This is a genomic window from Paraburkholderia sp. NMBU_R16, assembly GCF_013282575.1.
GTDB lineage: Bacteria > Pseudomonadota > Gammaproteobacteria > Burkholderiales > Burkholderiaceae > Trinickia.
Map to the genome: position 1 here is coordinate 1 of NZ_JAAAYE010000032.1, position 56394 is coordinate 56394.

Sequence of the window (56394 nt, forward strand, 5' to 3'; positions counted from 1 at the left end):
GCCCGCAAAGGCGACGGCGAGCCTGGCGTCAAGACCATCTGGCTAGGCATGCAGCGCGTGGTGGATTTTGCTGCTGGTATCAGATACGCGCGTGAGCTCGAGCAGCAGACTTGTGTGTAATGGAATGCCGTTAACCATGGCGACCGATGCGCGCCGAGCCCCACGTCACGATCATTCTCAGTTCGGTTTGCTCACAGAGCGCCGTTTCGCCCCGTTTTTCTGGACGCAGTTTCTCGGGGCGCTGAACGACAACGTATTCAAAGTCGGCTTTACGTCGCTCGTGACCTATGAGACGGCGCGGTTTTCGGGTGTCGACGCAAAAACGGCCGCTTTTCTGATTTCCGCGATCTTCATTTTGCCGTTCGTCCTTTTTTCTGCAACGTCGGGGCAAATCGCTGATAAATACGATAAAGCGACGCTGACACGCTTCGTCAAAACGTTCGAAATCGCGGTGATGCTGGTGGGCGCCGCCGGGTTCGCGCTTCATCATGCCGTGCTGCTGTATCTGTGCACCTTTCTGATGGGCGTGCATTCGACGTTGTTCGGCCCCGTCAAATATGCGTATTTACCCCAGCATCTCGATCAGCGGGAACTCGTCGGCGGAAACGGGCTCGTGGAAATGGGTACGTTCGTGGCCATTCTCATCGGCACGATCGTGGGAGGCATTGCCGCAGCCTTCGCCACGCACGGCGCGCTCGCGCTCGCCGTCGTCTGCGTGGCCGTCGCATGTGCGGGGCGGGCCATCTCGAGTGCGGTTCCGGCAACACCGGCGCCTCAGCCCGAGCTGCGCATCAATTGGAACCCGGTCACGGAGACGCTGCGCAATCTCGCACTGGCCCGTGAGAATCGAACGGTATTCCTGAGCCTGCTGGGTATTTCATGGCTCTGGTTTGTCGGCGCAACGTTTCTGACTTCGTTCTTCAGCTTCGCGAAAGACGTGCTATCGGCCAATCCCGATGTCGTCACCGTTTTGCTCGCAACGTTTTCGCTGGGGATCGGCGGCGGTTCGCTGCTTTGCGAGCGGCTCTCGAACCGGCGCGTCGAAGTCGGTCTCGTGCCGCTCGGCTCGATCGGCATGAGCGTCTTCGCCATCGACCTCTATTTTGCGAGCCATGCCTTGCCGAGCGCCGGGCACCTGCTCGACGTCGCCCAGTTTCTGAGCCGGCCGGCGCACTGGCGCATACTCGCGGATCTGTTCCTGCTCGCCATGTTCGGCGGTTTTTACAGCGTACCGCTCTATGCGCTGATTCAAAGCCGCAGCCAGCCCACGCATCGCGCCCGGATCATCGCGGCCAACAACATTCTCAATGCGCTGTTCATGGTGGTGTCGGCGCTGATGGCCATCGCGTTGACATCGTTGGGCGTGCGCATCCCCGGTATCTTCCTGACGACGGCACTGCTCAACGCCGTGGTGGCCATTTACATCTATTCGCTCGTGCCCGAGTTCCTGCTGCGCTTCGTGGCGTGGGTGCTCGTGCATACCTTCTACCGGATCCGCCTCGTGCACGCGGAGCGTATTCCGGAGACAGGGCCGGCGGTGCTCGTCTGCAATCATGTGAGCTATGTCGATGCGCTCGTCATCATGGCCGGCAGCCCGCGGCCGATCCGCTTCGTCATGGATCACCGCATTTTCGAAAAGCCGTTCGCCGGCTGGGTCTTTCGTCATGCGAAGGCCATTCCGATCGCTCCGACCCATGAGAACGCGGCGCTGCTCGAGCGCGCATACGACGCTTGTGCCGAGGCGCTTGCGCAAGGAGACCTCGTATGCATCTTTCCCGAAGGCAAGCTGACGGCCACGGGGGAGATCAACGCTTTTCGCCACGGTGTGACGCGCATCGTCGAGCGTACGCCCGTGCCGGTCATTCCCATGGCCCTGCGTGGGTTGTGGGGCAGCGTGTTCTCGCGGCACGCCGATGCGCGCTGGCCCCGGCCGCTGCGCAAGGGGATGACGAGCCGCCTGAGCCTGGCCGTTGGCGAGCCGATGGAGCCGTCAGCCGCGGCGCCCGAGGTGCTGCAGACCATCGTGACAGGCCTGCGGGGGCCGCGCAAATAAAACGTCGGGGCCCGCGCGCGATGGCGGCGGCGCACGCGGTGCAAGCTTGGCGCCCGGGCAGGGCATAATATCGGTCTTTCCCGCATTTTTCGTAAGGCCACGTCCATGTCCGGCAACACTCTTGGCACGCTCTTCACCGTTACGACGTTCGGCGAATCGCATGGCCCGGCCATCGGCTGCGTCGTCGATGGCTGTCCGCCCGGCATGGCGCTGACCGAGGCCGATATTCAATTGGAGCTCGATCGCCGCAAGCCCGGCACGTCGCGGCATGTGACGCAACGCCATGAAGAGGACAAGGTCGAGATTCTGTCCGGCGTGTTCGAGGGTGTGACGACGGGCGCACCGATCGCACTGCTGATCCGCAATACCGATCAGCGCAGCAAGGACTATGGCAACATCGCCGAGACATTTCGTCCCGGCCATGCCGATTACACCTATTGGCACAAGTATGGCGTGCGCGACTATCGTGGCGGTGGCCGCTCCTCGGCCCGTTTGACGGCGCCGACCGTCGCGGCCGGTGCGGTGGCGAAGAAATGGCTGCGCGAGCGGCTTGGCGTCGAAGTGCGCGGGTACATGAGCGCGCTCGGCGAAATCGACGTACCGTTCGTCGATTGGTCGCATGTGCGCGAGAATCCGTTCTTCGTCCCGAATGCCGACATCGTGCCGAGGCTCGAGGAATACATGGATGCGCTGCGCAAAGAGGGCGATTCGATCGGCGCACGCATCAATGTCGTCGCGAGCGGTGTACCCGTGGGTCTCGGCGAGCCGCTCTTCGACAGGCTCGATGCCGATATCGCGCATGCGATGATGGGCATCAATGCCGTGAAGGGTGTCGAGATCGGCGCGGGCTTCGCCAGTGTTGCGCAGCGCGGTTCCGAGCATGGCGACGAATTGACGCCCGCGGGATTTGTCGGCAATCGGGCCGGCGGCATTCTCGGTGGCATTTCGACGGGCCAGGATATTACGGTGTCGATTGCGATCAAGCCGACGTCGAGCATCCGCACGCCGCGCCGCTCGATCGACAAAGCGGGGCAACCGGTTGTCGTCGAGACGTTCGGCCGGCACGACCCCTGTGTCGGTATTCGCGCCACGCCGATCGCCGAGGCGATGCTCGCGCTCGTGCTGATCGATCATGCGCTGCGTCATCGCGCGCAGTGCGGCGACGTGAGCGTCGCCACGCCGAAGATTGCGGCAAGCGCACCCTGATCGTCCGAAGGTTGTTCTCGGCGCGGTTCGGCCGTGACAAAAGAAACGGGCGCGGGTCTCGATGGACCCGCGCCCGTTTTGGTCTGTGCGGCGCGGGATCGTCCGGGCCGCCGTACCGCGTCACATGTTCGCGTAGTTGGGCCCGCCGCCGCCTTCGGGCGTGACCCAGACGATGTTTTGCGTCGGATCCTTGATATCGCACGTCTTGCAATGCACGCAATTTTGCGCATTGATGACGAGTCGGTCGCTCCCGTCGTCGTTCTTGACGAACTCGTACACGGCCGCGGGACAGTACCGTGCCTCAGGCCCGGCGTAGGTCCGTAGATTCACGTTGACAGGCACCGACGGATCCTTCAGCGTCAAATGCGCCGGCTGATTCTCCTCGTGATTCGTGTTCGACAGGAAGACTGACGAAAGCCGATCGAAGGTGAGTTTGCCGTCGGGCTTCGGATAAGCGATCGGCGCGCACTGCGCGGCGGGCTTGAGCATCTCATGGTCGCGGTGCTTGTGATGGAGCGTCCATGGCACGTTGCCGCCGAAGAGCTTTTGCTCGATGCCGACCATTAGCGTGCCGAGATAGAGCCCCTTGCTCATCCACTGCTTGAAGTTGCGCGCGCGGTTGAGTTCTTCATGCAGCCATGAGGATTTGAATGCCTCCGGATAGGCGGCAAGCTCGTCACCGCTGCGCCCGGCCTGCACAGCTTCGAAAGCGGCCTGCGCCGCCAGCATGCCGCTCTTGATGGCAGCATGACTTCCCTTGATGCGCGACGCATTGAGAAAGCCCGCGTCGTCGCCCACGAGCGCGCCGCCCGGAAAGACCAGCTTCGGCAACGACAGCAGGCCTCCTGCCGTGATCGCGCGCGCGCCGTAAGATACGCGCTTGCCGCCCTCCAGAAACGCGCGGATCGCCGGGTGCGTTTTGTAGCGCTGGAACTCCTCGAACGGCGACAGATACGGATTCGTGTAACCGAGGCCGACGACAAAGCCCACGACGACCTGGTTGTTCTCGGCGTGATAGAGAAACGAGCCGCCGTAGGTTTGCGTATCGAGCGGCCAGCCGGCCGTATGGATGACGAGCCCGGGCTGGTGCTTGGCCGGATCGATCTCCCAGAGTTCCTTGGTGCCGATGCCGTAGACCTGCGGGTCGGCGTCTTTGTTGAGTTCCCACTTCTCCATGAGCTGGCGCCCGAGGTGCCCGCGCGCACCTTCGCAAAAAAGCGTGTACTTCGCGTGCAGCTCCATACCGAGCTGAAAGTTCCCGGTGGGCTCGCCGTCCTTGCCAACGCCCATGTTGCCGGTGGCGACGCCCTTGACCGAGCCGTCGTCGTTATAGAGCACTTCGGCCGCGGCAAAGCCGGGGAAGATTTCCACGCCGAGCGCTTCGGCCATCGTCCCCAGCCAGCGCGTCACATTGCCCAGGCTCACGACATAGTTGCCGTGGTTCTTGAAGTTCTCGGGTAAAGCCCAGTTCGGCGTCTTGACGGCCCCTTTTTCCGAGAGGAATAGAAAGCGGTCTTCGGTGACCGGCACGGTCAGCGGCGCGCCTTTTTCCTTCCAGTCGGGAATGAGTTCGGTGAGCGCGCGCGGGTCCATGACGGCGCCCGAGAGGATGTGCGCACCGATCTCGGAGCCTTTCTCCAGCACGCAGACGCCAATCTCGACGCCTTTTTCCTGCGCGAGCTGTTTGAGCCGGATGGCCGCCGAAAGTCCCGCGGGGCCGCCGCCCACGATCACGACGTCGTATTCCATCGATTCGCGCGGGCCGTACTGCTCGACGAGACGCTCGGGGGTCATTGGGGCTCCTTAGCCGTTAGAATGCTTTTTTCGGGTTCGTATTGTCAGCGAACGAAGAGGGCGCTGCAACCGAATGAGTCAACATTAGCACGACCGTTCTATTTTTGTGATAGAGTGCCCCCTCTGTTGTCGGGCCGATATCGCGTGCGCGTCGCCGCAAACGTACAACCTAATCGATAAAGGGATCGACAATGGGCCGTTCGATCAATCTGGAAGGCAAAGTTGCACTGATCACGGGCGCCTCGAGCGGCCTCGGCAAGCGTTTCGCGCTGGTGCTGTCGCAGGCCGGGGCGAAAGTGGTGTTGGCGAGCCGCCGCGTCGAGCGGCTCAAGGAGCTGCGGGCCGAGATCGAAGCGTCGGGCGGCGCCGCGCATGTCGTCTCGCTCGATGTGACGGACTATCAGAGCATCCGCTCGGCCGTCGCGCATGCGGAGACCGAGGCAGGCACGATCGATATTCTCGTGAACAATTCGGGCGTATCGACGACGCAAAAGCTCACCGAAGTCACGCCGGCGGATTTCGAATACGTATTCGATACGAATACGCGCGGTGCGTTCTTCGTGGCACAGGAAGTGGCCAAGCGAATGATCATGCGCTCCGCGTCGGCCAATCACAAGCCGCCGTACCGGATCGTCAATATCGCATCGGTCGCGGGTTTGCGTGTCTTGCCGCAGATCGGACTCTATTCGATGAGCAAGGCGGCGGTCGTGCAGATGACGCGTGCCATGGCGCTCGAATGGGGCCGCCACGGCATCAACGTCAACGCGATCTGCCCGGGCTACATCGACACCGAGATCAACCATCATCTCTGGTCGACCGATCACGGGCAAAAGCTGCTGTCGATGCTGCCCCGCAGGCGCGTCGGCAAGCCGGAAGACCTCGATGGCTTGTTGATGCTGCTTGCGGCGGATGAATCGCAATTCATCAACGGCGCGGTGATCTCCGCCGACGACGGTTTCGCGCTGGCGTAAGCGACGAAGCGAATCGCATGAGGCGTACCGCGAAGACGCGCGCCGGTATCCGCCGTGCCTGATTTTTATTTTTGTTGAAAGAAGACGTGACGATGAGCGATGACCAACCCGTGTTCGAAATGTCGATGCCGATCCGTTGGGGCGACATGGACGCCTTCGGCCACGTCAACAACACCGTCTTTTTCCGCTACATGGAGCAGGTGCGGATCAGCTGGTTCGAAGCGCTCGGGCTCGTCGGCAATGCGCGTGACGGCCAAGGTCCGGTCGTCGTCAATGCGTCCATGGAGTTCTTGCGCCAGCTTCACTATCCGGGCGACGTCATTGGGCGGATGGCCGTGGCGCGTCCCGGCCGGAGCAGCTTCGACACTATGTTCGAACTCGTGCGCGCCGACGACCCCGGGACCCTCTATGCACGCGGCAATGCGCGTTGCGTCTGGATCGACTACGCAGCCGGCAAGTCGGTGCCGCTGCCCGAGCGCCTTCGGGAGCTGATCGAGCAGCACGCATCCGAAAAGGCGGCCTGAGCGGCGCTGCGCTTACTGGCCGAGCAGCCGCTGCAACAGCTCTGTTGCATTGCCGGTCCCGTATTTGCGCATGAGCCGCGCACGATAGATATCGACGGTTCGCGAGCTGATGTCGAGCGCGCGGCCGATCTGCTTGCTCGTCTTGCCGGTCGCCAGCTGCGCCGCGACTTCGCGCTCGCGCGGCGTGAGTTCGACGGCCACGCGCCGTGTGGCGCTCAAATCCTCGAACGTCCAGACCCCGGCTGCGAGCGGAGCATGACGCTCGAGCGCGCGCCCCGTGACATGGCACCAGAACAGCTCGCCGTCCGCGCGCTTCATGATGCGATCGTCGGCGTAGCTGCCTTGCGCCGTCATGATGGGGGCGATGCGTTCGCCGATGCGCTCGAACTCATCGGGCGAAGGATAGAGCACCCGAAACGATTGGCCGATCAACGCCTCGCGATCGCACCGGAAGATTCGCGCCAGGGCGTCGTTGCAGTCTTCGATGACGCGATCTCGCGAGAGCACGAGTCCGAGCGGGGCGAGCTGAAAGGCGGTCTTGTAGTCGATTTGGGGCATGGTCTGCGAAGCGCTGCCGCGAAAGGCTGGGCGGGCCTTTCACCTATGTATTTTTGCGTATTGTGCCGCACGCGTCGGCCATCTTACCCTTTTGCCCATCGTGAGAGGCGCGAAGCGAGGTAGGCGAGGGCCACGTCGACGCGGCAGCCAATCGACCATTGGCCCCCGGACGACTAGAATGGTCGAGCGTCGAGGCTTCGCGCGACGCATGCTGACACGGCTGCGTATCCGCCAATTCCAATCGTGGAAGGACAATGAGATGAACAAGGTTTATCCAAGCGCGTCCGCCGCACTTCAAGACATCGTGAAAGACGGGCAGACTTTTGCCGTGGGCGGCTTCGGCCTATGCGGCATTCCGGAGGCGCTCATCGCGGCGTTGCGCGACTCTGGCGTGAAAGGCCTCACCTGTATCAGCAACAATGCCGGGGTCGACGGCTTCGGCCTCGGCCTGCTGCTCGAGACGCGACAAATCAACAAGATGATTTCTTCCTACGTCGGCGAGAACAAGGAATTCGAGCGCCAGTATCTCGCAGGCGAACTCGAGCTCGAATTCACGCCGCAAGGGACGCTCGCCGAGAAGCTGCGCGCGGGCGGCGCGGGCATTCCGGCGTTCTACACGAACACCGGATACGGCACCATCATCGCCGAGGGTAAGGAAACGCGTCAGTTCGGCGAAAACTTCTATGTGCTCGAGCGTTCGCTGACGGCGGACGTGGCGCTCGTCAAGGCGTGGAAGGCGGACAAGTCCGGCAACCTCGTGTTCCGGCGCACCGCGCGCAACTTCAACCCGATGTGCGCGATGGCCGGTCGCATCACCGTGGCGGAAGTCGAAGAGATCGTCGATGTCGGCGCGCTCGATCCCGATGCGATCCACACCCCCGGAATTTTCGTGCAACGCATCGTGCTCAATGCGCACCCGGAGAAACGCATCGAACAACGCGTCGTGCGCGCGAAGGGAGACTGACATGGCATGGACTCGCGAACAAATGGCTGCGCGCGCGGCGCAGGAGCTGCAGGACGGTTACTACGTCAATCTGGGCATCGGCTTGCCTACGCTCGTGGCCAACTACGTTCCGGCCGGTATCGAAGTGTGGCTGCAGTCGGAAAACGGTCTGCTAGGCATCGGCCCGTCGCCGACCGAGGACGAGATCGATCCCGATCTGATCAACGCCGGTAAGCAGACGATCACGACGTTGCCCGGTTCGTCGATTTTCTCGTCGGCCGACTCGTTCGCGATGATTCGCGGCGGTCACATCAATTTGGCCATCCTCGGGGCGATGCAGGTCAGCAAGACCGGGGATCTCGCCAACTGGATGATTCCCGGCAAGATGATCAAGGGAATGGGCGGTGCCATGGATCTCGTGGCGGGCGTGAAACGTGTCGTGATCTTGATGGAGCATGTCGCCAAGGGCGATCAGCACAAGATCCTCGAGAGTTGCACACTGCCGCTCACCGGCGTCGGCGTGGTCGATCGGATCATCACGGATCTGGGTGTGATCGATGTCACCGAACACGGACTCAAGCTCGTCGAACTTGCGCCCGGCGTCAGCGTCGACGAAATCAAGGCCAAAACGGGGGCGCCGCTCGACGTAAGCGGTATTCACTGACGGCGCCGCACGCGCGGTCCGCGCCAGACGCAATGTGCCGGGCCCATGCTGCGCCCGGCTTTTTTTTCGAGGGTCGTTCCATGAGCTCGTCGCCCGATAGCGCATCGCCCGCCCACGCTTTGCAACCCGCCGGTCCGCGCCTGCGCTGTGTGCAATGCGCAAACCCTGCCGGTTTGCATCGGATGGCCTACGCCGAGTGGGGCGACCCCGACAACGAGCGCGTGCTCGTCTGCGTGCATGGCCTCACGCGTTCGGGGCGCGATTTCGACCGCGTTGCGGCCGCGCTCTCGGATGTCTACCGCGTGGTGTGTCCCGATGTCGTCGGACGGGGCCAGTCCGATTGGCTGCCGGAGCCGAGCCGCTACGGCATCCCGCAATATGTGGCCGACATGACGACGCTGATCGCGCGACTCGATGTCGAATCGGTCGACTGGTTCGGAACGTCGATGGGCGGCCTCATCGGCATGGCGTTGGCGGGCTTGACGGGTACACCCGTGCGCAAGCTGCTCATCAACGACGTCGGCCCGCATATCGAACCCGCGGCGCTCGCGCGGATCGGCTCGTACGTGGGGCAGCCGGTGCGCTTCGCCTCGCTCGACGAGGGCATCGATCACGCTGCGCTGCTCGCCGCTTCGTTCGGACCGCTCACGCTCGACGAATGGCGCGAGATCAATGCGCCGCTGCTGCGGCAGCGCGACGACCGCGCCTGGGAGTTTCGCTACGATCCGGGCATTGCCGTGCCGTTTACCGCTTCGACCCCGGAGGCCAATGCGGCCGGCGAGGCGATGCTCTGGCACTTGTTCGAGGCCGCAAAAGGCCCGGTGCTCGTGGTGCGCGGGGCGTTATCGGATCTGCTCTCGCGCGAAACCGTCGCACGGATGGTGGCGCGCGGACATCAGGTGTCGAGTGTGGAAATTCCGGGCGTGGGCCATGCGCCGGCGTTTCTCGACCCGCAACAGATCGGCATTGCACGCCAGTTCTTCGTCGGTGACGGCAACGCGTCATAATAACGGTCTCGCGCGCGGCGTCTCACATTCGGCGAGGGCTGGGCGTATCCCCGGTGCCTGCCGCCGCCGTGCGTAACGACCGATCGAGCGGTCATCGAACAGGACTTTTCAAATGGCAGTCATTCGTCATCACGTCGGCAAGCGTCTTTCCGAGATCGCCATTCACAACGGCACCGTCTATCTGGCCGGGCAGATTGCCGAGGACACCGCGCAGGATGCGGCAGGCCAGACGCGCGAAGTGCTGGGCCATATCGATCGCCTGCTCCAGGAGGCGGGTAGCGACAAGACGCACTTGCTGTCAGTACAAATCTATCTCGCCGATATGGCGCATTTCCCTGCAATGAATGCCGTATGGGACGAGTGGGTCGCGCAGGGCAACACGCCGCCGCGCGCCACCGTCGAGGCGAAACTCGCCAACCCTGACTGCCTCGTGGAAATCGTCGTCGTCGCGGCACAAAAGCAAAACAGCTGAGCGGCCTGCGGGTGCGCGTGCGAGGGCTGCCTCGCCTGAGAAAGTGGGCTTCACGATGATTGCCGAAAACGACGCCGCGGCGTTGCCATCCTGCGAGGAGGCGCTCGCCTTCGTGCGCGAGCACGCGGGCGACGCGCGCTTGCCGACGGGCGAATTGCTGGCCGATCACGCCGAGGGAACCGCGACGATCGTGCGCAAGCTCAATGTCGATCCGCCCGCCGTGCTGGCGGCCGCGCTCTTTGTGCTCACGCCGCGTCTGGAGGACCCGGAGCGCAAGATCGCGGAGCGCTTCGGCGAGGAAGTCGCCCGGCTCGTCGGCGACGTGCGCAAGCTGCTGCGGCTCGGTACCGTGAGCCTGCGCGTGACGCAAAGCGTAGCGGCCGACGCCAGTCGCGAAGCGCAGGAGGAGCGGCGCGCGCAAATCGAGGCGCTGCGCAAGATGCTGCTCGCGTTCGCGCAGGATATCCGGGTCGTGTTGATCCGGCTCGCGTCGCGCTTGCAGTCGCTGCGATACTACGCTGCGGCGAAGCGCTCGCCGGGCATCGACGTCGCCCGGGAAACGCTCGATATCTACGCGCCGCTCGCGAACCGGCTCGGCATCTGGCAGCTCAAATGGGAACTCGAGGATCTCGCGTTCCGCTTCGAAGACCCGGACACCTACAAGCGCATCGCCAAGCTGCTCGACGAAAAGCGGGTCGAGCGCGAGACGTACGTCGCAAGTGCGATCGAACGGCTGCAGCAGGAGCTTGCCGCAGCGCACATCCGGGCCGAAGTCAGCGGGCGGCCGAAGCATATCTACAGCATCTGGCGCAAGATGCGCGGCAAGGCGCTCGATTTCGCGGAGCTCTACGATGTGCGCGCGTTTCGCGTCATCGTGCCCGACATCAAGGACTGCTACACGGTGCTGGGCATCGTTCACAATCTCTGGCAGCCCGTGCCGAAGGAATTCGACGACTACATCTCTCGCCCGAAGCCGAACGGCTACAAATCGCTCCATACGGTAGTGATCGGCGACGACGGTCGTGCCTTCGAAGTCCAGATTCGCACGCAGGAGATGCACCGCTTCGCCGAATACGGCGTGGCCGCGCATTGGCGTTACAAGGAAGCCGGCGTGCGCGGCTACGGCGGGCAGTTCACCGCGAGCGAGAAGTACGACGAGAAGATCGCCTGGCTGCGCCAGCTGCTCGCCTGGAAAGACGAAGTCGCCGAGGGCGAGCATGCGGAGAACCCTTGGGAGCAACTGCGCCACGCCACGCTCGACGACGATCACATCTACGTCATGACACCGCAGGCACGCGTGATCGCGCTGCCGCAAGGGGCCACGCCTGTCGATTTCGCCTACCACCTGCATAGCGAACTCGGCCACCGCTGCCGTGGCGCGCGGGTGGACGGCGCGATGGTGCCGCTCAATACGCCGCTTTCGAACGGACAGACGGTCGAGATCATTGCGGTGAAGGAGGGTGGGCCGTCGCGCGACTGGCTCAACCCGCAGCTGGGTTATCTGCAAAGTGCGCGCGCGCGTCAGAAGGTCCGCGCCTGGTTCAACGCGATCGACTCGCAAGAGAACGTTGCCAACGGACGGGCTATCGTCGAGAAGACGTTGCAGCGCGAAGGGAAGACGTCGGTCAGTCTCGATCAGCTGGCGGCGAAGCTCGGTTTCAAGTCGCCGGAAGAGCTTTTTTCGCAGGTGGGCAAAGACGAGTTCAGCGTGCGTGCGATCGAGCAGGCGCTGTCCGACACGCCGCCGCCCGAACCGCAGCCCGAGGCGCCCGCGCAATTCGAAAAGCGCGGCAGCGGCTCGAGCGTGGCGCACGGCGCATCGGCCGGTGTGCTCGTGGTCGGCGTCGACGCGCTACTCACGCAGCTTGCACGATGCTGCCGGCCGGCGCCGCCCGACGCGATCAGCGGGTTCGTTACGCGCGGCAAGGGCGTGTCGATCCATCGCGACGACTGCCCCATGTTTTTACGCATGGCGGCGCGCGCGCCGGAGCGCGTACTGCAGACCGCGTGGTCGGCCGATGTGCTGGGTGGCCGCGGCGCTTCGGTCTATCCGGTCGACTTGACGATCGAGGCGCAGGACCGGCAGGGGCTCTTGCGCGACATCTCCGAAGTGTTCGCGCGCGAGAAGATGAACGTCGTCGGCGTGAAGACGATGAGCCGGCGCAACGCGGCGTTCATGCAGTTCACCGTCGAGGTGTCGAACGCGGCGCAGGTACAGCGCGCGTGCACGTTGCTTGGCGAAGTGAGCGGCGTGGTGCGCGCGGCGCGTAAAGGGTAACGGACGGCGCAAACGGCGGCGCGGGGAACGAGGCCCGCGAACGACTTCTGCACTTGCATGTGAAAGCATAAAAGTGCTTGCCAAGTTTTCAGGGACTCCATATAATCGCTCTTTCTTCAGGCTCGTAGCTCAGCTGGTTAGAGCACCACCTTGACATGGTGGGGGTCGTTGGTTCGAGTCCAATCGAGCCTACCAACGAAATACGAAAATCCGGCTTGCCGGTTTTTCAAGCAGCGCGAAATACGCCCTCGGGCGTCAAAGGCGAATACGGTTATGACACCGCGAACGTTGACCGAAACAACTTCGGAACGACGCTAGTCGAGGACCTCTTTCGCCCTGTTTCAGTATCTGCGGTTAATGAAAGTGAATGCGGCCCCTCGAAAGCGGGGCCGCATTTTTTTTGTCGGTCCGAGTTGGCGCTTCAGCGCTTACTCGGGCCCCATGCTGGGTCGACTCCAGTTAGTGCTTCAGCACTGACTGGAGTCCCGCCAGCGGTCGGTCCGAGTTGGCGCTGAAGCGCCAACTCGGACCTCTGACGATGCCGCGCGCTTCGCGGCAACCGGAGAGAACGCAATGGTTTCGATACGCCTGCCAGACGGTTCGGTTCGACAGTACGAGCATCCGGTCACGGTTGCCGAGGTCGCGGCCTCCATCGGTCCCGGTCTTGCCAAGGCCGCCTTGGGCGGCAAGCTCGATGGGGAACTCGTCGATACGTCGACGCTGATCGAGCGCGACGCGTCGCTTGCCATCGTCACGGACAAAGACCCCGATGGCCTCGACATCATTCGCCATTCGACGGCCCACCTGCTCGCGTATGCGGTGAAGGATCTCTACCCCGAAGCGCAGGTCACGATCGGGCCGGTGATCGACAACGGTTTTTATTACGACTTTGCGTATCAGCGGCCATTCACGCCCGAAGATCTCGAGAAGATCGAAAAGCGCATGCAGGAACTCGCGAAGAAGGACGAGCCCGTCACGCGGCGCGTGGTATCGCGCGACGAAGCCGTCGAGTACTTCAAAAGCATCGGCGAGCGATACAAGGCCGAGATCATCGAATCGATTCCCGCCGAGGACGAGATCAAGCTGTACGCTCATGGCGGCTTCACCGACTTGTGCCGCGGGCCGCACGTGCCGTCGACGGGCAAGCTGAAGGTCTTCAAGCTGATGAAGGTCGCGGGCGCGTATTGGCGCGGCGATTCGAAGAACGAGCAGTTGCAGCGGATCTACGGTACGGCGTGGGCGAAGAAGGAGGAGCAGGATGCCTATCTGCACATGCTCGAGGAAGCGGAGAAGCGCGATCACCGCAAGCTCGGCCGTCAGCTCGACCTGTTCCATCTGCAGGACGAGTCGCCCGGGATGGTGTTCTGGCATCCGAAGGGGTGGACGCTGTGGCAGCAGGTCGAGCAGTACATGCGCCGCCGCGTGAATGCGGACGACTATCTCGAGATCAAGACGCCGATGATCATGGATCGCTCGCTGTGGGAAGCGTCGGGCCATTGGCAGAACTATCGCGAGAACATGTTCACGACGGAATCGGAAAAGCGCGACTACGCGATCAAGCCGATGAACTGTCCCGGGCACGTTCAGGTCTTCAAGCACGGCCTGCGCTCGTACCGCGATTTGCCGCTGCGCTACGCCGAATTCGGCTCGTGCCACCGCAATGAGGCGTCGGGCGCGCTGCATGGGCTCATGCGCGTGCGCGGCTTCGTGCAGGACGATGGACACATTTTCTGCACCGAAGAGCAGTTCATCGCGGAATCGATCAAGTTCAATACGCTGGCGATGAGCGTCTATCGCGACTTCGGCTTCGACCATATCGATATCAAACTGTCGCTGCGCCCCGAGCAGCGCGCGGGCACGGACGAGATCTGGGACCGGGCCGAGGCCGGACTTCGCGAAGCGCTGACGGCGTGCGGATTGCAATGGGAAGAGCTCGACGGCGAAGGCGCGTTCTACGGTCCCAAGATCGAGTACCACATCAAGGACGCGCTGGGCCGCTCGTGGCAGTGCGGCACGCTTCAGCTCGACATGGTGCTCCCGGAGCGCCTGGGCGCCGAATATGTCGCCGAGGACAACAGCCGCCGGCGGCCGGTCATGCTGCATCGGGCCATCGTAGGCTCGATGGAGCGTTTCCTGGGTATTCTGATCGAGCATCACGCCGGTGCGATGCCGGCCTGGCTCGCGCCGACCCAGGCGGTGGTCATGAATATCGCCGAAAGCCAGGCCCAGTATGCGAGTGCGCTGGTCCAAACGTTGCAAAAACAAGGGCTTAGAATCGAGGCCGATTTGCGCAACGAGAAAATTAGCTATAAAATACGCGAGCATACGCTTGAAAAGGTGCCGTATCTGCTCGTGGTCGGCGATAAAGAGCGTGATGCACAAACGGTAGCCGTGCGTGCCCGTGGCGGTGTGGATCTTGGCGTGATGCCGGTCGACACCTTCGTTGAGCGCCTGCGTCAGGATGTCCAGGCCTTCAAGTAACCACTTGGCAGCGCGGCTCGTTTTTTTAATTTTTAGAGGAACCGAACATCGCTACTGATAAGTCGCATCGCATCAACGGTGAAATTTCTGCACCCGAGGTGCGTCTGGTCGGAATCGACAACGAACCGCTCGGCATCGTAAAACTGGCTGATGCTTTCCGCATGTCGGAACAGCAGGACGTGGATCTGGTGGAAATCGCACCCCAGGCGGTCCCGCCCGTTTGCCGCTTGATGGACTACGGCAAATTCAAGTACCAGGAAGCGAAAAAGCAGCACGAGGCCAAGCTCAAGCAGAAGGTCATCCAGGTCAAGGAAGTGAAATTCCGTCCCGGGACCGACGACGGTGATTACAACGTCAAACTGCGCAACCTCGTACGCTTCCTCGAGGACGGCGACAAGACGAAGATCACGTTGCGTTTCCGCGGTCGCGAGATGGCGCACCAGGAAATCGGTATGCGGATGCTCGAGCGCCTGCGCACCGACCTAGACGAGGTCGGGCAGGTCGAGCAGATGCCGAAAATGGAAGGGCGCCAGATGATCATGGTGCTCGCGCCGAAAAAGAAGAAGTGAGGCGTCGTGCCGCGAACGGAACGGTCGTTCGCGGTACGTCGGCTTCGCACAGGCAGTACCCGGCAGGTTTCGGAACGACGCGAAGCGTCGTTCCCGGAAATGCGGCGGGCCCGGGAGGTTTCGGGCTGGGCGCCGCAAACAAGTGGACTGGGTTTCGAAGGGCGGATCTGGGGCATTTTGCCGGCCGCACACCCATCGCCATCTAATAAATGGAGTTGTTCGTCATGCCTAAGATGAAAACCAAGAAGAGCGCTGCAAAGCGCTTCGTGGTGCGTCCGGGCGGTACCGTCAAGCGCGGTCAAGCCTTCAAGCGCCACATCCTCACGAAGAAGACCACGAAGAACAAGCGCCATCTGCGCGGTTCCGCCGCGGTGCACGAGACCAATCTGGACTCGGTGCGCGCGATGCTGCCGTTCGCTTAACCCTCAACCGACAACTCATAGGAGCGAAACATGCCTCGAGTCAAACGTGGGGTTACAGCACGTGCCCGCCACAAGAAGATCATCAACCTTGCGAAGGGCTATCGCGGCCGTCGCAACAACGTCTTCCGCATTGCGAAGCAAGCGGTCATGCGTGCAGGTCAGTACGCATACCGTGACCGTCGCAACAAGAAGCGTGTGTTCCGCGCGCTGTGGATCACGCGTATCAACGCGGCGGTGCGCCAGCACGATATGACGTACAGCGTGTTCATCAACGGCCTGAAGAAGGCGTCGATCGAACTCGACCGCAAGGTGCTGGCCGATATGGCCGTGTTCGACAAGGCTGCTTTTGCCGCGATCGTGAAGCAGGTGAAAGCCGCCGTCGCAGCCTAATTGCGAAATTAGTACTGCGTGGTTCGTGGCGGCGGTATCGGTAAAAGCCGGTGTCGCCGCGACAAAAACGGGGGCTCCTCACCGAGCCCCCGTTTTTGTTGGTCGAGCGCTTTCTCTCGTAATTTTTCCTCGACGTTGAAATGATGGGATCAATGGATCTGGACCAGATTGTTGCCGAGGCGCAAAGGGCCTTTGACGAAGCCGCCGATGGCGTCACGCTCGAAAACGAGAAGGCGCGGTTCCTCGGCAAGGCGGGTGTGCTGACCGAGCTCCTCAAGGGGCTCGGCAAGCTCGATCCCGACCTGCGCAAGACCGAGGGCGCGCGTATCAACGTCGCGAAGCAGCAAGTCGAAGCCGCGCTTTCCGCGCGCCGCGATGCGTTGGCCGAGGCGCTATTGAATCAGCGGCTCGCCGCCGAGGCGGTCGATGTCACGTTGCCCGGCCGCGGCACCGGCGCGGGAAGTCTGCACCCCGTGATGCGCACCTGGGAACGGGTCGAGCAGATCTTCGGCTCGATCGGTTTCGATGTGGCCGATGGCCCGGAGATCGAGACGGACTGGTACAACTTCACCGCATTGAATAGCCCGGAAAACCATCCGGCGCGCTCGATGCAGGACACGTTTTACATCGACGGCACAGATGCAACGGGGCGCCCCTTGCTGTTGCGCACGCATACGAGCCCGATGCAGGTGCGATATGCGCGCACCAACAAGCCGCCGATCAAGGTCATCGTGCCCGGACGCACGTATCGCGTCGACAGCGACGCGACGCACTCGCCGATGTTCAATCAGGTTGAGGGGCTGTGGATCGACGAGCACATCAGCTTCGCCGATCTGAAAGGCGTCTATACCGATTTCCTCAGGAAGTTTTTCGAGCGCGACGATATCTCGGTGCGGTTCCGGCCGTCGTACTTTCCGTTCACCGAGCCCTCGGCCGAAATCGACATGAAGTTCGAGGAAGGCAAGAATGCCGGCAAGTGGCTCGAGATCTCGGGTTCGGGGCAGGTGCATCCCAACGTCATCCGCAATATGGGCCTCGATCCCGAGCGCTATATCGGCTTCGCGTTCGGCAGCGGGCTCGAGCGCCTGACGATGCTGCGCTACGGCGTGCAGGACTTGCGGCTCTTTTTCGAAAACGATCTGCGCTTTTTGCGGCAATTTGCCTGATGCCGCGCGCGCTTGGCGTCGCCTCGGCTGGACCTCATTCATTCGAACGTAGACACTCATGCAATTCCCTGAATCCTGGCTTCGCGCATTCGTCGATCCGCAACTGACGACCGAAGAGCTGTCGCACGCGCTGACGATGGCTGGCCTCGAAGTCGAATCGCTGCGGCCTGCCGCTCCTCCCACATCGAAGATCGTCGTCGGGCGTGTGCTCGAAGTCGTCAAGCATCCCGATGCAGATAAGCTCAACGTCTGCCAGGTCGATGCAGGCACCGGCGCGACGCTCAACATCGTGTGCGGTGCGCCGAACGTCGCCCCGGGCATCAAGGTGCCGGTTGCGCTCGTGGGCGCGCAGCTGCCGCCGGCCGAGGAGGGCGGCGCGCCGTTCGCGATCAAGCTCTCGAAACTGCGCGGCGTCGAAAGCCAGGGCATGCTGTGCTCCGCGCGTGAGCTCAAACTCTCGGAAGACCACAGTGGCCTTTTGATCCTCCCCGACGATACGCCGGTGGGTCAGGATATTCGCGAGACGTTGAATCTCGACGATACGATTTTCGAAATCAAGCTGACACCGAACAAGGCCGATTGTCTGTCGGTCTTTGGCGTGGCGCGCGAGACGTCCGCCATTACGGGCGCACCGCTCAAGCCGCTTGCGATCGAGCCGGTGCAGGCCGCACTCGACGAGACGCTGCCGGTCACCATCGCAGCCCCGGATTTGTGCGGCCGGTTCTCCGGGCGCGTGATTCGCGGCGTGAATGCGCGCGCGGCAACGCCGCAATGGATGGTCGAACGGCTGGAGCGTTCAGGACAACGAAGCATTTCGGCGCTCGTCGATATCTCGAACTACGTGATGCTCGAGCTCGGCCGGCCGACGCACGTTTTCGATCTCGACAAGATTCATCGCGGCATCGAAGCGCGCTGGGGCCGCCGCGGCGAGAGCCTGGAACTGCTGAACGGCAATACGATCGAGCTCGACGAGACGGTGGGTGTCATCGCCGACGATCGGCAAGTCGAAAGCCTGGCGGGCATCATGGGTGGCGAGCGCACGTCGGTCACGCTCGATACGACGAACATTTATCTCGAGGCGGCGTTCTGGTGGCCCGACAGTATCCGCGGGCGCGCACGCCGGTACAACTTCTCGACCGACGCGGCCCATCGCTTCGAGCGTGGCGTCGATTACTCGACGACGGTCGAGCACATCGAATACATCACGCGTTTGATTCTCGATATTTGCGGCGGCAAGGCCGGTCCGGTCGACGATCAAACGGTCAACGTACCGAAGCGCACGCCCGTCGCGATGCGTGTGGCGCGTGCGCAGCGCATCATCGGCGTGCCGGTTCCCGCCGATGAGATGGCGCGTATTTTCGAACGCCTTGGACTTGCGTTCGAGTTCGACGGCGAGCGGTTCTCCGTCACGCCGCCGCCGTACCGCTTCGATATCGAGATCGAGGAAGATCTGATCGAGGAGGTGGCGCGTATTTACGGTTTCGAAAAGATTCCGGCGCGTCCGCCGATGGCGGCCAATGAAATGCGCGCGACGAACGAGACGCAACGCTCGATTCACGCGATTCGCCACGCACTGGCCGCCCGCGATTACTCGGAGACGATCAATTTCAGCTTTGTCGACGAATCGTGGGAGCGCGATTTCGCCGGCAACGATAATCCGGTGCGGCTCGTCAATCCGATTGCGAGCCAGATGTCGGTGATGCGTACGACGCTCGTCGGCAGCCTCGTGAATGTGCTTCGCCATAACCTCAATCGGCGTGCCGAGCGTATCCGCGTGTTCGAACTCGGGCGGGTATTCCTGCACGATGCGGCGCAGGAGGCCAGCGAATATGCCGTCGAAGGGTACGTCCAACCCAAGCGTATCGGTGCGCTTGCCTATGGGCCCGTGGCGGAAGAGCAGTGGGGCCTTCCGACACGCCAGGTCGATTTCTTCGACGTCAAGGCTGATGTCGAGGCGCTTTTCGCGCCGCGCATCGCGCGCTTCGTGAAGGCCGAGCATCCCGCGCTGCATCCTGGACGCAGTGCGCGCATCGAACTCGACGGTCGCGCAGTCGGTTTCATCGGCGAGTTGCATCCGCGCTGGATGCGGCAATACGACTTGCCGCAGGCGCCGATCGTTTTCGAGGTCGACGCCGAGGCGGTGATGGCGCGCGCGTTGCCGGTGCCCGCCGAAGTATCGAAATTTCCGCCGGTGCGGCGCGATATTGCCGTGGTGGTGGATCAGAAGATCGAGGCCCAGGCGCTGCTGGACGAGATGCAAAAGGCGCTTGGCGAGGGCGCCGGCAAATTCGTGCAAAGGGTTGCGCTCTTCGATGAATTTCGTGCAAAATCAAATACTTCCGGTGGCTTGGCTGCGCACGAGAAAAGCCTTGCCTTCCGCGTGACCCTGCAAGATACTGGCGGCACGCTGCAGGACGAGACGGTGGATGCGGCCGTCAAGGCCTTGGTGGATCGTTTGGCTCGAGTCTACGGTGCGCGGTTGCGGGGGTAAGCGCGAACAGCTTCGGAACGATGCCGGCGCTGCGCGTTGGCATCGGATGGCCGCTGTTTTTAGATATGAACGAAATGAACTCGAGTGATTTCGAAGCCCTTCTTTCGGCGCAGCGTGGCGCCATGATTCGAGAAATTCCGACCCCGCCTGCGGGCGTTTCGAGCGAAACGCCGACGCTGACGAAAGCTGAGCTGGCCGAATTGCTGTTCGATAACGTCGGGCTCAACAAGCGTGAGGCGAAGGATATGGTCGAGGCTTTCTTCGACGTGATTCGCGACGCACTCGAAAGCGGCGATGGCGTGAAATTGTCGGGATTCGGCAATTTTCAGCTGCGGGACAAACCGCAGCGGCCCGGTCGTAACCCGAAGACAGGCGAGGCGATTCCGATTGCCGCGCGCCGCGTCGTGACGTTCCACGCAAGCCAAAAGCTCAAGGCGCTCGTCGAAAACGGAGTCGAAGCGACTTTCCCGCGCTGACGAGCGAAAGGCGCGGTGTCGCGCCCATTCACCACGACGGTTAACTGACGATGACAACGACGGTCGAAAAAGTCGTCTTGCCTCCGATTCCGGCGAAGCGCTACTTCACGATTGGTGAAGTCAGCGAACTGTGCGGTGTCAAACCGCATGTGCTGCGTTATTGGGAGCAGGAGTTTACGCAGTTGCGTCCGGTGAAGCGGCGCGGTAATCGGCGCTATTACCAGCATCACGAAGTCCTTTTGATTCGACGGATTCGCGAATTGCTCTATGAGCAGGGCTTCACGATCAATGGCGCGCGCAATCGGCTCGATGCGCGCGGTGCGGTGGTGGAAGAGGGCAGCGATGCGTCGCAACCCGAGGTAGCGCCGACGGCGCAGCCAGCGCCGAGCGCTGCGCCGGCCCTCGATATCGAGCGGCTGCGCAAGGAGTTGCGTGGCGTCATCGAGTTGTTGCGTCATTCGTGACGAGGTGTAGTTCTTTTCGGTGAAAGTGTCTGTTATACTTTCATGCTTTCGGGGCGTAGCGCAGCCTGGTAGCGTACCTGCATGGGGTGCAGGTGGTCGGAGGTTCAAATCCTCTCGCCCCGACCAGATTAAACCCGCGTCAGTCAAGGCTGACGCGGGTTTTTCGTTTTTGGCCTTCCCGCGCCATCATCGTCGGTTCTCGGCTTGCGCTAGCTAGGCAGTGCGTCGTCCGATGGCCACTCCACGCAATGCGCGCTCGACCGGCAAGTTATCGATCTCGAGTCGGCCGTCGTCGCAATAGCCTGTGAGCGCCTCCAATCGGTTCAGCGCATAGAGAATCGCTCGACTTGTATCGGATTTCTTTGAGAGCGTCTCCAGCGTGGCCGTGAGCCATGCGTGAAGCTGATCGAGAAGTGGGCGCGTATGTTCTTCTCGACTGCCCGGGCGAAGCGCGCGCACGAAACACGAAGGAAACAGTACGCGCGATGCCCTCCGAGGGGCTTCGCTTTCTGTGCCCCTCCGTTCGTCCCGGATCGTCGGTCAGGTTGGGCCGGAATATCCACGAACGCGTCGCGCTCCAGAGCGTTTAGCCTCACCGCCTAGCCCGCCTTGCAGTCAGGCGACGGCGCCACCACAGCGGCGACTTTTTTCGCCACAACAGCTGTCGCTTCGCATAACTTGACTTGCGTGCTGCTTGGCCATGCATTAACTAACTGTGAGTACAACGATCAAGCAACGGAGCAACGAAATGAGCGATATTTCGCGTTTGCCGAATGTGTCCCCGGTCACCGCCGATGTGCGGCCGGAGGTTGAGAGCCCGGGCCACGCCGGCGCATCCCAGGTGCGTCCACAAGAACGCCAATTGGGTGGCGCGTTAGGGGGGCTCGCCCATCCCCCCGCTCGGGTCGACGACAGCAGTCCGTCGCCGGGCAGCCGAGCCGCCACCGCTAGGTTCAGCGCACCCGCCGCCCAGAGCGCCGGCCACGCGATCGCGGCACAGATAAGCGCGCTGAAAACCCGGTTTCCTGAGGCATCTGCGACGGCGCTTCAGGGCCTTGCGGCAGAAGGTTTTTCCGCCGACAACATCGCACGGATCGCCGGCAGCAAAGGCGGCGCTGCGGCGCTTGCCGAACTCTGCGACAACAAATATCTGTCAACGCTCAGAACGGTCGGCTTTTCCGATGACGACATCGTCGAACTCGCTGCATCGGGCAACGGCGAGGAAACAATCCACCAGGCCCTGCAAGCCTACCGCGCCCTGGCCAGCGCTACTGAGAAGGGCAAGGGCAAGCTGCTCGACAACTTGGAGATTGGCGACGACACGGCTATCCCCGCCATCCGCAATGCCGTGGGTACGCCGGCATTGGCCAAGATGTGCAAGTTTGCAGAGCGCGAGCAATGGGGCGAACTGCAGGTCATGGGGGCACTGTTTAGCCACCGCAAAGAGTTCCAGGAGAAGGAAGGCATCGACGTCGATCGCCTGCTCGGCATCGCGGCGGAATTGCGCGGCGACACATACAGGGCCTGGACACAGGTTATGGTCGTTCAACACGGACGGGAGATTTTGCGCGGCCCGACCTCGAGCCCAACGAGTCCGTTCAGACTCAGGTGAGACCACGCCATCGTCCGTTCCCGGGTCACCATCAGTCTCGCGGGAAAGATCGGCGCTGCTGATTGCGGCTGCTGTGCAATTGAAGGCAACATCACCGTGCCTACGCAGCGCGGATGGCGCTCGATGCTTCGAATGCGCCGACCTAACTCGCCTCGCACATCTCCGAGGTCGCCTTGCGCACTGGCGACGCTGTTATGCGTGGTGATCGCCCGTCCATGCCGTCGGTGCACGCCGATGCGGCGAGGGTCAGCATGTCGAGTTGGCTGTCGGGATTGTCGCTCGACCCGTTCACACCTCATTCATTCTTCGGTGAAGCGCTGTTGAGCTCAATGCTGACCGGTTACGGTGGTGTGTCGATATTTGATCACACACCCTACCTCAAGGACGTATTCCCACTGACGCCGATCAACATCGCAGCCAATATTCCTCTCTGGTCGCTCCATGCTGAGTTCTGGGGGTCAATGCTGGTGATCGCTCTATGCGCCACTTATCGTCGGTTACCAAGGCCCGCGTTTTGGCTCATCTTCGTCGCCTTGTTGTTCGTGACCGGAACGAGCCAATACTCGTTATTCCTCGCTGATTTCGCTGCTTATATGGGCAGACATCGACTGTTGTGTCGCAACAGCGCACAGTGGTCCACCGTAGGCTATGCGCTGCTCGGGCTGGGCGTCACACTGAGTTTCACACGTCACTATCAGCCATTTCAGTTCGTACTTGATGTGCTGGCTAAAGTGAATTTGACAAAAAGTGTCGATGGCGCGCAATTCCAGTTTTCCGTCGCCGCGTTGGCCATCCTCTTGGGATTATGCATCACACCGAGCTGCCGATCATTTCTGCGCGGTCGTGTGCCAATGTGGTTTGGGAAAATATCGTTCAGCCTGTATCTGACGCACTTCCCTATACTTTTTACCGTGGCGTCTGCCGTCGTGACGATCGCCGCGCGGCATCTAGGATATGGTTGGTCCATAGCACTGTCGTGCGCCATCGCCTGGCCTCTCACGTTCTTCGTAGCAAGCGTGTATGAACGGTTCATCGATCAACCATCGGTTGCTTTTTCCAAGCTCACCGCCGAGCGTCAATCTACGTGGTCGGCACCGGCGAGCTAGCTCGAAACATCGATGTCTGCGTCAGGTCTTCCCCCGACCCGGCCATGACGCTGGCCGCCGTCGATCGGCTGGTCCATCACTCAACCATCTTTGAGCTGAACGCCGAAAGCCGTCGAGACTTTCCACCAAACCCCGCACTGATATGTCGGCGCGCTCGTTGATGCGTCGATTGGCAAGGGACCGATCTCGCTGCGCTTCAACTATCGCTACTCGCCTTCGCGCTGGGAGGACGGCGTCGCGTCCGGGTCAGGGCGTGCATATGGTGACGCTGAACTGCATCCTTCGATCGACGATGTAAAATGTCGGTCCAGTCGACACACCCATTCAAGCCATGCTAGGCATCCTAAGATTTTTTCTCGCCAGTTGCGTTGTCGTCTTCCATTTCAGCGGCAGTGTGCCGACCATCGGAATACTGGCGGTCAATTTTTTCTATGTCATCAGTGGGTACTTGATGACGCTGGTCCTGCATGAGACGTACCGATTCAATCCAGTAAGCTTTTTTTCGAACAGGGCTCTACGACTCTATCCAGCTCAACTTGCGATTTGCATGGTATCTATACCGTTCCTGTGGGGACTGTCAAATGCGCAATCCTTCCATCCTTTGTGGGGAACCGCTCAATGGCAGGACTGGATTGGCAATATTCTGATTTTCCCTTGGACATTTCTACCGAGTCAGCATTTCAGAATTTCCCCGACGACATGGTCGGTAGCCGTTGAAATTTGCTGTTACTTCCTTCTTTGGCTTTTCGTTTCGCGCCGCGCATGGACGGCGATTTCCAGCGTAGGGCTTGCCATTCTATGGCAGGCCTATCAATTCCATGTTGGGGCGGATCAAGGATCTCACTATTTTCCTGTCTCAGCGGCGATGTTGCCGTTCAGTCTCGGGGCAGCGTCTTACTTCGCGACAGACATGCTCAGTCGATCGAAGTCGAGGAAGCATGCATCAACGGTTAATCAACTGGCAATTCTGATATCTGTTATTGCCGTATTCGTGATCAATTGGCGCCTGGCTCTGCGATTCGATGCAAGTCCGTTTTACGGGTTGTTTTACTACGTCAACGATATACTGGCATGTGTTTCCGTAATTATCCTTCATGGCAAAAAATATCATGGAATAACAAAGAATATATCGCTATGGTTCGGTGATCTTTCGTACCCTGTTTTTCTGTGTCAGTGGCTTGGAGCATTCATTGCATGGCATATCATCGGAATCGGGTCGCCCATGCGGAGTTGGTGGGTATTTTTAATCGGTTACGTGATCGCAGTCGGCCTCGGCGTTTGTATCGTATTGCTTGTTGATCGGCCTATTCAAGCGTTGAGGGCGAGAGTTCGAGAGATCGCCCTGGCGCCGCGCACACCGTTACGCCAGTCGCTGAACTGAACAAGGAAGGAGGAAGGAGGAAGGAGGAATCAGGATTTTCAGCCTCACTCACCTTCCGCACGCGTTCCAAGATACTTCACCAACCGCTGCGCTGGCGGTTGCAACGCATCGAAATCCTTGCAACAGACAACGAAACGCCGGTATGCCCATGCGTCGTTCAGCGGAACGATCCGCAGCCCGAGCGCACGGCGATACGTCCGGCCAACCTCCACCGGTACGACGCTGATGCCCAATCCCGCGGCGGCCACGCGAAACGTGGCATCCAGGTTCGCGACGATGACCCTGTACGTTATGGTCTTCCCAACGTTCGCTGCGGCTCGCCTTAGCATCGTATGCACCGAGGAGTTGGGCGGCAGCCCCACATGGTCATACTCGAGCGTCTGCTCGAAATCGATCGACCTTTTGCTCGCAAGCGGATGATCGCGATGCGCCGCGATCGCAAGCCGGTCACGCCGATAAAGTTGCGCTTGCAGACCGCTGCGATCGACGTTGTCCCAGCAAACGCCAATCGCCGATGTTCCGTCGCGCACTTGTCGAACGAGATCGGTCGACATCCGTTCTTCGATGTCGACACGGATATTCCTGTTCTCGGGCTCACGCATGAACGATGCGATATCGTCGAGCAGACTTTCGGCCATCGCCGAAGGCGAAGCGCAAATACTGACCCTGCCACGCAGCCCCGCGCCCAGCGCGGCAACATCGCTCTCCATACGCTCCATCGTGAAAAGCACGGCTCGCGCGTGCTCCAGAAGCGCGAGCCCGGCAGGCATCGGATCGACGCCGCGGCGAGCGCGCGACAGCAATGGCACACCCAGCTCGCTCTCGAGTTGTGCAATGCGCTTGCTGATCGCCGATGGCTCGATATGGGCCTCCTGCGCGGCGCGGGCAATGTTTCGGTGATCGCACACGGCCACGAATAGACGCAGCGTTTTGATATCGATGTCATGCATCGGACGGGACCCCTCGATGCCGCGTGCGCGGCACATGGCATTCCGAATCGGAACGATAACGCTGCCAAAATACCGCTTTTGACGCCGATATGGAACCGATACAGTGCCGACAGCTATGCGCATTGACGAGGCAATATGAGCGCTCAGACCCACTGCAACGGCCGCCTACCGCTCGAAGGCGTACGCGTGATCGAATTCACGCATATGGTCATGGGGCCGACCTGCGGAATGATTCTCGCGGACCTCGGCGCCGAGGTCATCAAAATCGAGCCGCCGGGAGGCGACAAAACGCGACAGTTGCCGGGGCTCGGAATCGGCTTTTTCCGATCGTTCAACCGGAACAAGAAGAGCGTCGTGCTCGATATCGCGACGCCCGAGGGAATGCGGACCGCCATCGAATTGATCGGGACCTGCGACGTCATGATCGAGAATTTCCGCCCTGGGCTGATGGCCAAGCTGGGACTCGACTACGCGTCGCTTTCGGCTCTATACCCGGGGCTCGTCTATGTTTCGCACAAAGGCTTTCTTCCCGGCCCCTACGAAAAACGCCTCGCACTCGACGAAGTGGTGCAGATGATGGGTGGCCTCGCGTATATGACAGGGCCGGTCGGCCGCCCGCTGCGTGCCGGCACGTCGGTCAACGACATCATGGGCGGCATGTTCGGCGTGATCGGCGTGCTTGCCGCGCTGCGCGAGCGCGAACGCACAGGATGCGGGCAAGAGGTGCAAAGCGCGCTCTTCGAGAATTGCGTGTTCCTCTGTTCGCAGCATATGCAGCAGTTTGCGATGACGGGCGAGGCACCTCCGCCCATGCCCGCGCGCGTTTCAGCCTGGAGCGTGTACGACGTCTTTACGCTCGCCGAAGGCGAGCAGCTTTTCATTGGAGCAGTGAGCGACAAGCAATTCGTTACGCTGTGCCGACTGCTCGAACGCCCCGATCTCGCAGCCGAGCCGCGCTTCTCAACGAACGCCCAGCGCGTGGCCGTTCGTCCGGAACTGCTCGAACGCCTCGGCGCGATACTCGCGCAGCATCGCGTCGAAGACCTGACACCCAAGCTCGAGGCGGCCGGTATTCCGTACGCACCGATCGTTCGCCCGCACCAACTCTTCGACGATCCGCATCTGAAAGCGAGCGGCGGCCTCACGCCGATGCAGACGGACGACGGCGGCACGACCGAGATAGCGTTGCTGCCGCTGAAGATGGGCGGACGCCGCCTCGGCGTGCGCCGGGCACTCTCCCGCATCGGCGAGCACACACAGGAGGTCCTTTCCCGTCTGAAAGCCATCGTCTGATCTACGGACCGGGTGCTGTTTGCTCGGTCGTGCTGTTACTTGTTCTTCCCCACGGGCCTTTCTTTTGCCTCGTTGATCTCACGTTCGACCTCGGACCGAACTTCCCCAGTCGAGCCCGCATTTTTCGCCAGTGCCAGATAAGCATTCGCAATGCGCCGCAAGTCCTCTTCGCACACGTCCTCGATTCCGATCAGCTCGCTGTTCGCTCTGCGGTTTGCCGCCACCAGCTCATTGAGCTTCAGATGAATCGCGACGCTGTCCTTGTTCTGGCTTTGCTGAATCAGGAACACCATTAGAAACGTGACGATGGTCGTGCCCGTATTGATGACGAGCTGCCAGGCATCGGAAAACTTGAACACCGGGCCGAGCACGCCCCACGCCGCAATGATGATCACAGCGATACTGAAAGCGATAGGCGAACCGGTCCAGCGCGTTACGGCGCTCGCAAACGAATCGAACGCGCGCGTGAGCGGGTGTCGGTTCGAATAGGCCGGCAGCGAAGAATCGGGTACGTTGTCGTACGGATCGTGCCGCGGCGAATCGTTCTTCGGCGTGGACATGGGCGCTCCTCTCCGGGCTTATCGCCCGATATGCTGAAATGCTGAATATCGAAACAGATCGGTGGGCAACGCCAAGCCAGCAAGCCGCGTGCCGGCGGGGAAGGACGACGCGTCGATGCGGCGGTGCTACGATGCATGCACGCCAAAAACAGCGAGGGCGTTCATATGAAAGGAGTGCGTCGCATAGATTGCCCAGGGCCATTGCCGTGACGACGCATCGCACTCTCGGCGCTGCAGTGCATGTGTCCGTGGTTGGCGAATCGGATGTCGCCTGGACGCGGCAGGTCGTTCGCGAACTCGGTGCGCAGCAGGGGCTCCCCGAAGCCCGAGTGGCCGCGCTGGCGACCGCGGTGACTGAAATCGCACGCAATGTCGTCGTTCACGCGGGCAGCGGGGAACTGACGTTTCACCCGATTGCGGATGGGCAGCGTCGCGGCGTCTTCGTCGTTGCACGTGACGATGGCCCCGGAATTCCCGACATCGCACGCGCAATGCAAGACGGCTATTCGACCAAAGGCGGAGGGCTGGGTGCCGGACTGGCAGGCGCAAAACGCCTCGTCGACGAATTTCACATTAGCTCGGCACCGGGTCAAGGCGTCACGGTGACGATGACGCAGTGGCATGACGGCGGCGAGCGGGACCTGCTTTAGCGTTACTCAGCGCAGCTCACGTCTGACCTCCACCGCCTCGAGCGGCAAGGTGGCCGTCAGCGCAAAGCCGGCGCCCGGTGCCGTCCGGATGCTGACCTCGCCGCCCAGCAAGGCCGCGCGCTCGCGTATGCCGAGCAGCCCGAACGAATGTCTGCCCCGCCGATCGTTCTGGGCCGCCCCGCGGCCGTTGTCGACAACCCGTACGACGCAGTGCGGCTCCTCGCGAACGATATCGAGGACGACCTCCGTTGCGCCCGAGTGGCGCGCGATGTTCGTCAGCGCTTCTTGCACCATTCTGAAGAGATCGATTCTGCATTCGCGGTTGAACGCGATCGCTTCGGCGTCGATATGGCGGGTCACCTTGATTCGATAACGCGCCGTGAATTCATCGATCAACGCATCGATCGCGGGGATCAGGCCCAGGTCGTCGAGCATGACAGGATGCAGATCGGCCGCGATTCGCCGCACCGAGTCGACGAGCTGATCGATCATCCGGTACATTGCCTTGAACGCCTCTTTCGGCGCGCTCAGGTATCCGCCGCCGCCCGGATGTTCGAGCATCGATGCGGCCATCTTCAAAGCGGTCAACTGCTGGCCCAGATCGTCGTGCAGCTCGCGTGCGATGCGAGCCTTCTCTTCCTCGCGGATGTGCTGGATATGCCCTGACAGACGGCGCAGCTCTTCTCCCGATGCGCGCAGCGCTTCCTCGTCGCGCTTGCGATCGGTGATGTCCATGATCCAGCCGACCATGCGATAAGGCTCGCCTTTGTCGTTCCACAATGCCTGCCCGCGGGATTGAATCCAGCGGAACTCACCTGACTTCATGCGTACCCGGTACTCGACGTCATAGAGGCGACGCTCGTCGAGGTGCTTTCTCAGGGCCTGTTCGACGCGGTCCGCGTCGTCGCCATGAATCGCGCCGAAATGCGCCTGGCGCTCATTGGGCAGCTCGTGATTTTCATAGCCCATGATCCGCTTGAAGTGCGGAGAGAAATAGATCGCGTCGGTCTGCGGATTCCAATCCCACAAGCCCGCGGTCGTGCCGCTCACCGCCAGTTGGAACCGCTCCTCGCTCGCCGCCAGCGCCGCGCGATAGCCTTCGATGGACAATTCGAAAGGCGCGAGAAGTTCGTTGAAGAACGCTGCCGTGGCTTGCGCGAGCCGGACCCGATCTTGCAATGGGGCACGGAGCACGAGCTCATCGAGCGCAGCGTAATGCAGCGCAGCGATATCGAGCAGTCCCACGCCCTGGCTCAGGGCGCGCCGGCCGATCTCATACGCATGCGTGAGCCCTGCTTCTCCTTCGTGTTCGAGATAGGCTCGAAGCCCGCTCAGGTATTCGGCTTCGAGCGCGGCGAGCTGCATCGTCATGCGTGCCCTCCGAGATAACGGGCAACGACGACATGCGCGTCGTCCGTAGCCTTGCCGTATCGTACGAGGATGGTTTCCGCAAGCTCCTGTGGGGTGCAGGCAATCGGCACACGTGCGGTGAATGTGCTCTGTATGCCGTCGGTGACCATCACGAGCGTATCGCCGCGCGATAGCGACAGGCGTTCAGCTCGCAACGGGGGCAGGCGGTACCCAACGACGCCGCCACGCGTCGAAATCGCGCGATCGCGCGGGTGTGAGTCCAGTTGAGCCCGGACGAGAACGCCATCGACATTGCCGACGCCCGCCCAGGTCATCGAGCTGTCGCGAGCGTCGAACGACGCGATGCTCATTGCGGCACCACGCGTCTTCTGCAGCCCTTCGTGGCAATGCTGGAGCACTTGCAAGATGGATTCGCGCGCGTGCGCCTCGATGATCGGCGCCGCCGCGCCTGCCGCTTGCGCCGCTTCATGGCCATGCCCGAGACCATCGAGCAGCGCTACCACGGCGCCGTCGTCGAATTGAACGACGACGTGCAAGTCGCCCGAGACGCCTTCGAGCGCACGCCCTGCCCAACCCCATTCGATGATGGGTTCACTAGGCGGGGACGCGGCGTTCATCTCAGCCACCTCCTCATCGTGATCTTCGTGCCTTTGCCGACGACGGAGATCAACTCGAACTCATCCATGATCCGCTTCGTGCCGGGCAAGCCCACGCCGAGGCTCTTCGCGGTCGAATAGCCGTCGCGCATCGCGAGTTCGATGTCGGGAATGCCTGGGCCCTCGTCTTCCGCGACGATCAGGATGCCGACACGCGCGCCGTCGTCGAGCTTTCGCAGCGTGACTTCACCGCGGTGCGCATAGCTGACGATGTTGCGCGCGATCTCGGAAATGGCGAGTGCGATGATGGTCCGGTCCGTCATCGAGAATCCGGCAGCCGCCGCGAGTTCGCGCCCCTTCTGGCGGGCAATGACGACATCTTCTTCGCGCTCGATCGGCACATGAATTTCATCCGCCATCGCCAGCGCTCCCGTTCGCGGTATCGCCGAGATGGGCGAGGCCCTCCTCGAGATCGAGCGCCGTCGCAATGCCATCGAGCGACAGGCCGAGCTGAACCATTGCAAACGCGACCTCGGGTTGAATGCCGACGACGACGGTCTGCGCGCCGCGCAGCTTCGCGATATAGGCGATGCCGCGCAATGTGCGGGTAGCGAACGAATCGAGCACGTCGAGCGCGGTGACGTCGATGACGACGCCTCGCGTGCGCAATCGACCGATCTTCTCGGCGAAATCGTCCCGCAGTTGAACGAGATCCTGGTCCGACAGCGCCGATTGAATCGATGCGATGAGTACATCGCCTTGCTTGAGAATGGGAACGGACACAGTATCAGCTCGTTGCGTTGGCGCGCGACTCGTTGGCGTTGCCTTGCGACACGCGGTAGCCCAGGATCTGCTCGGCCAGCTCGATGCCGCCTTGCAGATCGCCGACCGTATCGAGGAGCCGGTCGAGTTCGATACCCAGCGCAACCAGCGATTGCGCAACGGGCGCCGTGATACCGGTTACGATGACCCGCGCACCCATGAGTCGTGCCGCGGTTACCGTTTGCAGGATGTGGTTGGCGACGCGCGAATCGATCGTCGCCACGCCGGTGACGTCCATGACGACCACCTTCGCGCGTCGCGCGCGCACCGATTCGAGCAGGTTTTCGGTGATGAGCCGGGCCCGGTAGGTATCGATGACGCCAATGATAGGCAACAGCAACAGGCGATCGCGCAATTGCAGGACCGGTGTCGACAGTTCCCGAATGGCTTCCTGTTGCTGCCGGATGATGCGTTCGCGCTCGAACACCAGTACATCGACGATCAGCCCAAGATCGAAGAACGCCACCTTTTTCAGCGACATGAAGGCATCGAACGCTTCGAGCGGCGCGTGCTCCGAATGCGCCATGACCTCGTTGCCGATGAACCTCAGTAGTTGATGGAATGCGCCGAGAAAAAACCGCATCTCGAGCCCTGCCACGGCGTAAAGCCGGCCCAACTCGATACGCTGCGCCACGTAATGTCTGTTGTAGTCGCCCGATACGAGGCCCTGCAAGTGTTCCGCCTTGAGACGCTTGGCCTTCTCGAGCAAGGCCCGATTGTCGAACAGCGGACGTGCCTCGTCGAATTTGGCGAGATGCTCGAAGAACGCGGCCGAGTACTCATCGACGCGAGGCAGCACGAGATCCCTGATGCGCGCAATGCGGGCGAGGTCGGAGGGCTCCAGGGCAACGACTTGCTTGCGGCGTTCGATGGCGCCATCGTTGAGCCCCATCTGATGCATCAATGCGAACGATTCGCGTTGTTCGAGCTGCTCCCCCATGCGCCTCTCCTCGGATTCTGTTGGATACGTGGGTTACGGACGGACAGATCGTTTGTTCAGATTTTTTCCAAGTATAGCGATGCGTGCCGAACTGGCAAGGCTGATGCAGGCACCACGCGTGCGAGCAAGGGAGCGCATGGCATGCAATGCGATGCGATGCGCGTCACGCGTTGGCATCGCTATGCGGTCACGCTCTTCTTGATTGCGCGGCGCCTCGCGGGCGGCGCGGCCGTGGACGCGCGCACGACGAGCCTCGGTGCGGAGGTCTCGCAGACCTCCGGTTCCCCATCGGGCACACGCGAACCCTTGGCGACCAGTTTGCGCAGCAACGTGACGGCAAGTTGAGCTGCCTCGGCCGTCGGTACCGCGACGGTTGTCAATGCTGGCCGCGATTCTCGGGCGAGATGAATGTCGGTGATGCCAGTGATCGACAAATCGCGCGGCACGTGAAGGCCGGCATCGGCCGCCGCGTGCATGGCTCCGAGCGCCGGCAGGTCATTGGTCGTAAAGATCGCCGTGAGCGCGCGGTGTTGCTCGAGCAGCGTGCGAGCAGCCGTGTAACCGCCTTCTATCGTGTCGGGCGCGTGAACGACGGTGCTGGCATCGATATCGAGTCCGGCTTCCCGCATCGCGGCGACGAATCCCTCGTAACGCGGCGTATGGATGCCGGACAGTTTGCTGGCGACGATGGCGCCGATCTTTCGATGTCCGAGCGAGATCAGATGCGATGCCGCGAGGTGTCCGGCCAATGCGAAATCGACTGCCACGCAGGGCAGGCGCGGCGGAGCTTCGGGACGCTCCCACATGCACAGGACGACCGGTGCGCCGCGTCCTTCGGTCGCCGCGAGATCGGCGAAATCGAGATTCGCGTTCATGACGAGGACGCCTTCGGACAACGTACCTGCGATTTGCTCCAGATAGGCGCGGCCCATGGCCGGGTCGTCGTTGGTATTGCAAATGATGACGAAGTGCCCCGATTCGCGGGCCGCGCGTTCCACCGCGAGCGCGAACTCGGGATAAAACGGGTTGGCAATGCTCGAGACCATCAACGCGAGCGTGGGACCGCGCCCCTCCGCCAGTGCCCGTGCCGCAAGGTGCGGACGATAGCCGAGGGTGTCGATGGCATCGAGCACGCGCTGACGCGTTTGCTCGCCGACACGGCCGCGCTTGCGCAGTACGTTGGAGACGGTGGCGGGCGTTACGCCGGCCAAACGTGCCACTTCATTGATCGTCGCCATGCGTGTTCAATATTTGGGATGAGTGTTCAGAGTTTGCAAGCTGCTTCGAGGCACGGCACTATGGGGCCCAATTAGATCAATGAATTCGGAGACAAGGCAAAGGCGGGCGGCCTCGATGGCCGTTTTCCTGTGCCGGCATGATTAAGCGCTTAATCTCCGACTTCGACCGATTAAAGCACGGAGCTGACGCGATGGCGAGCATTTCCTTGAAGGGTCTTCACAAGGCATATGGCGATGCGGCGCCGGTTATTCGCGATGTGAACCTCGAGATAGGTTCGAACGAGTTTTGCGTTTTTCTCGGACCGTCCGGGTGCGGGAAATCGACGCTGCTGCGGATGATCGCTGGCCTCGAGGACGTGACCGGCGGCGAGGTGCGCATCGGCGAGCGACTCGTCAACGACGTGCCTTCGGCCGAGCGCGGTGTCGCAATGGTGTTTCAGAGCTACGCGCTCTTTCCGCACATGACGGTGTTCGAGAACATGGCCTTCGGCCTGAAGCTCGCCAAGACGCCGAAACAGGAAATCGTGCGCAAGGTGCACGAAGCCGCACGCATTCTTCAACTCGACGCCTTGCTCGATCGTCGGCCAAAGGCGCTTTCCGGTGGTCAGCGGCAACGCGTGGCAATCGGACGAGCGATCGTGCGCGAGCCCGGCGTGTTCCTTTTCGATGAGCCGCTTTCGAATCTCGACGCGACGCTGCGCGGGCAAACGCGGATCGAGATCGCGCGCTTGCATCGTCAGTTCGCCAAGGCCAGCGTCGTCTACGTCACGCACGATCAAATCGAGGCGATGACGCTCGCCGACAAAATCGTTCTCCTGCATGCCGGTAAGGATACGGAGCGTTACGGCAGCATCGCTCAGGTCGGCGCACCGCTCGAACTCTATTACCGGCCCGCGAGCCGTTTCGTCGCGGGCTTCATCGGCTCGCCGCGCATGAACTTCCTGCCGGCATCGATTGCCTCGATCGATGCGGACGGCGTGAGCGCCGTGATCGATGGAACCGGAGAAACGGTGCGACTCGCGGTGGATGGCTCGTCGTTGGTCCCGTCGCAGCCGGTCACGGTGGGCGTGCGGCCCGAGCATCTGACACTGCGCGGTGGCGGCGACGAGAACGCCGCCACCTCGCTTGCACTCACGCGTGAAGTCGTGCTCACGGAGCGCCTCGGCGAGCAGACCTATGTACACCTCGATGCGCCGGACGGCCGGACGCTGATCGCCAAGGTTGCCGGCGACGCACGCGTCGAGCGGGGTGCACGCATGTCATTTGGCGCACCGGCTTCGGCATGCCATCTATTCGGGGACGACGGCTTTGCCATCGCACCGCTGCGATCGATCGAACACTACGCCTGAGGGGGGAACGGATGCACCTTGGAGTCTGCTATTACCCGGAGCATTGGCCGGAATCGATGTGGGAAGACGACGCACGGCGAATGAAGGCGCTGGGCATCGACCGAGTACGTATCGCCGAATTTGCCTGGAGCCGCATCGAACCGACGCCGGGCGAGTACGACTGGACCTGGCTCGATCGCGCGATCGAGGTGCTGCATCGTTCAGGACTGCAAATCGTCATGTGTACGCCGACGGCGACGCCGCCGAAGTGGCTGATCGACCGGCATCCCGACATCTTGCCGGTCGGTGCCGACGGCAACCCACGCCGTTTCGGTTCGCGCCGCCATTACGATTTCTCGTCGCCGTCGTACTACGAGGCGGCGCGCCGCATCTGTACCGCGGTGGCGCAACGTTACGGTGCGCATCCTGCCGTCGCGTTCTGGCAGACCGACAACGAGTTCGGTTGTCATCAGACCGTGGTGAGCTATTCCGACGTCGCGCTCGTCCGCTTTCGCGAATGGCTGCGTGCGCGCTATGGCACGATCGACGCGCTCAATCGCGCGTGGGGGAACGTCTTCTGGAGCATGGAGTACCGCGGCTTCGACGAGATCGACGCGCCGGTGGCAACGGTGACCGAGGCCAACCCTTCGCACCGGCTCGATTACCGGCGTTTCGCATCGGACGAGGTTGCGCGCTTCAACCGCATGCAGGTCGAGATCATTCGCACGCATTCGCCCGGGCGGCCGATCGCGCACAACTTCATGCAGCTCTTCACGGAGTTCGATCATTACAAGGTTGCGGCCGATCTCGATATCGCGGCGTGGGACAGCTATCCGCTTGGCGCGCTGGAGGAACAATGGTTCGGTCCGCAAACCAAGGCGCGCTGGCTGCGCACCGGACATCCCGATTTCGCGTCGTTCAATCACGATATCTATCGCGGTATGTCGAAGTTGCCGTTCTGGGTGATGGAGCAGCAGCCTGGACCCGTCAACTGGGCGCATTGGAACCCGGCGCCGCTGCCGGGCATGGTGCGGCTTTGGAGCTGGGAGGCGTTTGCACACGGTGCCGGTTGCGTTTCGTATTTCCGCTGGCGACAAGCGCCGTTTGCTCAGGAGCAAATGCACGCAGGGCTCAATACGCCCGACAATCGGCTCGATATCGGCGGCAGCGAAGCAGCGCGTGTCGCGCAGGAAATCCGCGCCATGCTCGAGGCCAAGAGCGATGCTTGCGAGGATGCCAAGCGTTCGGTCGCGCTTGTCTACGACTACCCGGCAAAGTGGCTGTTCGAAGTGCATCCGCAAGGTGCGGACTTCCACTATCCGCGTTTCGCTTTCGAGTACTACAGCGCGTTGCGCTCGCTCGGCCTCGATGTCGATGTGATTCCTGTCGATGCCCCGCTCGACGGTTATCGAATGATCGTCGTGCCGCCGCTGCCGATCGTTCCCGACGACTTTGCCGCGCGCTTGGCCGAGAGCGGGGCGCAAGTCGTCATCGGCCCACGTAGCGGTTCCAAGACGGTCGATTTGCAGATTCCTGGCAATTTGCCACCCGGGCCGCTTGCTCAGGCATTACAACTGCGCGTATGGCGGGTCGAGTCGCTGCGGCCCAATGCAGCGCCGGCCGTGCGCATGCTGAGCTCATCGGCGCGGCAGATCGATGGCAGTGCGGGACACGGGCGCCATTGGCGCGATCTGATCGAGCTCGACACACGTGCGCCGCACGAGGTCGTCGCCGAGTTCGAGGACGGCCACCCCGCGTGCGTGCGCCTCGGTGCCTTCCATTATTGCGCGGGTATCTTCGATGAAGCGTTGACGCGACAGCTGTTTCTCGACGTTGCGGTCAGGGCCGGTTTGAACGCAGCGCCGCTGCCGGACGGCGTGCGAGTGAGCCGCCGTGCAGACGTGACCTATGTTTTCAACTATGGCGATCGTGCGCATGATGTCGAGGGCGTCGAAGCGGGGGCGTTCGTCATAGGCGGTGCGCGAATCGAACCGCAGGGCGTTTGCGCGTATCGTTCCGGCTGAGCCCGGGGTGGTGTGCGGTATGTGTCGCAGTGGCGGCAACTGTTGATGACGATAGACCTCTCATAACATGAAGGAGACACGCATGAAGCAACCCGCGAACCGTTTTCGCATCGGCGTCGCCGCCGCGTTTTTCGCAATGGCGACAGCCGCGTCCTGGTGGGCCAATGCGGCACAGGCAGGCACGCTCGATATCAACATTGCCTTCAAGGGCGCCAGCCAGCGCGCGGTATGGCAATCGACGCTCGACGACTTCAGGAAGGCGCACCCGGATATCGACGTGAAGGCTGCGTTCATCGACGAGGAAGCCTACAAGGTGCAGCTGCCGGGTTGGCTCACGACCGTTGCGCCCGACATCGTGAACTGGCATGACGGCGAGCGCATGGCCTACTACGCGAAGCGCGGGTTGCTCGACGATCTGAGCGGGGATTGGGCGAAAAACGGCTGGGACCAGACGTATGCTTCGACGAAAGAAGCATCGTCCTACCAGAGCAAGCAATATGCGGCGCCAACCGTGTATTACTCGTGGGGGATGTTTTACCGCAAGGATCTCTTTCAAAAGGCCGGTATTGCGGGCGAGCCGAAGACTTGGCCTGAATTCCTCGATGCCTGCAAGAAACTGAAGGCTGCCGGCATTACGCCGATCGCCGTGGCTGGCCGCGACGCCTGGACGCTCGCCGGCTGGTTCGACTACCTCGATCTGCGTTTGAACGGGAACGCGTTCCATCAGAAGCTGATGGCGGGGGAAGTGCCTTATACCGACGCGCGCGTGAAGAAGGTTTATACGACGTGGAAGCAGCTCATCGACGATCATGACTTCATCGACAACTCGCTCTCGTACGATCTCGACGCGGCGCAACCGTTCCTGTTCCAGGGCAAGGCCGCAATGATGCTGATGGGCACGTTCATCAGCGCGGGTTTCCCGCCGTCGATCAAGCCGCAAATGAGCTACTTCCAGTTCCCGATCATCGATTCGAACGTGCCGACCGCCGAAGATGGTCCCGTCGAATCGCTGCACATTCCTGCGCATGCGAAGCATAAGGCCGAAGCGCGGGCATTCCTCGCATTCGTGGAGACACCCGAGAACGGCGCGCGACTCGCGAAGGGACTGGGTTCGCTGTCGGCCAACAGCAAATCGCCCGAGCCGGAGGATCCGATTTCGAAGATCGGCTTTCAGATTCTGTCCAATACGAAGGGCGGTATTGCACAGTTCTATGATCGCGATATGACGAAGGAGATGGCAGACGAAGGCATGAAAGGCATGCAGCGATTCGTGTCCGATCCGACGCAGATCGATGCCGTGCTCACGCAGCTCGAGCAGACGCGCAAGCGTATCTACAAGCAGTAAGGGCAGGCGGCGGCCGTAGTCGGCCGCCGAAACGCCGAAACGCCGAAACGCCGAAACGCCGAAACGCCGAAACGCATTGGAGGCCTTGCCGTGCCGCAGTCAGCCACCCACGAGCATTTGCGCGCCGCGCCAGACGGCGCGGATTTTTCCATGCCGGCCGGCAAACCGCCGGCAAGCCGGCGAGGTGCCGGCCGGCAGGGGGGGCGCAAACTGTCGCCGACGGCGCGCCGCCAGCGACGTGCCGCGCTATCGTTCCTCGCGCCGGCTTGCCTCATGTTCGGCGTCTACGTGATATGGCCGATTGCGTCGACGATCTGGTTGAGCTTGTTCAACTGGGATGGCATGTCGGACAAGGTATTCGTCGGGCTTGCCAATTACATCGAGCTGTTCCATGCGCCGACTTTCTATACCGCGCTGAAGAACAACGTGATCTGGCTCGTGATGTTTCTGCTCGCGCCGCCGGCGGGGCTTGCCGTTGCGTTGTATCTGAATCAGAGCGTGGCAGGGATGCGCGTCGTCAAGTCGCTGTTCTTCGCGCCGTTCGTGTTGTCCGGTGTCGTCGTCGGGCTGATGTTCTCGTGGTTCTACGATCCGACGTTCGGCTTGCTCGCGCTGATGATCGGGCACGGCGTGCCCGTTCTTGGCGATGCGCGGTATGCCACGTTCGGCATCGTGATCGCCGCGTTGTGGGCGCAGACTTCGTACTGCATGATTCTCTACCTTACCGGGCTGACGACGCTGAACGGCGAGCAACTCGAAGCGGCGCGAATGGAGGGCGCGCGCGGCTGGACACTGCTCTGGCACGTCGTGCTCCCCCAACTGCGGCCGACGACATTCATGGCGGTGGTGGTTACCGTGATCGGTGCACTGCGCAGTTTCGATCTCATCGCCGTCATGACGGGCGGCGGGCCGTTCGAGAGTTCGACCGTACTTGCTTATTACATGTACGACCAGGCGATCAAATATTATCGGCTCGGCTATTCGGCATCGATCGCCGTGGTGCTTTTCGCCATCATGCTGGTCTACATCATTTACCAGTTGCGGCGTACGCTGCGTAACGAGCAGTAGAGGGAGAAGTTCATGTATCCGCTGCCTGTCGACAAATGGAAGCCGCTGCCGCGACGGTTCTACAAGATTTCGGTGCCGATAGCGCTCGTGATCTGGATGCTGCCGATGCTTGCAGTGCTGATGACGTCGGTGCGCTCGTCCGAAGAGCTCAGCGAGGGCAATTACTGGGGATGGCCGAAGCATATTTCGCTGATCGGCAACTACAGCGAAGCGCTGACGACCTCGCCCATGCTGCATTACTTCTGGAACAGCGTGCTGATCACCGTGCCGGCCGTGGTGGGCTCGATCGCGCTGGCCTCGATGGCCGGTTTCGCGCTTGCGACCTATCGCTTTCGCGGCAATACGCTGTTGTTTGCCGCCTTCGTGGCGGGGAATTTCGTTCCCGTGCAAGTGTTGATGATCCCGGTGCGCGACCTGACGCTGAAGTTCGGGCTTTTCAATACCGTCGAAGGATTGATGCTCTTTCATATCGCGTTTCAGACCGGGTTTTGCACGCTGTTTCTGCGCAATTTCATCAAGCAGTTGCCTTATGAATTGATCGAGGCTGCGCGTGTCGAAGGCGCCGGAGAATGGACGGTGTTTTTTCGCATCGTATTGCCGCTGATACGGCCGGCGCTGGCTGCGTTGGCCATTCTCGTCTTCACGTTCGTCTGGAACGACTACTTCTGGGCGTTGTGTCTGACGCAAGGCGACGAGGCTGCGCCCATTACCGTGGGCGTCGCTGCGCTCAAGGGGCAGTGGACGACGGCATGGAACCTCGTCTCGGCCGGTTCGATCATGGCGGCGCTGCCTTCGGTGTTGATGTTCTTTGCCATGCAGCGGCACTTCGTCGTCGGATTGACATTTGGCGCCAGCAAGGGGTAACGACCCTAGCGTCAAATCAACGGCGCTGCACCTTCGCGTGGCGGACAACGCCAGATTTCGGCGCCGATGTTTTTCGATACCAGTACTACCTGTACGAAGCTGTTCGCGGGTGCATACGGCGAAAAAAACCGGTCCATCACACCCGCAAAAACACGCAGGCTGCTCGATGCGAACGCATGCTCGTCGACGGTCGCGGTGATCTCGATGCCCCGAACGAATGCGGGCGACGGTTCCATCGCGATCCACTGCATCGTCGGGCGGTAGTCCAGCGACACGATGCCGTCGATATGTGGCGCCTGTGACTGCGATAGCGTCGCGAATTGCCGAAAGAGCTGCTTGAACGCTTCGAGCCCCGCTTGACTCAACTGCAGCGCATGAGGTGTCATCTGACCGATGAGCCGCCACAATGCGCCATCGCCGCGCGGCAAGCGCACCGGCTGCGTCGGCCGCGACAACATCGCTACGTTGCGTCCCAATTCGCTGCCTCCGCTTTGCAGATCGCCCCCGGGCATGCCGACGGGCAGTGAGGCGGGCAGATCCCCGTTCGTGCAGGTCATATCGACACCGAACTCGCGGAACTCGGGCGTTACCGGTGCGCCATCGAGTCCCACGAACATGAGTTCGGTTTGGCCGCGGTTCTCGGCATCGGCTCGCCATCGGTCCCGACGCACGGTCCAATAGGGTCCGGCGAGCTTCTCCGCGCTGCCGTGCATCAGGGAATTGACCGGATGGAGCGCAGTCCTGCGAGCGGGCGAGAGCCCCGCCGTGCTGACGCCATCGACCGAAAAAATCTCGGCCTCCGGTTTGCCCGGTAACGACGGCAGCAGCGAATAAGCGGTCACGTCCGGATTGATCTTGATCGACGCGGCATCGCGTTCGAACACATTGGCGACGGGTGTACAAAACGGCTGGAAGGTACTCGCCCCGATCTTCGCGAGACGCTGCGATGCCCAGGAGTCCTTATGAATTTCGGCGAGCGCGAAGTGGACCGTCACACTACCGCAGGGACCGGTTGTACTCAGCAACGCTGCCAGATCGAGATCGATGAAGTCGAACTTCTCCGGAAACGCAAAATACTCCATGAGCAAACGCAGTGCAGCGGGAGTATCGTCGGACCCCGCGATGAGCGTCTCGCCGTCGTCAAACCCCACCGCGGAAACGGGCAAAGGCTCGATGCGCTTCCAACGGCCCGAACCGTCTGCCTCGACATACGCGGCGACCGTCTTCAGATGCAGCGCATCGTTCAACGTCGCGATCACTTCACGCGCGCCGGCCAAGTGCAAACGCAAGCGAGGCGGTGCCGCGGCGTTGAGCAGGGCGGCTGCGCGCGTGGCCGAAATGCCGAGCGAAACGATTCCCGTCGTTTCGGCAGGCAAGATCGTGCCGGTAGGCGCATGCGGGGACGCGGTGTAGGACCCCTGCGTGACGCGCAGCGGCGCGAGCGTTACGTCGTACGTGCTGCGAAAGCCGCATTCGGTGGCTTTGGCGAGGAATTGCGTACCGCGCGCGATCGTCACCGGAGCGGTCAATTTTTCGAAGACTGCATCGGTTCGGACCTGCGCGATGCAGCATGAAGGAATCGAGCGCAGGTACTGCGGAAACAGTACCTCGATCAACGCTTCCGTGAAATCGGGGTAGTCGTCGTCCAGCTTGACGTCGATGCGTGCGGCCAGCAAAGCGAACGACTGAAGCATGCGTTCGACATGCGGATCTTCCGAGTGCTCGCCCGCGATCGCAAGTCGCGCGGCGATTTTCGGATAGCGTGCGGCGAATTGCTGCAGCGATTGCCGGAGCAGCGCAAGCTCGCGCTCGTAATGCGGAAGCAGCTCTTCCATCTGTTCGAACCGTCGATATTGAAAAGGACCATGCCAGCGAGCGCTTTTCGCATCCCGCTTTGAAAAGGAGACGCTCACGCGTTCGCGCGGGCCTATTATCGGCGATTTGAACCGTAAACTCCAAAACGACGCCGTTTTCGGAAAATGGCGCCGATTTTTATTTTCAGATTCGATCGCGGTTATCGCGGCGATATACCCGGTTCAAACAGTCGCCGTGCTGACCGTTCATTCCGCCAACGTCTTCGGCGACATCCCGGCGTCGTCGATGGCGCGTGGTTTGGCTGCGTCATCGCCCAGCAATTTCATCAGTTGCTCGAACGGCATGGGCCGCCCGGTCAGGAAACCCTGCACGATATCGCAGCCGGATTCGGCGAGCCACGCAAGTTGCGCGGCGTGCTCGACGCCTTCCGCCACCACGGCGATACCGAAACTGTGCGCCATCGAAATAATCGCGGTCACGATGGGTTGCCCCGCATCGGGAAGCGGATGAACGAAGCTGCGGTCGATTTTGAGGCTGTTGACGGGAAACGATTGGAGATACGAAAGCGACGAGTAGCCGGTTCCGAAATCGTCGAGAGACAGTCTTACGCCCGATGCTCGAAGGCGATTCATCGAATCGATGCCCGCATCCATATTCGCCATCAATTGGCTTTCCGTCAGCTCGAGTTCGAGCAGTTGAGAATCCAGCCCGCTTTCGGACAGCACCGCCTTCACCTGATGATCGAATTCCGATTGCCGCAGCTGACGGGCCGAGACGTTGACCGCCACGTGAATGCGCGTGGCCGACACTTCATTCCAATGCGCGGCATCGCGGCAAGCTCTGCGCAGTACCCACTGTCCAAGCGCGACGATGAGATCGCTGTCTTCGGCGATCGGAATGAATTCGGCCGGCGAGACGGTACCGTCGGCGGGGTGCTCCCACCGCACGAGGGCCTCCGCGCCGACGAGCGCGCCGGTTTTGCAATCGAATTGGGGCTGATAGACGAGATCGAGCGCATCCATCTCGATCGCTTTGCGCAATTCGCTTTCGAGTCTAGCGCGCCGCCGCGCCTCGACAGTCATGTTCGGGTGAAACTCGACCGCCGTGTTCTTGCCGCGGCCCTTTGCGGCGTAAAGCGCCATGTCCGCGCTGCTGACGAGCGCGGCGACTTCCCGGGCGTCGTCGGGAAACACGCTCACGCCCACACTCGCGGATGCCACGATACTCGATCGTTGCAGGTTGAACGGGCGAGCGAGCGCACGGGCGATGCGCATTGCCGCCAGGTGCCCCTCGCTCTTGTCTTCATTGATCTCGACTAGTACCGCGAATTCATCGCCGCCGATCCGGCTCACCACATCGGTGCTGCGTACGGCTTGACGCAGCGCAGTCGCGACCCGCGTGAGCAACTCGTCGCCCGCACCGTGTCCCAGCGTGTCATTCACGGTCTTGAAATCGTCGAGATCGACAAGCACGAGTGCGAGACGCGTGCCGACGTAGCTCGGCCGATGCAGCCGTCGGTCGAGCTCGTCGTAGAACGCGCGACGATTCGGCAGCCCGGTCAACGGGTCGGTGGACGCCAGATACTCGAGCTCTTTCTCCGCTTGTGCGACGCGCGCGCCCATTCGCGACGTGACCGCGAACGCGACCCAGACCGCCACCAACGAAGCGGCCGTGAGAAACGCGCCGTAGTGAATCAGTTGAGCGACGACCGCATCCGTCTTGGCGACGAGCACGACTTCGCCGATTGCCTTGCCTTTGACCTGGACTACGGATTCGACGATGACATCGTTGAGCGACCAGGGCCCCGCGTGCATGCGTGCATGCTCGAGCGTGGCTTCGCCGCGCTCGCGTTCGGTGAGTCCGGGCTTCGCGTAGCGGGCGAACACTGCTCCGTTGCTCTTGAAGACTGCCACCGTTTCGACGTAAGGCACCTTGCTCAGCGAATGCAGGACTTCGCCCGCGGCCGGCTTGTCGTCGAACATCAGGGGCGCTGCCGTGTTGTCCGCCACCATCTCTGCAATCATGTTGGCGTCTTCGGTCAGCGATGTCCGCAGCGTCACGGCTTGATAGACGAGGAGTACCAGGCTCGATATGAGCAAGGCGACCCCCACGCGCAGCGTCTTGATCCGGGCCATTTCGCGCGCCGGACTGGGCGTTTCGAGCTTGACGTGCTTCATGTGACGTTCCTCGCAAGCCGAAGCAATTTTGAGCTCAGCCCGAGATGGCGTCGCGCTGCCTCGCTATTGTCGATATCGAAGCGCAGTTGATCGCCTTGGCGAACCAGCAGGACCACGCACGGACCCTCGGGGGCGTCGGGCGTGCGCACGATGAGCAATGGCGAGTCCGCACCCAAGGCGGATTTGATCGCGGTCGATGTCGCCGGGCTGCCATCTACGATCAGTACGTCGCATCCCGCCGCGGTCGAACCTTCCGAAAGGATGCGCAGGTGCCACGTACGCGTCGCCACCTGGCGCCCTTCGAGTTTGGCGAGCGCGGCACCCAGCTCCCCCTTGTTGCTCGAGCAGACCACGAGACTCGTCGAAGCCGAACGCGTCGGAGGCCATTCGGTGAAGGCGGTGAAGTTGAAGATATAGGCTGCTTCGAGTGAAAAGAGATCGACCTGAGCATGTGCCGTCACACGCAGACAGGCTGCGATAGCGAGGACGAACACGGCGGCGGCAAGCTTTCTTCTCATGTGCGGTCCATTAGAACCCGTACACGAGTTTGGCGAGGAACGTGCGGCTTTGCTGCACGATGACGCTTTGCGTGAACCCGGGACCGGCGGGATCGGTAAAGCGCCGGTCGGTGATGTTGTAAATCGAAAACGACAGGTCGGCATGCGGAATCAGCCGCGCCGTGCCGATGCTCAGATTGCCGAGACAGTAGCCGCTCGCATCGCCGGCTTGCGCCAGCCGCGACGATACGCAGCGTAGCTCGGCGCCGACTCGCGCCGAATGGTGAAAGACCGGCACGAACACATTGAGCTTGGCGAGCTGTCGCGGCGAATCCTGCAAGGGCGCGCCGGTATCGCTGTTGCGGGCTCTTTGCCATGAATAGCTCGCCCGGATCGTTGCACCGCCGGCCAGCTGCTGCTCATAGGCGAGCTCCGCGCCGTTGGCTTGGACGCGATCGACGTTCTGAAACTGGAAGATCCCGGAATCGGTAAGGACTTCGGTGATAAGGTTGCGCACGTCGTAATGAAAGACCGACAGTGTGGCATGCCCGGAGTCGCTGACCTTGCGATCGTAGATGAACTCATACGTCGTGATGTGCTCGGGTTTGAGCGCCGGATTGCCGGTCTGGCCGTCCGTTCCCGGAATGGTGTAATACAGCTCGTATGCGTTGGGTGCGCGATAGGCACGCCCGTAGACGAGCTTGAGCGTATCGGCGGCTGTCGCCTTGAAAATCAGTGCGAGACGAGGACTCGCGTTCGCACCGGATACGCTCTCCTCGTCGAACCGCGCACCGGCGTTCAAGGTCAATCGATCCGTAAGCTGGATCTCATCCTCCGCATAGACACCGAAAATGTTCGAACTGCGTTGATCGTCGAGTATCGATTGATACGGGTCGACGTTGTAGTTGTATTGATCGCGTCTCGCGTTGCGCGTCACGCTCATGCCGACGACGATTTTATTGCGCGGCACGCCCGTAAAAGTCGCATGGACGTCGGCGCCGTACCAGATCGCTTTGTCTCCATCGACGTTGACTACGACCGGGGCCGTTCCGTACAGCGACGGCATGCGGTAGTCATAGCGTTCCCAGTAAATCTCGGATGCAACCTCGAGACTGCCCGAGAAGGCATGACGGTAGGTTGCGTTGGCGAAGGTGTGCGTATCGCTCGTACTGTCCGGCGCGTTGAAGTTGGCGCCATAGGCTGCGGTCGGCACACCTTTCGTTCGGTTGCCGTAGCCGGCACTGAACACGAAATCACGATAGGCGAATTTGGCGAACAGATATTGCGCGCGATCGTAGTCGAGTCCGTTGGCCACGCCGTTGTTCTGGTCAGGCGTGTCGAACTCGCCGTAGTAGAGGTCTTGCCCGCTGCGGACGTACGACGTGGCCGACAGCAGCAGATCGGCCCCGTTGCTTCCATGCCAGCCATAGCTCGCGCGTGCGCGCTTTTCGCCGAAGCTGCCGACAGAGACAGCGGTTTGGGCGCCGCCCAGTGCTGCGCCCTTTTTCGTCACCACGTTGATGACGCCGAAGAGGGCGTTCGAACCGTACACCGCCGATCCGGGGCCCGGCACGTATTCGATTCGCTCGACCAGATCCATGTCGAGCGGAAAGTCCGTGCCGATCGAAGCTTGGTCGTAGACGGAATCGTTGAGGCGCATTCCATCGATCAACAGCAGAAAGCGGCTGTTGTAATCGCCCGGGCGGCGAAAACCGCGCGCTCCGAGATAGTCATAAGTCCGGTCGTACGAGACATAGAGCCCGGGCAGCGAGGCGAGTGCATCGGAGAGCTTGCGCCAGCCGAAGTTGCGAATATCGTCGGCGGTCAGTATGACGGCGGCCGCGGGTGCTTCCGAAACAGGTTGCTCGAAGAGGGACGCCGTACTGACCACCTTGACGTTCATGAGCGCTTCGAGCGGCATCGATGCAAGCGCGTCGGCGGTCAGCGGCCCACTCTCGGGACCAGATTGCGGCGGCGCAGCAACGCTCTCGTTCGACCCGACGACAATCGGTACAACGGCCAGGGTGAAGCGAACGATGAGCGCGATACCGCGTTTGAGTTGTCTGGGGACCATTAGAGCAAAGTCATAAAGCCGGTGGCCGATCGAAGACGTGCCTCCTTCACTTAACGGCAGAGCGGTACCGGTTCTTGAGCTTGGCGGGCGCGTTCGAAGGCGCTGCTGCGCGCCAGGAAGAGATCGCGCGTGTCAATAGGCGGAGTCCTCGATCGACCTGGGCACCGGAAGCCGCCATCCTGGACCAGAGCCGACGCGAGACGGCCCGACGCACGGCCAGCGGGGTGCGAGACTCGACGTGACGGTTGGGAGTCCTAACGACGTCGGCAGCGGCCGGTAGGGACCGGCGCGGGCAAGCGTACTTACGTACGAACGCCGCTGCTTGCCGTGACCGCTCAGATCAACTCGAGCTTGGAGGTGAGGTAGGTGAGTTCGATGCGATTCGCTACGCCGAAACGTTTGCGTAACTTGCGCAGGTGATAATCGACATTATGTGCGCTCGTGTCCAGGCGGCGGCCGATTTCCTTGTCGGACGCACCTTCGGCAATACCGATCAGCAATTCGCGCTCGAATGGCGTCAAACTGTTCGCCGCACAGCTGCGCGCGGCTGCGGTCAATTGCGGCAATGCAAATGCATGGACCGACAGCGCAATCGACAACGATTGCTCGACCGTTGCGGACGTGATCCAGTCCCGGGAGCGGCGCGGTGCGGTGAAGCTCATGAAGGCGCTCAACCGCGTGCCGGGGATGGGCATCGCGAACATCAGGCCGCTGCACATACCGTCGTCGCGCATGGTGCTCAGAAAGCCGTCGACTGCTCGATGCTCCGTGGTGCCGACGTTCGATCCGATGCTTTGCTCGCGCAGATGGTACAAGTCCCAGACCATCGGAGCATTGACGCGCCGCGCAGCGAGCGTGCGCGGATCGATCTCGTGATAGCCTTGCTTCACGTAGTCGCCGCGATAGGTAGGAGGCACGAACGCCTCATGCAGGAAGAGCCGCTCGACTTGCTCGACGTTGCTCTCCAATGCGAAATAGGCGAACGTCGAAAAACCGACCAGATGCAAGAGGCCGTTGATCATGCGATTACGCTCGGCAGCGGTGCGCGCGCTGGCCAGCGCGCCCGCGATGCCGAGGGACGGGCAAGGTTGATCGCCCGCACTCGTTTGTCGTGGGTCGTTGCACCAGACCACATCGATCGAATGTTGCTGCGAAGTTGGCGTTTCGGACTGCTGAGCGTCGAATGAACGAGGTGAGGGCGGGAACGACGACGCGTCCTCGCGCAATGCGGCGTGATGCATCGATGAGCCTCCGGTCGAGATTCGCGTTGCGCGCCACGTAACGCGGCGCGGTAGTGCCGGTTAGTGCGTGTAACTTATGGTAATGATAATCAGAAAATCGCATACCGGCACGCGAGGCGTACCCTGATGACAGATGTCGACGAATTCCCGACGCTCGTATGGTTTTCGCAGGCCGACGCGTTGGCTCATCTGCACGAGATCGACGCGAGCGCCGATGTCGACCGTGTCGCATCGGATCTGCTCGCGTGTCACGAACGCCTGTTGCACATGGGGTTTCACATGCTCAATTACGGCGCGTTCGAAATGATAGGCCGACGGGTGCTGCGCATCTATTCGATGAGCGATTTAGCGGATATCTCGTTCTCTCGCCTTTATTGGAAACACCGGTTATACGAAAGCGACCCGCGCTTTGCGGCGCTTTGGCAAAGCGGATTGCCGGCGACATGGCAGGTGGGGCAAGTCACAGCGTATGCGGAGCGGACCGGAGACTCAAGAGCGCGCATGCTTTCAAACAGCCTGCGATCGCATGAAATGAACGCGGGATTGACGCTCGGCTTGCCGGCACCGCAGCCCGATTTGCGCGTAGCGGTCAATCTGACCTCCCGAGCGCACGAGATCGGGTGGATCAACGACCGCACCGTGGGCGGCGCATTGACGATCGCCCTGACCGTGCACCGCATCGTGCAGCCTTATATCGACGCTTGTGTCCGGCGCACGCGGGAGATCGTGCTGAGCGCAGATCAGGCCGCAGTTCTCGAGCGGCTCGTCAAAGGGCTGTCGGATCAGGAGATCGCCGCTGCAACGACGAGTTCGCTGCACAAGGTCGCCTCCCAGGTGCGGGCACTGCAAAAGATGTTCGGGGTCGAGAACCGCGCGCAACTCGTGTATCGCGCGGCGCGCTGGGGTTGGGGACGCTAAGCGTGCGTTGAGCGAACGCTCGAGTCAAGCCGCCTGAAGCCGTCCGGCGAGATAGGCGAGCTGGCTGCGATTGCGTGCACCCAGCTTCTCGCGCAGTTGCCGCAAGTGATAGTCGACGTTGTGCACGGTCGTATCGAAGCGGGCTGCGATGGCCTTATCGGACAGTCCCGCCACGACCGCCGACAAGATCCGTTGCTGCAACTCGGACAACCCATTTGTGGCCTCGCGCCTGCACATCGCCTGGATGTAGGCCGAGCAGCGTTGGTGCAACGACAGACCGAGTCCGATGGCCTGCGCGATGACGCTGTCCGTGATCCATTCGCAGTGCTCCGGCGCCCCCGCAAAAACGATGATTGCGCGCATCGGCGTTTGCGAGATCGGTAACCCGAATGCGAGGCCGCTGGCAAGGCCGTGCGCACGAAGCTCGTCGAAATGGCGACGGACCTGCGAATCGAGCGCGTCGTTACGCGACGCGTCCAGGATCGAACGGATATCCCAGACATGAAGCCGGCTCGAGTCGAGTGCACGCCGCATTTGCGGATCGCGGAGAAAGTAGCCGCCCTCGAGCGCCTTCGGCAACAAATCGCTCGCCAGGTAATCGCGCAGCAAATAAGCGCGCTCGGCCTGGGCCTGGGCGTTGAGTTTCAATGCCGCGTACCCGAGGCCCCTGAAGCCCACGATGTGAAGTACGCCGCGGATCATCCGGATCCGTTCCTCAGCCGTTCGCGCCGCGCTGAGTTCGGCCGCGAGAAACGTCGTATCCGCCGCTCCGTCGGCGCGCGACAACGGGGGCAGCGCCGCTTCGTCGAAATACCGGGTATCGCAACGCGGCGCGATCTCCCGGAGCATCGCGGAGCCCGTCCGACGCACCGGCGCGGGTGGGAGCGGTTCGAGATCTTCGCCTTCTTCCACTACCTCGAGGTAAGACATGCGGAATTCCTATATGGGCCGAGGCACGTCGCTTGTGGCACCGAGCCGCAGCGCGCGACGAGCGCGCGGTTGAGGCTGCTCGTCGTAGCGACTCGCCCTCATGAAAAGGATTGTATTGAGCGCGCTGGCGATGTGTAGCCCGGTATTTCGTAGTGTTTGGCACCCGTCCCCTACGTAGTTGCCATGCAATTACGGAAACACGCGAGCAAGGATGCCGGGCGGTGCGTTCGTCGGCGCGCGTGTCAATAATACTGTGTTTTTATACAGCATCAAGTCGGCGCATTGGATCCAGGGCCAGATATCGTTCCAGCACGCAGTTGAGCGCGTCGTCGAATGGCGTGCGGCAACCGATCCCGAGCGCTTCGAGACGACTTGCGTCGAGATGGCAGTCGCGCGGCCGGGGCGTGGAATCGACGCTCGATGCCACCGGCTCCAGGCGCGCATCGAGCCCCAGGGCGCGGGCGATTCGCACGGCGATATCGAATTTGGTCATCGGCTCGTCACCGGACCAATGGGCGCGGCCGCATACGGCGGCCCCGCTTGCGGCGCGCTCCAGCAGGCCACGAATCACGTAAGCCACATCGCCGGTGAACGTGGGGTAGCGTGTGGCCCAGGCATCCATGCGGGCGGCAGGCGCGCCTGCCTTGGCGGATGCGACGACAGCCGGCACGAGGCTCGTCACCGCCGATTCGGTCAAGTCGGTTGCGTGGCCGAAAAGCAACGGTAGCCGAAGCACACAGCCGAAATCCGTGGCCTGCGCCAATGCGTGCTCCCCATCGAGCTTGCTGTGGCCGTAGGCGTTGAGCGGGCAGGGCGGATCGTCGACGCGATACGGTGGCCTCGTGCCGTCGAACACGTAATCGGTCGAGATCGACAAGACCCATGCATCGTGGCGCCGGCCTGCCGATGCGACCGCCCCGACCGCATCGACGTTGAGCGCGCGAGCGAGTGCCGGATCGCTTTCGCAAACATCGGGGCGGCGCTCAGCTGCCGCAATGACGATGGCGTCCGGCGATGTTCGCGCCATGAAGGCGTCGATCGCCGCTGGGTCCCGGATGTCGAGGGACGTCAGCGCGCCTCCCGCTCGACGATGGGCGGTACCAATCACGCGCCAATCCGCCCGCTCGGCCAGCATTTCCATGACGGCCCGGCCGACCAGCCCCGAGCCGCCGATGACCGCGACGGTAAACATGCGGTGCCTCAGCCCTGATCGGCGACGGTCTTTGCTTCCTGGACCGTATAGCCGGCTTCATCGATCGCGGCCGTCAGAGCCCCGATATCTGCGCTCGACGTGACCCGCACACGTCCCCCCGCGAGATCGACATCGACCTGTGCGGCGGCATCGACCGCCCGCACCGCTTGGGTGACAGCTGAAACACAATGCTGGCAGTTCATGCCTTCGACATGGAATTCAATCATTCGGTGTCCTTTCGAGGTAAGTGGGCTCGAAGCGCGAACGCCGGATCCTTGCCGGTCGCCTTCACGCTTGCATCGAGCGTATACCTTGCCATAGTGGGAAGGTATACGCTGTCTTTACGAATCGGGAGGTATCGATGAATATCGGCGAAGCTGCGCGCGCGTCGGGCGTGAGCGCAAAAATGATCCGCTATTACGAGCAGGTGGGGTTGCTCGCACCCCGGGGCCGCAGCGAATCCGGTTATCGGCTTTACGGTCAGGCCGAGGTGCATACGTTGCGGTTCATTCGTCAGGCGCGACGCTTGGGTTTTTTCGTCGAAGATATCCGGAAGCTGTTGGCGCTTTGGCACGATCGATCCCGTGCAAGCTCAGAGGTCAAGGCGATCGCACTCGAGCACGTCGGTGAACTGGACAGGCGCATTGCCGAACTCAAAGAAATGCGAGACGTCTTGGCGCACCTGGCGCGTCATTGTCACGGCGACACGCGCCCGGACTGCCCGATCCTCGAGGAACTTGCGAGCGATGACCCCGCCGCCTCCCGAGAAAGCATCCCCGCATTTGCTGCAAAGGTCATGTGAGGGCATGGAAAAAGCGACGCCCACGTGCACCATAAATGTGCATTCTCGACGAAATGGACGGCGGGCGGCACCATTCCAAAGCGGAATGCACGTCATTCGTGCATTTCACTGGCGACTTTCCTTTGCCGCTATATAATCCGGGTTAACCCTTTTACGGGAAATCCCTAGCTTCACGATTTCCCGACCCCGGAGAAACGTCATGCTCGCCTACATCATCGAAAAGCTCAGCAACTGGTTCGAATCGGCCGAACGCACCCGCCGCGAAGCGTATCTCGCCTCGTCGTCCGATATCGTCGATCTCGAAAAGCGCCTGCGCGCCCTCGAAAGCAACGGCTATACGCTGTAATCGTGCGATCGCGGCACGCACGGCATCACTGAGTGCTCCCAGGTCGCCGAGGATGGTCATCACAATTTGCGTCGGCTCGAACCGGTGTTTCGCGCGTTTCCGGTAGCCGGAACGTCCGGGCCGCGCTAAGGTGTGAGCGTCACGTACGCGTTTTGCGTCGCGCGCCTTGTGGATAGTTTTCCATGCACCTCTCTTCTCTTTTCTCCGCGCCCGCGCGTTCACTCGCGGCGGTGGTCGGACTCTCGATTGCCGTTGTAGCGAGCCCCGTTCTGGCGGACTCGGACCGCGCACCCGTCGTGCTCGATACTCAAACGGGCATCCACGACGGCAGAAGCGGCCTTGTATTGCAAAACGCTCCGCTTGCGCGCCAGGCGATGGTACCCACGCAGCCCGCGGCCACGCTGCCGGAGATGGCGCCGCAAGCACAGCAGCCTATCGTGGTTGCACCTTACATTGAATTGCCCGGTGGGCCGGACCGGCGTGCGGTGTACCGGCAGCGCCCAGCCGTAGGGCAGTGACGCGCGCTACGACACGCGCGCCTCGATCTCGAAGCGCGCTTCGCCGTCCTCGCCCAGCACATCCTTCAGAAACGGCAACATCTCCCGCACTGACGCAGCGAGCGTATAGGGTGGATTGAGAACGAACATTCCGCTGCCGTATAGTCCGAAGCCGTCCGATGGCGGCCGGCTTACAGTCAAGCTCACATGTAGCCAGTCCGTGCTTTGCAGGCGCTTCAGTTGCTCCGCGAAGCGCTGCGACTCCGGGCGTACCACCTGCGGATACCAGACCGCGTAGACGCCCGTGGCGAACCGGGCGAGGCTTTCCTCGAGGCACGTTATCGTGCGCGCATAGTCGCGCTTGTCTTCATAGGACGGATCGATCAGCACGAGGGCGCGCCGCGGTGCGGGCGGCAGCAGGGCCTTGATGCCGTCGAATCCGTCCCCGGCGTAGAGCATCGCGCGACGGCCCGCGTCGCGGAAGTTGTGGCGCAGCACCTCGATCTCAGTGCTATGCAGTTCGAAAAGGCGCATGCGGTCCTGAGGGCGCATCAAGCGCCAGGCCAGATACGGCGAGCCGGGGTAAAGGCGCAGTTTGCCATCGGCATTGATGGCGCTCACTTGCTCGACGTAATCCGCAAGCGCGGCTGGCAAGTCGTTGCGATTCCACAGTCGGCCTATGCCCGTTTCGAATTCGGCGGTCTTGGCCGCGTAGCCTTCGGTCAATGCATAGACGCCCGCACCGGCATGCGTATCGATGTACCAGTAGGGCTTTTCTTTTTGACCGAGATAGCGCAGCAACTGTACGACGACAGCGTGCTTGAGGACATCGGCGTGATTGCCGGCGTGAAACGCATGGCGATAGCTGAGCATGGCAAATCGAACGAGAGTTGAACCGCGACACGAGACTCGCGCCGACAGCATATGGGTGCGCCGCATTGCGTCCTGCAAACGAGCGCGTCATTGTACGCGAGCGATTCCCGTGCAGGTTCGAGTGCGTCGCTCGGATTCGAGCGGCGACGAGGCGCCGTCGAACAAATCGCGACGCGCCTGCCGTCCCTTCATGCACAATAGCGAAGTCGATCCTGACGCGCGAGTCGACCGGACGGCAGATGCCATTCGGCCAGGTTGTCCCGCATCGTGCGTCATGGTGTCATTGTGCTCGAGTCGATGGAGATCTGAATGTCCTCGTTGAATAGCAATTTGAACGGTAAGGTCGCGGTCGTGACAGGCGCGGCAAGCGGCATTGGCAAAAGCATCGCGCTGACGTTTGCTGCGAACGGCGCGGCCGTCGGCATTGCCGACTTGAACATTGTCGGCGCGCAGGCCGTGGCGGACGAGATCGAAAAAGCCGGCGGCAAGGCGCTTGCCCTTGCGATGGACGTGACCGACGAAGCCGCTGTCACCCAGGGCATCGATGCGGTGGCCGAGCGGTTCGGTTCGGTCGATATACTGGTGTCGAATGCCGGCATTCAGATTGTCAATCCAATCGAAAACTACTCGTTTGCCGATTGGAAGAAAATGCAGGCGATCCACGTGGACGGCGCGTTCCTGACAACGAAAGCGGCACTCAAGCATATGTATCGCGACGATCGCGGCGGCGTTGTCATCTACATGGGCTCGGTCCATTCGCACGAGGCTTCGCCGCTGAAATCCGCTTACGTCGCTGCCAAGCATGCCTTGCTCGGCCTGGCGCGCGTGCTGGCGAAAGAAGGCGCCCCGCACAACGTGCGCTCGCATGTGATTTGTCCTGGCTTCGTGCGTACGCCGCTCGTCGACAAGCAGATTCCCGAGCAAGCGAAGGAGCTCGGGATCAGCGAGGAGGAGGTGGTCAAGCGAGTCATGCTGGGACAGACCGTGGACGGCGTTTTCACGACGGTCGAGGACGTCGCGCAAACTGCATTGTTCCTTGCAGCGTTCCCCAATGCGGTCCTGACGGGGCAATCGATCGTTCTCAGCCACGGTTGGCACATGCACTGAAAAAAAAGGAGCCACGATGGCCGAGCACAACGCTCAGCCGTTGCGCGCGCAGACGGAGTCTCCGTCCCGAGAAGGACATGTGCGCGCACGGGAGCAGGAAACAGCCGAACGGCCGCGCATCGCGTTGCCGCCTTACGAGACGATCGCGCTGGTTTTGCAAGGTGGCGGTGCGCTCGGTGCTTATCAGGCTGGCGTCTACGAGGGTCTGCACGAAGCCGGGATCGTCCCGAACTGGATAGCAGGCATTTCGATCGGGGCGATCAATACCGCGATCCTTGCCGGCAACGCACCCGAGCGTCGGGTCGCGCGGTTGCGAGAATTCTGGGAAACCATTTGCCAACCGGCTTACGGGGTGCCGCTGCCGCCCGCGGTCGAACAGGCATTCTTCGATTCGACCGAGGTGGTGCGGACCGCATTCACCGCCATGCAGGCGGCCAGTGCGCTCGTTGACGGGCAAAAGGGGTTTTTCGTTCCGCGTGTGCCGCCGCCGTTGCCGTTTTCGGTCGGCACGCCCGATACCGCGAGCTGGTACGACACCGCTCCGCTGAAAGCAACGCTGGAGCGTTTGTGCGATTTCGACAGAATCAATGCTGGCGAGACGCGCGTCTCGGTGGCAGCTGTCAACGTCAAGACCGGTAACTTCGCCTATTTCGACAATCGGGATACGAAGCTGCGGGCGGAGCACTTCATGGCATCGGCATCGCTGCCGCCCGGTTTTGCCGCCACGGAGATCGACGGGGAGTTTTACTGGGACGGCGGTTTGATGTCGAATACGCCGCTTTCGGAGGTCGTCCAGACAACGCCGCGCCGCGACACGCTCGCCTTCCAGGTCGATCTATGGAGCGCGCGCGGCCCCGCGCCGAATACGCTCACCGATGTTCAAAGCCGCATGAAGGATATTCAGTATTCGAGCCGCACGAGGCTCGTCACGGATATGCTGCAGCATTCGCAGCGGTTCAGGCATGTGCTGCGCGAAGTACTCGCGCGCGTATCGCCCGAGCATCGGGACGATCCTTGGTGCAAGCTTGCCGAGGAGCTTGCGACTTCGCGTCGCTATAACGTATTTCAGCTCGTCTATCGCGACAAGGAATTCGAGGGCAACTACAAGGATTATCAGTTCGGGCTCTCGACGATGCGGCTTCACTGGGAAAGCGGCTTGCAGGATATCCGCGCGAGCCTGGCGCAGCCCGGATGGCTCGATATGCCCCAGAACGACGCCGGCTTCGTTACGCACGACATCCACCGCGATTCACGATGACCCTTGCCTCGCAGCCGTCCCCGGGGGATGGGGGTAGCCGATTTGGCGCTTTCGTTCAATAAAAAACGGCACGCAGCGAGCGTGCCGTTCAGCGAAGCAGGCGCCGGGCCGCGCGCGGATGGCGCGGCCAGCAGCGCTTGAATTACTTCAATACATGAGCGATGGCATTGGCCACCGTATCGATGTTTCGCATGTTGAGGGCGGCGACGCAGATGCGACCCGTGCCGACCGCATAGATGCCGAACTCGTCGCGCAGGCGATCCACCTGAGCCGCATTGAGTCCCGAATACGAGAACATGCCGCGTTGCGCATTGACGAAGCCGAAGTCTCGCGCGACGCCGGCAGCCTTCAAGCGTTCGACGAGTCCGGTGCGCATGGCCCGGATGCGATCGCGCATCTCGCCCAATTCCGTTTCCCACGTCGCGCGCAACGCTGGCGTGGCCAGCACGCTCGCGACGATGGAACCGCCATGCGTCGGCGGGTTCGAGTAGTTCGTGCGGATCACGCGCTTCAATTGCGACAATACGCGCGCAGCCTCATCCTTGCCCGTGGCGATGACCGACAACGCACCGACGCGCTCGCCGTAAAGC

Annotated in this window: 54 protein-coding genes, 2 tRNA genes and 1 pseudogene (1 of these 57 only partly in view); 36 read left to right on the forward strand and 21 right to left on the reverse strand. The window is 61.8% G+C overall.

The genetic code is table 11. From position 1 onward, the window contains the following. The 3 genes from GWC77_RS17085 to aroC form a co-directional block, all read left to right on the forward strand. Positions 1 to 120, forward strand: a 120-nt coding sequence (locus tag GWC77_RS17085) for an IS4 family transposase (protein WP_173258848.1), incomplete at its 5' end; no start/stop codon positions are given. 16 nt (positions 121 to 136) lie between these two features. Next, complete coding sequence (locus GWC77_RS17090) at positions 137 to 2053, forward strand: MFS transporter (protein WP_254367013.1); 1917 nt, start codon at positions 137 to 139, stop codon at positions 2051 to 2053. Positions 2054 to 2158: 105 nt separating this feature from the next. Further along, positions 2159 to 3259 carry a chorismate synthase gene (gene aroC, locus GWC77_RS17095; RefSeq protein ID WP_173258852.1) on the forward strand — a complete coding sequence of 367 codons (1101 nt, stop codon included), beginning with the start codon at positions 2159 to 2161 and terminating at the stop codon, positions 3257 to 3259. A 120-nt stretch (positions 3260 to 3379) separates the two neighbouring features. On the opposite strand, the gene GWC77_RS17100 is transcribed toward aroC, so the two are convergent. Next, positions 3380 to 5053, reverse strand: coding sequence for an electron transfer flavoprotein-ubiquinone oxidoreductase (locus GWC77_RS17100; RefSeq protein WP_173258854.1), 1674 nt, complete (start codon positions 5051 to 5053; stop codon positions 3380 to 3382). A gap of 191 nt (positions 5054 to 5244) precedes the next feature. Between GWC77_RS17100 and GWC77_RS17105 the strand changes: the two genes are divergently transcribed. Together GWC77_RS17105 and GWC77_RS17110 are read left to right on the forward strand one after the other, a co-directional pair. Beyond that, the gene (locus GWC77_RS17105; RefSeq protein ID WP_173258856.1) at positions 5245 to 6024 is read left to right on the forward strand and encodes an SDR family oxidoreductase; all 780 of its coding nucleotides are present in this window, start codon (positions 5245 to 5247) and stop codon (positions 6022 to 6024) included. Positions 6025 to 6116: 92 nt separating this feature from the next. Then, complete coding sequence (locus GWC77_RS17110) at positions 6117 to 6548, forward strand: thioesterase family protein (protein WP_173258858.1); 432 nt, start codon at positions 6117 to 6119, stop codon at positions 6546 to 6548. 12 nt (positions 6549 to 6560) lie between these two features. Here the strand turns inward: GWC77_RS17110 and GWC77_RS17115 are convergent, their stop codons facing one another. Continuing rightward, entirely contained in the window at positions 6561 to 7106 is a 546-nt protein-coding gene (locus tag GWC77_RS17115; RefSeq protein WP_173258860.1) for a PAS and helix-turn-helix domain-containing protein, read from the reverse strand. Positions 7107 to 7365: 259 nt separating this feature from the next. On the opposite strand from GWC77_RS17115, the gene GWC77_RS17120 reads away from it, so the two are divergent. From GWC77_RS17120 to GWC77_RS17190, 15 genes are all read left to right on the forward strand, one after another. Further along, positions 7366 to 8070, forward strand: a complete 705-nt coding sequence (locus GWC77_RS17120) for a CoA transferase subunit A (protein WP_173258862.1) — start codon at positions 7366 to 7368, stop codon at positions 8068 to 8070. Position 8071: 1 nt separating this feature from the next. Next, positions 8072 to 8713: a CoA transferase subunit B gene (locus GWC77_RS17125; RefSeq protein ID WP_173258864.1), complete on the forward strand. Its 642-nt coding sequence runs from the start codon at positions 8072 to 8074 to the stop codon at positions 8711 to 8713. Positions 8714 to 8793: 80 nt separating this feature from the next. Beyond that, the gene (locus GWC77_RS17130) at positions 8794 to 9720 is read left to right on the forward strand and encodes an alpha/beta fold hydrolase (protein WP_173258866.1); all 927 of its coding nucleotides are present in this window, start codon (positions 8794 to 8796) and stop codon (positions 9718 to 9720) included. A gap of 112 nt (positions 9721 to 9832) precedes the next feature. Further along, positions 9833 to 10192, forward strand: a complete 360-nt coding sequence (locus tag GWC77_RS17135) for a RidA family protein (protein WP_173258868.1) — start codon at positions 9833 to 9835, stop codon at positions 10190 to 10192. A 55-nt stretch (positions 10193 to 10247) separates the two neighbouring features. Beyond that, positions 10248 to 12470, forward strand: a complete 2223-nt coding sequence (locus GWC77_RS17140; protein ID WP_173258870.1) for a bifunctional (p)ppGpp synthetase/guanosine-3',5'-bis(diphosphate) 3'-pyrophosphohydrolase — start codon at positions 10248 to 10250, stop codon at positions 12468 to 12470. A 118-nt stretch (positions 12471 to 12588) separates the two neighbouring features. Continuing rightward, positions 12589 to 12665 (forward strand) — tRNA-Val (locus tag GWC77_RS17145). 378 nt (positions 12666 to 13043) lie between these two features. Then, on the forward strand, positions 13044 to 14951 hold the full coding sequence (thrS, locus tag GWC77_RS17150) for a threonine--tRNA ligase (RefSeq protein ID WP_173258871.1): 1908 nt from the start codon (positions 13044 to 13046) through the stop codon (positions 14949 to 14951). A gap of 47 nt (positions 14952 to 14998) precedes the next feature. Beyond that, positions 14999 to 15520, forward strand: coding sequence for a translation initiation factor IF-3 (gene infC / locus GWC77_RS17155; RefSeq protein WP_173258971.1), 522 nt, complete (start codon positions 14999 to 15001; stop codon positions 15518 to 15520). 224 nt (positions 15521 to 15744) lie between these two features. Continuing rightward, positions 15745 to 15942, forward strand: a complete 198-nt coding sequence (rpmI, locus tag GWC77_RS17160; RefSeq protein ID WP_173258873.1) for a 50S ribosomal protein L35 — start codon at positions 15745 to 15747, stop codon at positions 15940 to 15942. A 30-nt stretch (positions 15943 to 15972) separates the two neighbouring features. After that, the gene (gene rplT / locus GWC77_RS17165; protein WP_173258875.1) at positions 15973 to 16332 is read left to right on the forward strand and encodes a 50S ribosomal protein L20; all 360 of its coding nucleotides are present in this window, start codon (positions 15973 to 15975) and stop codon (positions 16330 to 16332) included. A gap of 152 nt (positions 16333 to 16484) precedes the next feature. Further along, complete coding sequence (pheS, locus tag GWC77_RS17170; RefSeq protein ID WP_173258877.1) at positions 16485 to 17498, forward strand: phenylalanine--tRNA ligase subunit alpha; 1014 nt, start codon at positions 16485 to 16487, stop codon at positions 17496 to 17498. Between the two features lie 58 nt (positions 17499 to 17556). Beyond that, positions 17557 to 19989 (forward strand): phenylalanine--tRNA ligase subunit beta, encoded by a 2433-nt coding sequence (gene pheT, locus GWC77_RS17175; protein ID WP_173258879.1) that lies wholly within the window; start codon positions 17557 to 17559, stop codon positions 19987 to 19989. A gap of 65 nt (positions 19990 to 20054) precedes the next feature. Continuing rightward, positions 20055 to 20465, forward strand: a complete 411-nt coding sequence (locus GWC77_RS17180) for an integration host factor subunit alpha (RefSeq protein WP_173258880.1) — start codon at positions 20055 to 20057, stop codon at positions 20463 to 20465. 50 nt (positions 20466 to 20515) lie between these two features. Then, on the forward strand, positions 20516 to 20929 hold the full coding sequence (locus tag GWC77_RS17185) for a MerR family transcriptional regulator (protein ID WP_173258882.1): 414 nt from the start codon (positions 20516 to 20518) through the stop codon (positions 20927 to 20929). 49 nt (positions 20930 to 20978) lie between these two features. Beyond that, positions 20979 to 21055, forward strand: a tRNA-Pro gene (locus tag GWC77_RS17190). Between the two features lie 96 nt (positions 21056 to 21151). Here the strand turns inward: GWC77_RS17190 and GWC77_RS17195 are convergent. Further along, positions 21152 to 21364, reverse strand: a pseudogene (locus GWC77_RS17195) (transposase); the annotation flags it as partial. Positions 21365 to 21677: 313 nt separating this feature from the next. On the opposite strand from GWC77_RS17195, the gene GWC77_RS17200 reads away from it, so the two are divergent. The 3 genes from GWC77_RS17200 (at position 21678) to GWC77_RS17210 (ending at position 25028) form a co-directional block, all read left to right on the forward strand. Then, positions 21678 to 22541 (forward strand): hypothetical protein, encoded by an 864-nt coding sequence (locus tag GWC77_RS17200; protein WP_173258884.1) that lies wholly within the window; start codon positions 21678 to 21680, stop codon positions 22539 to 22541. Between the two features lie 173 nt (positions 22542 to 22714). Further along, positions 22715 to 23647: an acyltransferase gene (locus GWC77_RS17205; RefSeq protein ID WP_173258885.1), complete on the forward strand. Its 933-nt coding sequence runs from the start codon at positions 22715 to 22717 to the stop codon at positions 23645 to 23647. 331 nt (positions 23648 to 23978) lie between these two features. Continuing rightward, the gene (locus GWC77_RS17210) at positions 23979 to 25028 is read left to right on the forward strand and encodes an acyltransferase (protein WP_173258887.1); all 1050 of its coding nucleotides are present in this window, start codon (positions 23979 to 23981) and stop codon (positions 25026 to 25028) included. Between the two features lie 44 nt (positions 25029 to 25072). Here GWC77_RS17210 and GWC77_RS17215 read toward each other — a convergent pair whose 3' ends face one another. Then, positions 25073 to 25978, reverse strand: a complete 906-nt coding sequence (locus tag GWC77_RS17215; protein WP_173258889.1) for a LysR family transcriptional regulator — start codon at positions 25976 to 25978, stop codon at positions 25073 to 25075. Positions 25979 to 26113: 135 nt separating this feature from the next. On the opposite strand from GWC77_RS17215, the gene GWC77_RS17220 reads away from it, so the two are divergent. After that, the gene (locus tag GWC77_RS17220; protein ID WP_173258891.1) at positions 26114 to 27271 is read left to right on the forward strand and encodes a CaiB/BaiF CoA-transferase family protein; all 1158 of its coding nucleotides are present in this window, start codon (positions 26114 to 26116) and stop codon (positions 27269 to 27271) included. Between the two features lie 35 nt (positions 27272 to 27306). Here GWC77_RS17220 and GWC77_RS17225 read toward each other — a convergent pair whose 3' ends face one another. Then, positions 27307 to 27831 (reverse strand): low affinity iron permease family protein, encoded by a 525-nt coding sequence (locus GWC77_RS17225; protein WP_173258893.1) that lies wholly within the window; start codon positions 27829 to 27831, stop codon positions 27307 to 27309. 206 nt (positions 27832 to 28037) lie between these two features. Between GWC77_RS17225 and GWC77_RS17230 the strand changes: the two genes are divergently transcribed. After that, a complete protein-coding gene (locus GWC77_RS17230) occupies positions 28038 to 28481 on the forward strand; it encodes an anti-sigma regulatory factor (protein WP_217283312.1) in 444 nt (147 codons plus the stop codon). A gap of 6 nt (positions 28482 to 28487) precedes the next feature. Here GWC77_RS17230 and GWC77_RS17235 read toward each other — a convergent pair whose 3' ends face one another. The 6 genes from GWC77_RS17235 to GWC77_RS17265 all read right to left on the reverse strand — a co-directional run bounded on the left by GWC77_RS17235 (position 28488) and on the right by GWC77_RS17265 (position 33448). Next, a complete protein-coding gene (locus GWC77_RS17235; RefSeq protein WP_173258896.1) occupies positions 28488 to 29852 on the reverse strand; it encodes a PAS domain-containing protein in 1365 nt (454 codons plus the stop codon). Next, complete coding sequence (locus GWC77_RS17240) at positions 29849 to 30469, reverse strand: SpoIIE family protein phosphatase (RefSeq protein ID WP_173258898.1); 621 nt, start codon at positions 30467 to 30469, stop codon at positions 29849 to 29851. The genes GWC77_RS17235 and GWC77_RS17240 overlap by 4 nt, the downstream gene beginning before the upstream one ends. After that, positions 30466 to 30867 (reverse strand): anti-sigma regulatory factor, encoded by a 402-nt coding sequence (locus GWC77_RS17245; RefSeq protein ID WP_173258900.1) that lies wholly within the window; start codon positions 30865 to 30867, stop codon positions 30466 to 30468. The genes GWC77_RS17240 and GWC77_RS17245 overlap by 4 nt, the downstream gene beginning before the upstream one ends. Beyond that, a complete protein-coding gene (locus tag GWC77_RS17250) occupies positions 30857 to 31231 on the reverse strand; it encodes an STAS domain-containing protein (RefSeq protein WP_173258902.1) in 375 nt (124 codons plus the stop codon). Before GWC77_RS17250 ends, GWC77_RS17245 begins: the two co-directional genes overlap by 11 nt. Before the next feature lie 4 nt (positions 31232 to 31235). Continuing rightward, complete coding sequence (locus GWC77_RS29130) at positions 31236 to 32210, reverse strand: protoglobin domain-containing protein (protein ID WP_217283313.1); 975 nt, start codon at positions 32208 to 32210, stop codon at positions 31236 to 31238. A gap of 179 nt (positions 32211 to 32389) precedes the next feature. Then, positions 32390 to 33448, reverse strand: a complete 1059-nt coding sequence (locus tag GWC77_RS17265) for a LacI family DNA-binding transcriptional regulator (protein WP_173258904.1) — start codon at positions 33446 to 33448, stop codon at positions 32390 to 32392. A 191-nt stretch (positions 33449 to 33639) separates the two neighbouring features. On the opposite strand from GWC77_RS17265, the gene GWC77_RS17270 reads away from it, so the two are divergent. The 5 genes from GWC77_RS17270 to GWC77_RS17290 all read left to right on the forward strand — a co-directional run bounded on the left by GWC77_RS17270 (position 33640) and on the right by GWC77_RS17290 (position 40077). Beyond that, complete coding sequence (locus GWC77_RS17270; RefSeq protein WP_173258906.1) at positions 33640 to 34797, forward strand: ABC transporter ATP-binding protein; 1158 nt, start codon at positions 33640 to 33642, stop codon at positions 34795 to 34797. 11 nt (positions 34798 to 34808) lie between these two features. After that, positions 34809 to 36800 (forward strand): beta-galactosidase, encoded by a 1992-nt coding sequence (locus GWC77_RS17275; RefSeq protein ID WP_173258908.1) that lies wholly within the window; start codon positions 34809 to 34811, stop codon positions 36798 to 36800. 136 nt (positions 36801 to 36936) lie between these two features. Continuing rightward, positions 36937 to 38145, forward strand: coding sequence for an ABC transporter substrate-binding protein (locus tag GWC77_RS17280; RefSeq protein ID WP_254367018.1), 1209 nt, complete (start codon positions 36937 to 36939; stop codon positions 38143 to 38145). A gap of 150 nt (positions 38146 to 38295) precedes the next feature. Beyond that, the gene (locus tag GWC77_RS17285; RefSeq protein WP_173258975.1) at positions 38296 to 39213 is read left to right on the forward strand and encodes a carbohydrate ABC transporter permease; all 918 of its coding nucleotides are present in this window, start codon (positions 38296 to 38298) and stop codon (positions 39211 to 39213) included. A gap of 12 nt (positions 39214 to 39225) precedes the next feature. Further along, on the forward strand, positions 39226 to 40077 hold the full coding sequence (locus GWC77_RS17290) for a carbohydrate ABC transporter permease (RefSeq protein WP_173258912.1): 852 nt from the start codon (positions 39226 to 39228) through the stop codon (positions 40075 to 40077). Between the two features lie 11 nt (positions 40078 to 40088). On the opposite strand, the gene tssF is transcribed toward GWC77_RS17290, so the two are convergent. The 5 genes from tssF to GWC77_RS17315 all read right to left on the reverse strand — a co-directional run bounded on the left by tssF (position 40089) and on the right by GWC77_RS17315 (position 47881). Further along, entirely contained in the window at positions 40089 to 41912 is a 1824-nt protein-coding gene (tssF, locus tag GWC77_RS17295; RefSeq protein ID WP_173258914.1) for a type VI secretion system baseplate subunit TssF, read from the reverse strand. 225 nt (positions 41913 to 42137) lie between these two features. Next, positions 42138 to 44069: a bifunctional diguanylate cyclase/phosphodiesterase gene (locus tag GWC77_RS17300; RefSeq protein ID WP_254367014.1), complete on the reverse strand. Its 1932-nt coding sequence runs from the start codon at positions 44067 to 44069 to the stop codon at positions 42138 to 42140. Next, positions 44066 to 44587: a YfiR family protein gene (locus tag GWC77_RS17305; protein ID WP_173258916.1), complete on the reverse strand. Its 522-nt coding sequence runs from the start codon at positions 44585 to 44587 to the stop codon at positions 44066 to 44068. Before GWC77_RS17305 ends, GWC77_RS17300 begins: the two co-directional genes overlap by 4 nt. 10 nt (positions 44588 to 44597) lie before the next feature. After that, positions 44598 to 46487: a TonB-dependent siderophore receptor gene (locus tag GWC77_RS17310; RefSeq protein ID WP_173258979.1), complete on the reverse strand. Its 1890-nt coding sequence runs from the start codon at positions 46485 to 46487 to the stop codon at positions 44598 to 44600. Between the two features lie 488 nt (positions 46488 to 46975). Then, on the reverse strand, positions 46976 to 47881 hold the full coding sequence (locus GWC77_RS17315; RefSeq protein WP_173258918.1) for a LuxR family transcriptional regulator: 906 nt from the start codon (positions 47879 to 47881) through the stop codon (positions 46976 to 46978). A gap of 126 nt (positions 47882 to 48007) precedes the next feature. On the opposite strand from GWC77_RS17315, the gene GWC77_RS17320 reads away from it, so the two are divergent. Next, complete coding sequence (locus GWC77_RS17320) at positions 48008 to 48799, forward strand: autoinducer binding domain-containing protein (protein WP_173258920.1); 792 nt, start codon at positions 48008 to 48010, stop codon at positions 48797 to 48799. Positions 48800 to 48823: 24 nt separating this feature from the next. On the opposite strand, the gene GWC77_RS17325 is transcribed toward GWC77_RS17320, so the two are convergent. The 3 genes from GWC77_RS17325 to GWC77_RS17335 all read right to left on the reverse strand — a co-directional run bounded on the left by GWC77_RS17325 (position 48824) and on the right by GWC77_RS17335 (position 51148). Then, positions 48824 to 49729, reverse strand: a complete 906-nt coding sequence (locus GWC77_RS17325; RefSeq protein ID WP_173258922.1) for a LuxR family transcriptional regulator — start codon at positions 49727 to 49729, stop codon at positions 48824 to 48826. A 259-nt stretch (positions 49730 to 49988) separates the two neighbouring features. Further along, positions 49989 to 50921, reverse strand: a complete 933-nt coding sequence (locus GWC77_RS17330) for an SDR family oxidoreductase (RefSeq protein WP_173258924.1) — start codon at positions 50919 to 50921, stop codon at positions 49989 to 49991. A gap of 8 nt (positions 50922 to 50929) precedes the next feature. Beyond that, complete coding sequence (locus tag GWC77_RS17335) at positions 50930 to 51148, reverse strand: heavy-metal-associated domain-containing protein (protein ID WP_173258925.1); 219 nt, start codon at positions 51146 to 51148, stop codon at positions 50930 to 50932. 134 nt (positions 51149 to 51282) lie between these two features. On the opposite strand from GWC77_RS17335, the gene cueR reads away from it, so the two are divergent. The 3 genes from cueR (at position 51283) to GWC77_RS17350 (ending at position 52587) form a co-directional block, all read left to right on the forward strand. Then, complete coding sequence (gene cueR, locus GWC77_RS17340) at positions 51283 to 51723, forward strand: Cu(I)-responsive transcriptional regulator (protein ID WP_173258927.1); 441 nt, start codon at positions 51283 to 51285, stop codon at positions 51721 to 51723. A 199-nt stretch (positions 51724 to 51922) separates the two neighbouring features. Continuing rightward, positions 51923 to 52069, forward strand: coding sequence for a DUF3563 family protein (locus tag GWC77_RS17345; RefSeq protein ID WP_173258929.1), 147 nt, complete (start codon positions 51923 to 51925; stop codon positions 52067 to 52069). Between the two features lie 182 nt (positions 52070 to 52251). Continuing rightward, positions 52252 to 52587, forward strand: a complete 336-nt coding sequence (locus tag GWC77_RS17350; protein ID WP_173258931.1) for a hypothetical protein — start codon at positions 52252 to 52254, stop codon at positions 52585 to 52587. Positions 52588 to 52593: 6 nt separating this feature from the next. Here the strand turns inward: GWC77_RS17350 and GWC77_RS17355 are convergent, their stop codons facing one another. Beyond that, a complete protein-coding gene (locus GWC77_RS17355) occupies positions 52594 to 53439 on the reverse strand; it encodes a 23S rRNA (adenine(2030)-N(6))-methyltransferase RlmJ (protein ID WP_173258933.1) in 846 nt (281 codons plus the stop codon). A gap of 309 nt (positions 53440 to 53748) precedes the next feature. On the opposite strand from GWC77_RS17355, the gene GWC77_RS17360 reads away from it, so the two are divergent. Further along, positions 53749 to 54546 carry a 3-hydroxybutyrate dehydrogenase gene (locus tag GWC77_RS17360; protein ID WP_173258935.1) on the forward strand — a complete coding sequence of 266 codons (798 nt, stop codon included), beginning with the start codon at positions 53749 to 53751 and terminating at the stop codon, positions 54544 to 54546. A gap of 16 nt (positions 54547 to 54562) precedes the next feature. Beyond that, positions 54563 to 55804, forward strand: coding sequence for a patatin-like phospholipase family protein (locus tag GWC77_RS17365; protein WP_173258937.1), 1242 nt, complete (start codon positions 54563 to 54565; stop codon positions 55802 to 55804). Between the two features lie 142 nt (positions 55805 to 55946). Here the strand turns inward: GWC77_RS17365 and GWC77_RS17370 are convergent, their stop codons facing one another. Beyond that, positions 55947 to 56394: the 3' end of an amino acid aminotransferase gene (locus GWC77_RS17370; protein ID WP_173258939.1), read on the reverse strand. The gene runs 752 nt beyond the window's last position; only the last 448 of its 1200 coding nucleotides appear in the window; the start codon falls outside the window, past its right edge; the stop codon is at positions 55947 to 55949.

Excerpts from the sequence above, each read along its gene's own strand:
- GWC77_RS17110 (WP_173258858.1), top strand. The coding sequence starts at position 6,117 with ATGAGCGATGACCAACCCGTGTTCGAAATGTCGATGCCGATCCGTTGG.
- aroC (WP_173258852.1), top strand. The coding sequence starts at position 2,159 with ATGTCCGGCAACACTCTTGGCACGCTCTTCACCGTTACGACGTTCGGC.
- GWC77_RS17185 (WP_173258882.1), top strand. The coding sequence starts at position 20,516 with ATGACAACGACGGTCGAAAAAGTCGTCTTGCCTCCGATTCCGGCGAAG.
- GWC77_RS17335 (WP_173258925.1), bottom strand. The coding sequence starts at position 51,148 with ATGATTGAATTCCATGTCGAAGGCATGAACTGCCAGCATTGTGTTTCA.
- GWC77_RS17120 (WP_173258862.1), top strand. The coding sequence starts at position 7,366 with ATGAACAAGGTTTATCCAAGCGCGTCCGCCGCACTTCAAGACATCGTG.
- GWC77_RS17240 (WP_173258898.1), bottom strand. The coding sequence starts at position 30,469 with ATGAACGCCGCGTCCCCGCCTAGTGAACCCATCATCGAATGGGGTTGG.
- GWC77_RS17235 (WP_173258896.1), bottom strand. The coding sequence starts at position 29,852 with ATGACGATGCAGCTCGCCGCGCTCGAAGCCGAATACCTGAGCGGGCTT.
- cueR (WP_173258927.1), top strand. The coding sequence starts at position 51,283 with ATGAATATCGGCGAAGCTGCGCGCGCGTCGGGCGTGAGCGCAAAAATG.
- GWC77_RS17210 (WP_173258887.1), top strand. The coding sequence starts at position 23,979 with ATGCTAGGCATCCTAAGATTTTTTCTCGCCAGTTGCGTTGTCGTCTTC.
- tssF (WP_173258914.1), bottom strand. The coding sequence starts at position 41,912 with ATGGAAGAGCTGCTTCCGCATTACGAGCGCGAGCTTGCGCTGCTCCGG.
- GWC77_RS17345 (WP_173258929.1), top strand. The coding sequence starts at position 51,923 with ATGCTCGCCTACATCATCGAAAAGCTCAGCAACTGGTTCGAATCGGCC.
- GWC77_RS17105 (WP_173258856.1), top strand. The coding sequence starts at position 5,245 with ATGGGCCGTTCGATCAATCTGGAAGGCAAAGTTGCACTGATCACGGGC.
- GWC77_RS17300 (WP_254367014.1), bottom strand. The coding sequence starts at position 44,069 with ATGAAGCACGTCAAGCTCGAAACGCCCAGTCCGGCGCGCGAAATGGCC.
- GWC77_RS17315 (WP_173258918.1), bottom strand. The coding sequence starts at position 47,881 with ATGCATCACGCCGCATTGCGCGAGGACGCGTCGTCGTTCCCGCCCTCA.
- GWC77_RS17330 (WP_173258924.1), bottom strand. The coding sequence starts at position 50,921 with ATGTTTACCGTCGCGGTCATCGGCGGCTCGGGGCTGGTCGGCCGGGCC.
- rplT (WP_173258875.1), top strand. The coding sequence starts at position 15,973 with ATGCCTCGAGTCAAACGTGGGGTTACAGCACGTGCCCGCCACAAGAAG.
- GWC77_RS17220 (WP_173258891.1), top strand. The coding sequence starts at position 26,114 with ATGAGCGCTCAGACCCACTGCAACGGCCGCCTACCGCTCGAAGGCGTA.
- GWC77_RS17180 (WP_173258880.1), top strand. The coding sequence starts at position 20,055 with ATGAACGAAATGAACTCGAGTGATTTCGAAGCCCTTCTTTCGGCGCAG.
- GWC77_RS17280 (WP_254367018.1), top strand. The coding sequence starts at position 36,937 with ATGGCGACAGCCGCGTCCTGGTGGGCCAATGCGGCACAGGCAGGCACG.
- GWC77_RS17130 (WP_173258866.1), top strand. The coding sequence starts at position 8,794 with ATGAGCTCGTCGCCCGATAGCGCATCGCCCGCCCACGCTTTGCAACCC.
- GWC77_RS17290 (WP_173258912.1), top strand. The coding sequence starts at position 39,226 with ATGTATCCGCTGCCTGTCGACAAATGGAAGCCGCTGCCGCGACGGTTC.
- GWC77_RS17355 (WP_173258933.1), bottom strand. The coding sequence starts at position 53,439 with ATGCTCAGCTATCGCCATGCGTTTCACGCCGGCAATCACGCCGATGTC.
- GWC77_RS17265 (WP_173258904.1), bottom strand. The coding sequence starts at position 33,448 with ATGGCGACGATCAATGAAGTGGCACGTTTGGCCGGCGTAACGCCCGCC.
- thrS (WP_173258871.1), top strand. The coding sequence starts at position 13,044 with ATGGTTTCGATACGCCTGCCAGACGGTTCGGTTCGACAGTACGAGCAT.
- GWC77_RS17360 (WP_173258935.1), top strand. The coding sequence starts at position 53,749 with ATGTCCTCGTTGAATAGCAATTTGAACGGTAAGGTCGCGGTCGTGACA.
- GWC77_RS17275 (WP_173258908.1), top strand. The coding sequence starts at position 34,809 with ATGCACCTTGGAGTCTGCTATTACCCGGAGCATTGGCCGGAATCGATG.
- GWC77_RS17325 (WP_173258922.1), bottom strand. The coding sequence starts at position 49,729 with ATGTCTTACCTCGAGGTAGTGGAAGAAGGCGAAGATCTCGAACCGCTC.
- GWC77_RS29130 (WP_217283313.1), bottom strand. The coding sequence starts at position 32,210 with ATGGGGGAGCAGCTCGAACAACGCGAATCGTTCGCATTGATGCATCAG.
- GWC77_RS17140 (WP_173258870.1), top strand. The coding sequence starts at position 10,248 with ATGATTGCCGAAAACGACGCCGCGGCGTTGCCATCCTGCGAGGAGGCG.
- GWC77_RS17090 (WP_254367013.1), top strand. The coding sequence starts at position 137 with ATGGCGACCGATGCGCGCCGAGCCCCACGTCACGATCATTCTCAGTTC.
- GWC77_RS17125 (WP_173258864.1), top strand. The coding sequence starts at position 8,072 with ATGGCATGGACTCGCGAACAAATGGCTGCGCGCGCGGCGCAGGAGCTG.
- GWC77_RS17320 (WP_173258920.1), top strand. The coding sequence starts at position 48,008 with ATGACAGATGTCGACGAATTCCCGACGCTCGTATGGTTTTCGCAGGCC.
- GWC77_RS17365 (WP_173258937.1), top strand. The coding sequence starts at position 54,563 with ATGGCCGAGCACAACGCTCAGCCGTTGCGCGCGCAGACGGAGTCTCCG.
- GWC77_RS17270 (WP_173258906.1), top strand. The coding sequence starts at position 33,640 with ATGGCGAGCATTTCCTTGAAGGGTCTTCACAAGGCATATGGCGATGCG.
- GWC77_RS17310 (WP_173258979.1), bottom strand. The coding sequence starts at position 46,487 with ATGCCGCTCGAAGCGCTCATGAACGTCAAGGTGGTCAGTACGGCGTCC.
- GWC77_RS17100 (WP_173258854.1), bottom strand. The coding sequence starts at position 5,053 with ATGACCCCCGAGCGTCTCGTCGAGCAGTACGGCCCGCGCGAATCGATG.
- GWC77_RS17225 (WP_173258893.1), bottom strand. The coding sequence starts at position 27,831 with ATGTCCACGCCGAAGAACGATTCGCCGCGGCACGATCCGTACGACAAC.
- GWC77_RS17215 (WP_173258889.1), bottom strand. The coding sequence starts at position 25,978 with ATGCATGACATCGATATCAAAACGCTGCGTCTATTCGTGGCCGTGTGC.
- GWC77_RS17305 (WP_173258916.1), bottom strand. The coding sequence starts at position 44,587 with ATGAGAAGAAAGCTTGCCGCCGCCGTGTTCGTCCTCGCTATCGCAGCC.
- GWC77_RS17285 (WP_173258975.1), top strand. The coding sequence starts at position 38,296 with ATGCCGGCCGGCAAACCGCCGGCAAGCCGGCGAGGTGCCGGCCGGCAG.
- GWC77_RS17135 (WP_173258868.1), top strand. The coding sequence starts at position 9,833 with ATGGCAGTCATTCGTCATCACGTCGGCAAGCGTCTTTCCGAGATCGCC.
- rpmI (WP_173258873.1), top strand. The coding sequence starts at position 15,745 with ATGCCTAAGATGAAAACCAAGAAGAGCGCTGCAAAGCGCTTCGTGGTG.
- pheS (WP_173258877.1), top strand. The coding sequence starts at position 16,485 with ATGGATCTGGACCAGATTGTTGCCGAGGCGCAAAGGGCCTTTGACGAA.
- GWC77_RS17200 (WP_173258884.1), top strand. The coding sequence starts at position 21,678 with ATGAGCGATATTTCGCGTTTGCCGAATGTGTCCCCGGTCACCGCCGAT.
- pheT (WP_173258879.1), top strand. The coding sequence starts at position 17,557 with ATGCAATTCCCTGAATCCTGGCTTCGCGCATTCGTCGATCCGCAACTG.
- GWC77_RS17245 (WP_173258900.1), bottom strand. The coding sequence starts at position 30,867 with ATGGCGGATGAAATTCATGTGCCGATCGAGCGCGAAGAAGATGTCGTC.
- GWC77_RS17350 (WP_173258931.1), top strand. The coding sequence starts at position 52,252 with ATGCACCTCTCTTCTCTTTTCTCCGCGCCCGCGCGTTCACTCGCGGCG.
- GWC77_RS17115 (WP_173258860.1), bottom strand. The coding sequence starts at position 7,106 with ATGCCCCAAATCGACTACAAGACCGCCTTTCAGCTCGCCCCGCTCGGA.